Genomic DNA, 57,047 nt, shown 5'->3' on the forward strand with positions numbered 1-57,047 from the left:
ACCCCATGGAGAACACCGGATGCCCAAGACCACCCCCCTTCGCATTGCGCTGATCGCCGCCGCCGCGCTGCTGGCCGGTTGCAACACCGCACCGCCGCTGGCCTACACCGTGCCCAGCCAGCCCGAGGGCTCGTCGGGCACCACCGAAAAACCAGGCTGGGCCACCGAGAAGTTTGCCGTGGCCGCGGCCAACCCGCTGGCCACCGACGCGGGCTACCAGGTGCTCAAGGCGGGCGGCTCGGCCATCGACGCGGCCATTGCGGTGCAGATGGTGCTGACGCTGGTCGAGCCGCAGTCGAGCGGCATTGGCGGCGGCGCCTTCCTGCTGCATGCTGCGGGTGCCCGCGTGGAAGCCTATGACGGGCGCGAAACAGCACCCGCTGCCGTCACCGACAAGCTCTTCATCGGCGCGGACGGCAAGCCCCTGCCCTTCAACGACGCCGTCGTGGGCGGCCGCTCGGTGGGCGTTCCGGGCACGGTGCGCATGCTGGAGCTGGCACACCGCGAGCATGGCAAGCTGGCATGGGCGCAGCTGTTCGAGCCCGCCATCCAACTGGCCGAGGGCGGCTTCAAGGTCAGCGCGCGGCTCAACACCTTGCTGGCCAACGACAAATTCCTGTCCAAAGACCCCGTGGCCGCCACCTACTTCTACGACGCCGCCGGCAAACCCTGGCCCGTGGGCCATGTGTTGAAGAACCCCGAGCTGGCTGCCGTGCTGCGGGCCATCGCCCGGCAAGGCTCAAAGGCGCTGCTGGAGGGCGACGTGGCCCAGGCCATCGTGACCAAGGTGCGCACGCACCCCACCAATCCAGGCCAGCTCAGCCTGGCCGATCTGGCCGGTTACCAGCCCAAAAAGCGCGAAGCCCTGTGCACCAGCTACCAGGTTGCGCCCCGCAACTACCGCGTGTGCGGCTTTCCGCCGCCGAGTTCGGGTGCCATCGCCATCGGCCAGATCCTGGGCATCCTCCAAAACACCAACGCGGCTGCCATACCACTGCAAGACGGTCTGCGCGGCCCTGCCCCCGGCGCCGACTGGCTGCACCTCTACACCGAAGCGGCGCGCCTGGCCTTTGCCGACCGTGCGCTCTACGTGGCCGACCCCGATTTCGTGCACCCCCCGGCCGGCAGCTGGATGAGCCTGCTGGAGCCCGCCTATCTGGCCAGCCGCGCCCAACTGATCGGTGCGCAGAGCATGAAGGTGGCGCAACCGGGCACGCCGGGCGCCCTGCGCACCAGCTTTGCCCCCATGCCCGAGCAGCCCGAATACGGCACCAGCCACATCAGCATCGTGGACGCCTTTGGCAACGCGGTGGCCATGACCACCACCATCGAAGACCAGTTTGGCTCACGCCAGATGGTCACCACCAGCGCCGCGCGCCGCGGGGGCTTTTTGCTCAACAACGAACTCACCGACTTCAGCTTTGCCCCCACCGACGCCCAGGGCCAGCCCATTGCCAACCGCGTGCAGCCGGGCAAGCGGCCGCGCTCGTCCATGGCGCCCACGCTGGTGTTTGACCAGGCCAGCGGCGAGCTTCTGATGAGCGGCGGCAGCCCCGGCGGCGCGGCCATCATCCACTACACGGCCAAGGCGCTGTATGGCGTGCTCAACTGGGGCCTGATGCCGCAGCAGGCCATCAACCTGCCCAATTTCGGCTCCATGAACGGCCCCACGCTGCTGGAAGAAAACCGCTTCCCTCCCGCCACAGTGCAGGCCCTGCGCGCACGCGGCGCCGAGGTGCGCGAGATGAACATGACCAGCGGCCTGCAGGCCATCACCCGGGGCCAGGCCCATGGCAAAAAGGTATGGCTGGGCGGCGCCGACCCGCGGCGCGAAGGCGTGGTGATGGGTGACTGATAATAATCAGCATCAAAACAGGCTCTAGCGCTTTATAAATAAGCGCAAGCAGCTATACAAAACATAGCAAATACACATGCCCGCACCGACTCCGCACATGCCCCACAGCGCCGGCACTTCGCTGGTTTCCTGCGCCGAGCTGCAAGCCCTGCTCACCCAGATCTTTCTGCGCCACGGCACCTCGGCCGAAGTGGCGGCCGTGCTGGCCGCCAACTGCGCCAGCGCCCAGCGCGACGGCGCCGAAAGCCATGGCATCTTCCGCATCCCTGGCTACCTTTCAACGCTGGCCAGCGGCTGGGTCAACGGGCAGGCCGTGCCGCAGGTGCAAGACGTGGCACCCGGATACGTGGCCGTGGATGCCTGCAACGGCTTTGCACAACCGGCCCTGCAGGCTGCGCGTGGCCTGCTGATCGACAAGGCGCGCCGCAACGGCATTGCGCTGCTGGCCATCCGCAACTCGCACCATTTCGCCGCGCTCTGGCCCGACGTGGAGCCCTTTGCCCGCGAAGGGCTGGTGGCGCTGGCCTTCGTGAACAGCATGGCCTGCGTGGTGCCCACGGGTGGGCACAAGGCCTTGTTTGGCACCAACCCCATCGCCTTTGCCGCGCCGCGCACAGGGGGCGACCCGCTGGTGTTTGACCTCGCCACCAGCGCCATCGCCCACGGCGACGTGCAGATTGCCGCGCGCGCGGGCCACACCCTGCCCGAGGGCTACGGCGTGGACTGCCACGGCCAGCCCACCTGCGACCCGGCCGCCATCCTGGACGGCGGTGCGCTGCTGCCGTTTGGCGGCTACAAGGGATCGGCCCTGTCGATGATGGTCGAGCTGCTGGCTGCGGCGCTCACGGGCGGCAACTTCTCGTTTGACTTTGACTGGTCGCAGCACCCCGGCGCCAAAACGCCCAGGACGGGCGAGCTGCTCATCGTGATCGACCCCGGCAAGGGCGCTGGCCACAATTTTGCGCAGCGCACCGAAACCCTGGTGCAGCAAATGCGCGCCGCCGGCCAGGCCCGCCAGCCCGGCGACCGCCGCTACCAGCAGCGCGCCGAATCCGAGCGCCATGGCATCGCGATCGACAGCGAAGAACTCGCCCGGCTGCGCGGCCTGGCAGCGGCACCCTGGTTCAGTGAACCAGCCGTGCCCCGGCCTCTCGCCTAAGCGGCCTGCTGCGCCAGCAACAGTGCCAGCGCCTTTGGCAAATGGGCCGCAATGGCTGCCGGATGCGGGTCGGAGAGCCGGGGCACATGGCCCAGCAAGGGGGCCGAAAGGCCCGCCTCCAGCGCAGCCAGGTTGTCGGCACCATGCGCCATGGCGGCATCGACCGTGTTGGCCACCCAGCCGGCCAATGGCAGGCCGCGCGCGCGCACGGCTTCGGCCGTGAGTAGCGCGTGGTTGATGCAGCCCAGGCGCAGGCCCACCACCAGCACCACCGGCAGCCCCAGGTCCACGGCCAGGTCGGCGGTGTCCCAGCCAGGGACTAGCGGCACCCGAAACCCGCCCACGCCTTCGACAAATGCGATGTCCGCCCGCGCCGCCACACCGCGCACGGCGGCCAGCAGCGAATCGCGCGAGATGGTGCGGCCCTCCAGGCGGGCGGCGATGTGTGGCGCGCAGGGCGTGCGCAGTTGCAGCGGGCCCACCTCGTCATCGCGCAGGTCCATGTTGCTGGCCGCGCGCAGGCGCAGCACGTCTTCGTTGACCCAGCGGCCGTCCACGCAGTCCTGCCCCGCCGCCAGCGGCTTGATGGCGGCCGCGCGCAGGCCCGACTGCGCCGCAAGGTGCGTGAGCGCAGCGGTGATGGCGGTCTTGCCGATCTCGGTGTCGGTGCCGGTGATGAAAAATGCCCCCCACGCTCCACCGCTTCGCGGGTCGCTGCCCCCCCGAGGGGGCTGCTTTTCATCTTGGGGCGGCCCGGCGCTGAAAAGACCGCGCGTCATGCCAGCTCCGCCGCGGCCTGGGCCAGCGCCGCCAGCAGGCGATCGATGTCGGCCGCGCTGTGCGTGCCACACAGCGTGATGCGCAGGCGCGCCGTGCCCGGCGCCACGGTGGGCGGGCGGATGGCCGGCACGCGCAGGCCGGCGCAGTCGAGGATGGAGGCCACCCGCAGCGCGGCGGCGTTCTCGCCGATGACCAGCGGCTGGATGGGCGTGTCCGACGCAATCAGCCGCCAGCCCAGGCCCGGATGGCGCGCCAGGATGGCGCCCACGCCGGCCCGCAGCTGCGCCTGCAGGCGCACGAGGTTGGCGCGGCGCTGTTCGCCCTCTTCGCCCGCCATCAGCGCCAGGCTTTGCAGCAGCGCATGGGCTACGGCGGGCGGCGCGGCGGTGGTGAAGATGTAGGCCCGCGCGGCCTGGATCAGGTATTGGATGACGGTGGGGTGCGCAGCCACAAAGGCCCCGGCCACGCCGGCGGCCTTGCCCAGCGTGCCCACCATGATCAGCCGCTCGCTGCGCAGGCCAAAGTGCGCCAGCGTGCCGCGCCCCTGCGGCCCCAGCACGCCAAAGCCGTGGGCATCGTCCACCACCAGCCAGGCGTCGTGCCGTTCGGCCAGCGCCAGCAGGGCATTGAGCGGGGCCACGTCGCCATCCATGCTGAACACCGCATCGGTGACGATGAGCTTGATGCGGGCCGTGCAGGCGCCCAGCAGCGCGTCAAGCTGCGCCACATCGCAGTGGGCATAGCGCTGCACCGATGCCTTAGCCAGGCGCGCGCCGTCGATCAGCGAGGCATGGTTCAGCTCTTCCGAAAAAATCACCGCATCGGCATCGCCCAGGGCCGTCAGCACCGCCAGGTTGGCCATGAAGCCGGTGCAAAAGAACAGCGCCTCGGCGTCGGGAATGGCGGGCGCCACGGCCGCCGCCAGGGCACGCTCCAGCGCCGCGTGCGCGCTCGAATGCCCGCTGATGAGGTGCGACGAGCCCGAGCCAGCGCCGTACAGGCGCGCGCCCTCGGCCAGTGCCTCGGCCAGTGCCGGATGGGCGGCCAGGCCAAGGTAGTCGTTGCTGCAGAACATCAGCAGCTCGCGCGATTGCCCGTCGGCGCCGCGCACGCGCTGCACTGGCGCGGTGGCGCTCTCGGCTTCACGCAGCACGCGCGTTAGATCCTTGGCTGCGATGGCCTGCAGTTTCTGGTTCAAATGGTCAAGCAGCATGATCAAGCACCTCCGTGAGCGTGGCCATCACGGCCTGGAACAAAAACTGCGCCGTGGGCGCGTCAATGAGATAGGGCGGCATCAGGTACACCGTGGCGCCAATGGGACGGATCAGCAGTTCATGCGCGCGTGCCGCCAGGTGAAAGCGCTCGGCAAAACGCTCACCGGGCTCGCGCACGTCGAACGCCAGGATCATGCCGCGCTGGCGCAGGTGGTGCACGCGTGGGTCGGTGGCCAGCGGCGCGAAGGCCTCGGCCAGCAGCCGGGCCTGCACACGGTTTTTCTCCAGCACCTGGTCGGAGGCAAAGCGGTCGAGCACGGCATTGGCCGCCGCGCAGGCCAATGGGTTGCCGGTGTAGGAGTGCGAGTGCAGAAAGCCGCGCCCCACCTGCTCGCTCCAGAAGCTCTGGTACACCGTTTCGGTGGTCAGCACCAGCGACAGCGGCAGCGTGCCGCCGCTGATGCCCTTGGAGAGCGTGATGAAGTCGGGCCAGCCGCACTCGCCCTGCTCGAACGCAAAGAAGGTGCCGCTGCGCCCGCAGCCCACCGCGATCTCATCGGCAATGAGGTGGATGTCGAACTCGTCGCACAAGGCCCGCACAGCGCGCAGGTAAGAGGGCTCATGCATCGCCATGCCGGCGGCGCACTGCACCAGCGGCTCGATGATGAGGGCCGCCACATGGCCGCGCCGCTCGGTCAGCACGCGGTGCAGGTCGGCCAGCGCGAGGGCCTCGCTGCCCGGGCCCTGGCGCGCATCGGGCGAATCGACGATGTGGGCGCGCATCAGCAGCGGGTCGTAGGCATCGCGGAACACCGCCACGTCGGTCACGGCCAGCGCGCCAATGGTTTCGCCGTGGTAGCCGTTGCGCAGACAGACGAATTCGCGCTTGTCCGCCTGGCCCCGGTTGGACCACGAATGAAAGCTCATCTTCAGCGCGATCTCGACGGCCGAGGCGCCGTCGCTGGCAAAGAAGGCGTGGCCCAGCGCGCCACCGGTCAGGGCCGACAATTTTTCGGCCAGCTCTACCGCGGGCGCATGGGTGCAACCGGCCAGCATCACATGGGGCAGGGTTTCAAGCTGGTGCGTGATGGCGGCGCGAATGCCGGCATCCGAGTGCCCGAACAGGTTGACCCACCAGGAGCTGTTGGCGTCGAAATAGCGCCGCCCTTCCAGGTCGAAAAGCCAGGGCCCTTCACCCCGTGCAAGGGCCAGCGGTGGGGTCACGGCGGCACGCGCCATCTGGGTGCAGGGATGCCAGACCGCAGCCAGGCTGCGGGCGGCCAGATCAGGGGAGTTCAGGGACTTCAATCAACAACTCACTCGCCCGGGCAAGCGGGCACGGATGAAGGGCCGGCGCAAGGCACATGCACGCCCCCGCGCGGATGGGGATGAAAAACCGGGGCAAGTATCGCACCCGGCCTCCACCCCGGTTACACCGCTTTATCGGCGCACCGAGGCCAGGGGGCAGTATTTGAACAAAATAGGGCATCAGCCCTTATGGATAAAGCGCAAACAGCTATTAATATAATAGCAATCAAAACACTGCCAGCGCGGCCGGCAGTGCTGACACGGTCAAACGTTGATCGCCGTGGCCGAGCCCGCCTGTTTGCGCAGCTCGAACTTCTGGATCTTGCCCGTGGCGGTTTTGGGGATTTCGCCAAACACCACGGCGCGTGGCACCTTGAAGCCGGCCAGGTGCTTCTTGCAATGCTGCACGATGTCATCGGCGGTGGCCTGCGCGCCGGCTTTCAGCTCCACAAAGGCGCAGGGTGTTTCGCCCCACTTCGCGTCGGGCTTGGCCACCACGGCGGCGGCCAGCACGTCGGGATGGCGGTAGAGCACGTCTTCCACTTCGATGGACGAGATGTTCTCGCCGCCCGAGATGATGATGTCCTTGCTGCGGTCCTTGATCTTGATGTAGCCGTCGGGGTACTGCACGGCCAGATCGCCGCTGTGGAACCAGCCGCCGGCAAAGGCTTCTTCGGTGGCCTTGGGGTTCTTGAGGTAACCCTTCATGGCGATGTTGCCCTTGAACATGATCTCGCCCATGGTTTCGCCGTCCCAGGGCACGGGCTGCATGGTTTCGGGGTCGAGCACCTGCACATCGCGCTGCAGGTGGTAGCGCACGCCCTGGCGGGCGTTGAGGCGGGCGCGCTCGCCGATGTCGAGGTCGTTCCACGCATCGTGCTTGGCGCACACCGTCGCCGGGCCATACACCTCGGTGAGGCCATAGACGTGGGTCAGATCGAACCCCATCTTCTCCATGCCCTCGATCATCGAGGCGGGTGGCGCGGCGCCGGCCACCATGGCCTTCACGCCCGAGGGCAGGCCCACTTTCAGGGCGTCGGGCGCGTTGACCAGCAGGCCGTGCACGATGGGCGCGCCGCAATAGTGCGTGACGCCATGGTTGCGAATGGCATCAAAAATCGCCTGCGCCTCCACCCGGCGCAGGCAGACGTTGACACCGGCGCGCGCCGCCACCGTCCACGGAAAGCACCAGCCGTTGCAGTGGAACATGGGCAGTGTCCACAGATAGACGGCGTGCTTGGGCATGTCCCACTCGAGCACATTGCTGATGGCGTTGGTAGCCGCGCCCCGGTGGTGGTAAACCACGCCCTTGGGGTTGCCGGTGGTGCCGGATGTGTAGTTGAGAGCAATGGCATCCCACTCGTCGGCGGGCAAATCCCAGGCGAATTGCGGGTCGCCGCCGGCCAGAAAAGCCTCGTAGGTGGTGTTGCCGAGCCGCTGGCTGGCAGGGCCGTAAACGGCATCCTCCACGTCGATCAGCAGCAGCGGCGCCTGGCTCTGGCGCAGCGCCAGGGCCTTGGCCATCGTGCCCGCGAACTCGGGGTCCACGATCACCGCCTTGGCCTCGCCATGGTCGAGCATGAAGGCAATGGCCTCGGGGTCGAGCCGGGTGTTCAGGGCGTTGAGCACGGCGCCCGCCATGGGCACGCCAAAGTGCGCCTCCACCATGGGCGGCGTGTTGGGCAGCATCACGGCCACGGTGTCGTTCTTGCCGATGCCCGAGCGCGCCAGCGCGCTGGCCAGCTGGCGGCAGCGCGCATAGGTCTGGGCCCAGGTCTGGCGCAGATCCCCATGCACGATGGCCAGGCGGTCGGGGTAAACCTCGGCGGTGCGCTCGATGAAACCCAGCGGCGACAGGGGCGCAAAGTTGGCTTCAGTGCGGGGCAATTGCTGGTCGTAGATGCTGGTCATGGCGGTTTCTCCGGTACGGCGACACATGGACTGTATCCGCCCTGTGATCGTCCGGTGCTGGGGGAAGACCTGGAGATGGCGGATGAGGACGCCATCGTGCGCGTGCGCCGCCGCAAAACCGTGGGCTGAGCCGCACGCGCAGGATCGTTCAAAATACCCGGGTGTCGATCCCCCAATCTTTCATCCAGGAACTGCTCGCGCGCGTTGACGTGGTGGATATCGTGGGCCGCTACGTGCAGCTCAAAAAGGGCGGCGCCAATTTCATGGGGCTGTGCCCCTTTCATGGCGAGAAATCGCCCTCTTTCAGCGTCAGCCCCGCCAAGCAGTTCTATCACTGCTTTGGCTGCGGCAAGAACGGCAACGCCATCAGCTTTTTGATGGAGCACGCCGGCATGGGCTTCATCGAGGCCGTGCAGGACCTGGCCCAGCAGGTGGGCCTGCAGGTGCCGGACGATGACATTTCCCCCCAAGAGAAAGAGCGTGCAGCCGCCGCCCGGCAAAAGCAGGCCACGCTGACCGATGTGCTTGAAAAAGCCGCCGAGGCCTACCGCCAGCAACTGCGCACATCACCCCGGGCCGTGGCGTATTTCAAGGGCCGGGGCGTGTCGGGCGCGGTGGCCAAGCGCTATGGCCTGGGCTATGCCCCCGAAGGCTGGCGCAGCCTGGCCAGCGTTTTCCCGCACTACGACGACCCGCTGCTCGAAGAAAGCGGGCTGGTCATCGTGAACGACGAGGACGGCGGCAAACGCTACGACCGCTTCCGCGACCGGGTGATGTTCCCCATCCGCAATGTGAAGGGCGAGTGCATCGGCTTTGGCGGGCGCGTGCTGGGGGACGACAAGCCCAAATACCTCAATTCGCCGGAAACCCCGGTGTTCCACAAGGGCCGCGAGCTCTATGGCCTGTTCGAGGCCCGCACCGCCATCCGCGAGCAGGGCTTTGCGCTGGTCACCGAGGGCTACATGGACGTAGTGGCGCTGGCGCAGCTGGGTTTCCCGAACGCTGTGGCCACGCTGGGCACTGCCTGCACGCCCGAACATGTGCAAAAGCTGCTGCGCTTCACCGACTCCGTGGTGTTCAGCTTTGATGGCGACACCGCCGGCCGCCGGGCAGCCCGCAAGGCGCTTGATGGCGCCCTGCCCCATGCCAGCGACACGCGCAGCATCAAGTTTTTGTTTCTGCCGCCCGAGCACGACCCCGACAGCTTTGTGCGCGCGCATGGCTCCGACGCCTTTGCCCGCCATATTGGCGATGCCGTTCCGCTGAGCCGCTTCCTGATCGAAGCCGCCAGCGAAAGCTGCGACCTGGGCACGGCAGAAGGCCGCGCGCACATGGCCAGCAATGCCCGGCCGTTGTGGAGCGCACTGCCCGAGGGCGTGCTGCGGCGCCAGGTGCTCACCGAGCTGGCCCAGCTGGCCCAGCTGGACGCGCACGACCTGTCCGACCTCTGGAGCAAGACCGCCGCCCAGGAGGCAGCGCGCCACCCCGGCGCCAGCGCCAGCGCCTCACATCGCCATGCCGCCGCACCGGCAGACGAGCCCCCGTGGGGCGCGCCGGCCGAACCCGGCTGGCAATCGCCCGGCGGCGGCTACGGCTCGCCCCAGAAACCACCCTTTCGCAAGGGCAGCGACTGGAAAGGCGGCGGTTGGAAAAAGAAGGACGCCGCACCCTGGCCGCCCCAGCCACGCCTGCCGCGCACCCCCACCGCCAGCCGCGCAGACCACGCCGCACGCCTGCTTTTGTCGCACATGGCGTTTCTGGAAGATCTGACACACGACGACCACGCCGCGCTGTGCGCCCTGCCCGCTCCGCACGGCCCGCTGTTCAGCTGGCTGGAAGGGCAATTGCACGAGCACGGCCCGCTGGCCTGGGCGCTACTGCGGGAAAGCCTGCGGGGCCATCCCTGTGAAGCCCTGGCAGTGAAAGTGATGACCGGCTCGCACGCCCAGACCGAGGGCGACCTGCACGAATTGCGGCTGGAGCTGCGCGATCTTTTGAACCGCATGCTGATCGAAGACATCAACGCCCAGCAAAAAGCCCTGATTCTTCAGGCCGCGCAAGACCCCACTGCGCTCGAACGCTACCGCGCACTGGAGCAGCGGCGCAACATTCTGCAGGGCATCGCGCCGCGTAGCGCTTGAAATACAGTGCGGCCGGTATAATGTAGGGTTTGTCGGCAAGAGCGACAGCAGCACCTCCGAGCCGGACCACCGTGACAAACGCGCACAACCGTCCACCCATCGCAAGGACTGCACACCAAATGTTCGCCCAGACATCTTGCCCTTGAGGATCACTCCTCTACCTGCAGCAGCTCTGCTTTTGCAGTGTCACCCGCGCCGGGATCCGAGGCGCTTGCGTTTTCTTTGTGTCCGTTTTTGACTCCGAGGTTGTTTTATGCCTGCTCAAAAGTCCGCGAAGCCGCTCAAGTCCGCCCCAGGCACCGCCGCGAAGGCTGTCTCCAAAACCGCTGCCAAAGCACCGGCCAAAGCCGCGCCCCCCAAGGCCGCCGCTGCCGCCCCTGCCCCGGCTGCCAAGAAAGTGAAAACTGTGTCCGTGAAAAGTTCTGCCGAGCTGATTAAAGCTGCCGATGAATTGCTGAAGAAGAAGCCTGCCCGCGCCGCAGCGGCCCCGTCCGATGGCGACGAACCCCCTAAAAAGCGCCCCGGCCGCCCAGCCAAGGCCGCCGGCACCGCCGAAGCCAAGGTCCCCGCCAAACGCGGCCGCAAGCCCAAGGCCGCTGCAGGCGAAATCAGCAGTGACGACGCAGACCTGTCCGACATCGAATCCGATCTCGAAGGCGAAGTGGAACCCGAGACAGAAGCCACCCCCACGGCCGAGAAGGTCAAGCCCCTGCGCATGAAGATCAGCAAGGCGAAAGAGCGCGCCTTGATGAAAGAATTCGGCCTGGACGAAACCGTCCTGTCCGAAGAAGACATGGCCAAGCGCCGGGCGCGCCTGAAGACCCTGATCAAGCTGGGCAAGACGCGCGGCTACCTCACGCACGTTGAAATCTCCGACCACCTGCCCGACAAGCTGGTCGATGCCGAAACCCTCGAAGCCGTCATCACCACGCTGAACGATCTGGGCGTGGCGGTTTACGAGCAGACGCCCGATGCCGAGGCGCTGATCATCACCGACAACGCCCCCGCGGGCGCGACCGAAGAAGAAGCCGAAGAAGCCGCCGAGGCCGCACTGTCCACCGTGGACAGCGAGTTCGGCCGCACCACCGACCCCGTGCGCATGTACATGCGCGAAATGGGCACGGTCGAGCTGCTGACCCGCGAAGGCGAAATCGAAATCGCCAAGCGCATCGAAGGCGGCCTGATGGCCATGATGGAGGCGATCAGCGCATCGCCCGCCACCATCGCCGAAATCCTGAACATGGGCGAAGACATCCGCGAAGGCAAGGTCGTCATCTCCACCATCGTGGACGGTTTCTCCAACCCCAATGAGGCCGACGACTATGTGGCCGAAGAAGACTTTGACGAATTCGACGAAGCCGATGACGACGACGGCAAGGGCGGCTCCAAGGCCCTGACCAAAAAGCTCGAAGAACTCAAGAAGCAGGCGCTGGAGCGCTTTGACAAGCTGCGCGAGCTGTTCGAGAAGGTACACAAGATCTACGACAAGGAAGGCTACGGCACGCCGGCCTACGTGAAGGCCCAGGCGGCCCTGTCGGAAGAGCTGATGACCATCCGCTTCACGGCCAAGACCATAGAGAAGCTGTGCGACATGGTGCGCGGCCAGGTCGATGATGTGCGCAAGAAAGAGCGCGAGCTGCGCCGCATCATCGTGGACAAGTGCGGCATGCCCCAGGAAACCTTCATCAAGGACTTCCCGGCCAACCTGCTCAACCTCAAGTGGGTGGAAAAGCAGGCTGCGGCCGGCAAGCCATGGTCGACCATCATGGCGCGCAACATCCCGCCCATCCAGGATCTGCAGCAAAAGCTGACCGACCTGCAATCGCGCGTGGTCGTGCCGCTGGCTGAACTCAAAGGCATCAACAAGCGCATGAACGAGGGTGAATCGACCTCGCGCGATGCCAAGAAGGAAATGATCGAGGCCAACCTGCGCCTGGTTATTTCGATCGCCAAGAAGTACACCAACCGTGGCCTGCAGTTCCTCGATTTGATCCAGGAAGGCAACATCGGCCTGATGAAGGCGGTGGACAAGTTCGAATACCGCCGTGGCTACAAGTTCTCGACCTACGCCACGTGGTGGATTCGCCAGGCCATCACCCGCTCGATCGCCGACCAGGCGCGCACCATCCGTATCCCGGTGCACATGATCGAGACGATCAACAAGATGAACCGCATCAGCCGCCAGCACTTGCAAGAGTTTGGCTTTGAGCCCGATGCATCCATCCTGGCGGCCAAGATGGAGATCCCCGAGGACAAGATCCGCAAGATCATGAAGATCGCCAAAGAGCCGATCTCCATGGAAACGCCCATCGGCGACGACGACGACAGCCACCTGGGCGACTTCATCGAGGATGGCGCCAACACCGCCCCTATCGAAGCCGCCATGCAGGCCGGTCTGCGCGATGTGGTCAAGGACATCCTCGATGGCCTCACGCCGCGCGAAGCCAAGGTGCTGCGCATGCGCTTTGGAATCGAAATGACCAGCGACCACACCCTGGAAGAAGTGGGCAAGCAGTTTGACGTGACGCGCGAGCGCATCCGCCAAATAGAAGCCAAGGCGCTGCGCAAGTTGAAGCACCCCAGCCGCTCGGACAAGCTGCGCAGCTTTATCGACTCGCTGTAAACCGCACCGCAATCACCCTGGCAACAGGGTCTGGTCGCGCAGACGCCCCAGCCACCCACCCGGTGCTGGGGCGTCGTGCTTTGGGGGTGACCTGGTACTGGGAACAGGCCGCTTCAGAGAATATGAATCAAAATAGCCTCCAGCGATTTATGGATAAGCGCCCATAGCTATATAAATAATAGCAATCAATCCAGCTTGAACCCTGACTACGCCACCAGTTTGGCCATGCGGCTGACCTCGCTGCGAAAGAAGGCGGCCGTTGAATCAGGAGGCGGGCTTTGCAGCTGGTAGCCCTGCGCCAGCAAGGCAACGCGCACCTCTGAAACCGCCACCGCGCTGCGCACCGCCTGGTAGGCGCGCTCCACCCCGGGTTTGGGCACGCCTGCAGGCCCCGCCACCGCCACCCAGCCGTCCAGCGCTAATGGGGCAGGCCCTGCGCGACGATCGTCGGCAAATCGGGCAGCAGGGGCGAACGGGTGGGGGACGACAAACCGATGGCCCGCCGTGCGCCCGGCTTCACATGGGACGCCGCCACGGCAATGGCAACGAACGCTATCTGGATCTGGCGATTCATGCCACCGCCCCTTGTGCCCGTAAGGCCTGCACCTGCTCGCCGGTGTAACCCAGCTCTTCCATGAGCTCGACGGTGTGCTGGCCCAGCACGGGCGGCTGCAGGCGCACGCCCAGCCGCTGGCCGTCCATGCGCAACGGGAACAGCGTGGTGCGAGCGGTCTGCCCGGCACGCTCGCCATCGGGCAGCGTGATGTCGGCCAGGCCACCGGTGGCGTTGAGGTGCGGGTCGTCAAACAGCTGGTCGGGCCGCAGGATGGGCGCAAAAGGCAGTCCGTTTTTCTCGAAGATGACCGTCAGCTCGGCAGCGCTGTAAGCGGCCAGGCGCTGGCGCAGTTCGGGCAGCATCGTGGCACGCTGGCGCACGCGGTCGTTGTTGGTCGCCAGTTGCGGATCGGCCTTGAGGTCGGCAAAGCCCAGGGCATCACAAAAGGTGATCCACTGCGCATCGCTCACAGCGGCCAGAAAAATCTGCTCGCCATCCTTCACGCTGAACACGTCGTACAGCGCCCACGACGAAATGCGCTCGGGCATGGGCGCGGCAGGCTGGCCGGTGACGGCGTATTGCATCATGTGCTGGCCCACCAGAAACACGTTGTTCTCGAACAGGGCCGAGTCCACCTCCTGCCCGCGCCCGGTGATGCCGCGCTGCATCAGGGCCGCCATGACCCCGATGGCGCCAAACATGCCGCCCATGATGTCGTTCACGCTGGTGCCCGCGCGCAACGGGTCGCCGGGGCGGCCGGTCATGTAAGCCAGGCCGCCCATCATCTGCACCACCTCGTCCAGCGCGGTGCGGTGCTCGTAGGGGCCGGGCAGAAAACCGGTGTGGTTCACGTAGATGAGGCGCGGGTTGAGCTGGCTCAGTGCCGCATAGTCGAGCCCGTATTTGGTCATCACGCCGGGCTTGAAGTTTTGCGCCACCACGTCGGCCGAGGCCGCCAGCTTGCGCGCCACCTCCAGCCCCTCGGGGCGGCGCAGGTCGAGCGCAATGCTCTTCTTGTTGCGGTTGAACATGGGGAAAAAACCCGCGCCCGCGCCCAGCAGGTGGCGGGTGCGGTCGCCCTCCACGGGCTCGACCTTGATGACTTCGGCCCCCAGATCGGCCAGCACCATGCCGCAGGTGGGGCCCATGACCATGTGGGTGAACTCCACCACGCGCAGCCCCGCCAGGGGCAAGGGGCGCGATGTGGTGCCAGGGGTGGACGATGAAGCAGGGGCAGCAGGTGACGAAGGTGCAGAAGTCATGGGGCTCACGATAAAGGATACAGTGGAACGATGAAGCCACGGCAGCCGGCGCGCTGACCGCAGCGGCCACTTGCGCCCGGGCCAACCTGGCCATCAGCGTGGTGCCGCGCGAGGTGGCCGGGCCCTTTGCCCGCACGGCCCCGGTGCGCATTGTTCCCCTGAGCGATGCCTGGGTACGCCGCCGTTTTGCCGTGTGTTACCGCAGCAGCCAGACGCTTCCACCCTGCGCACGGCTGCTGGTGCACCACCTGGCGTGCGCCGGCGAGCCCGATCACCTTGTTCGTGGCCCGCATGCAACACTTTGAAATGGTTTGAGGCAATTTACGGGGCAGGTGCATGTGCACTGTGCCTTTTGAGCTACCAAACTTGTAGCAAAACGGGTTCCGCGCTATAGTCGCAGCGCTCCCTCGGACGTGGTGCCTTTCGCGCCACCCCGGAATCTGACCCAACACTCGCGCGAGGAGAAACATCCATGAGCTCCAAAGAAAATGCCGCCATCAACCAGCTGTTTGAACGGCTTGAATGCCGTTACGCACTGCGCGTGCTCTGGGCCCTGCGCGATGGCCACCCCCAGACCTTCCGCCTGCTGCAAGACAGTGTGGGCGGCATCACGCCCAACACCTTGAACACCCGCATCAAGGAACTGCGCGAGGCCGGCTTTGTCGACCACGGCAGCGACGGTTACACCGTCACCCCGTCGGGCGCCGATCTGCTCAAGCGCCTGTCGGACGTGCAAGCCTTTGCCACCCGCTGGGTAGCGGGCCGCGCCAAGAAGGCCTGAAGCAGCGCCCATCCGCTGACCCGCGCTGCCCTGCCCGCTTGCCGGGCTTTTGCTAAAATACGGGCCAAAATGGCTGCTAGCGCACTATCCATAAGCGCTAGCAGCTATATTTTTAATAGCACTCAAGGAATTTCACCATGGCACTGACCACCACCGCATCCGGCCTGCAATACGAAGACACCGTCATCGGCGAAGGCGCCGAAGCCACCAAGGGCCAGAACGTCTCGGTGCACTACACCGGCTGGCTTTACAACAATGGCGAGCAAGGTGCCAAGTTCGACTCTAGCCGCGACCGCAACGACGCCTTCGCGTTCTCGCTGGGCGCGGGTATGGTCATCAAGGGCTGGGACGAAGGCGTGCAAGGCATGAAGATCGGTGGCCAGCGCACCCTGATCATCCCGGCCGCACTGGGCTATGGCGCACGCGGCGCCGGCGGTGTGATTCCCCCCAACGCCACGCTGAAGTTCGACGTGGAACTGCTGGGCGTGCGCTGAAACAGCGGCTCCCCTCTCCCTGCACCAAGGGATGACCTGCATAACTCCCTGCGGTCTGTGATAGCGCGGTCTCGGGCGGTCCACTGCGTTGCTTATCTTTCCAATAGTGGGGCTACTGGCTGCAAAAAGACGCCTTGCGGCCCATCCCGATCCGCACTACCACCGACGCGCGAGGGTTGTGCAGGTCATCCAAAGCGGCCCCTGTGGCCGCTTTTTTGATTGCGGGGTTGTGCAGGCTGGCCGGCACACCTGGCACACTCTGCGCGGTATTGGCTGTCGGCGAAACGGCTCCTGTTGCCCGATTGCGCAGGCTGGCAGTGCCTACATCTCGGAGCGCACCAGGGGCAGCGCTGGAGCCGGTCGGGTGATGCGGCTCACCACCACCGCCACGATCAGCCCTGCGGGCACGCCAAACACCCCCGCAGAAATGGGCTGGATGCCAAACCACAGGCCATCCGCCAGCAACCAGCCCGCCCAGGTGCGCAAGACGGGCACATGCGAAAGCATGTAATACACGGCAATGCCCAGCCCGGCGAGCATGCCGGCCACCGCCCCCTGGCGCGTGGTTCCGCGCCAGAAGATACCCAGCACCATCACCGGCACAAAGGCCGACGCAGCCAGAGAAAACGACGCAGACACGAGCGGCAGAATTTCGGCCGGCTTGAGTGCCGCTACAAACGCCGCCGCCAGCGCCACCGACAGCAAGGTGAACTTGGTCAGGATGACGCGCTGTTCGGGCGATGCCTCCCGGGGAGCCCCGCGGTAATAGAGGTCGCGCACCAGCGCGTTGCTGATGGTCAGCAGCAGCCCGTCGGCAGTGGACAATGCCGCCGCCAGCCCGCCCGCAGCCACCAGGCCCGACACCACATACGGCAGCCCCCCCAGCTCTGGCGTGGCCAGCATGATGAGGTCGGCACCCAGCCGGATTTCGCCAAACTGCACCAGGCCATCGCCGTTCACGTCTTCCACCGACAACAGCGATGCGTCCACCCGGGCCCACTGCGCCAGCCAGTTGGGCAGGGTTTCAAAACTGCTGCCCACCAGGTTCTGCATGACCTCGAACTTCACCAGCACGGCCAGCGCTGGCGCGCTAAGGTAAAGCAAGGCAATGAAAAACAGCGACCACGCCACCGACGTCCGCGCCGCAGCCACCGAGGGCGCCGTGTAGTAACGGGTCAGCAAATGTGGCAGGCCCGCAGTGCCCACCATCAGGCAGAACATGAGCGCCAGGAAGTTGCGCCGCGCCAGTTCATACTCCTTTCGCTCATGCGGCGAGCCGTTGGGGTCGCCTGCGAAGGCCTGGCTGTGCAGCGGCAGGCCTCCCAGGGGGCGGGCGCGCTCATAGTTCTCGCGCATCTCGCGCGTCCAGCGCTCGCGCGCCGATGCCGCATCGCGGGGCAGCGAGACCAGCTCACGGCTGGCCGAAACAATCAGGCCCACATCGGCATTCTGGTCACGCAGGGCACGAACGCGTTCGCGCGCCTTTTCGCGCTCGCGCTCCAGCGCGCCCTCCACGTCCTGCAGCCGCGCCTCGAAGTCCTGCGCCCGGCGCAAATAGGCCACCACCACCTGGTGCTCTGCCGGCGAGTCAAGCAGCCGCTCTTCCATATCGGCAATCTTGCCCAGCTGCGCGCCATACACCAGGGGCGCCATCGGATTGCCCAGCTGCTTGTAGGCCAGCCAAGACACCGGGATCAAAAAGGCCAGCAGCAGCACCACATATTGCGCCACCTGCGTCCAGGTGATGGCGCGCATGCCGCCCAGAAACGAGCACAGCAGCACACCGCCCAGCCCCAGCATGATGCCGATCTCGAACTGCACCCCCGTGAGGCGCGATGCAATCAGGCCCACGCCATAAATCTGGGCCACCACGTAGGTGAACGAGCACAGCACCGCCGCCAGCGCGGCAATGATGCGCGGCCAGCGCCCGCCAAAACGCACATGAAAAAAATCGGGCACCGTGTAAAGGCCCATGGCACGCAGATGCGGGGCGATCAGCAGGGCCACCAGGCAAAAGCCGCCGGTCCAGCCCAGCAGGTAGGCCAGCCCGCCCGCCTGGCCCGGCGTGCCAGAAAAACCCTGCAGATACAGCGCACCCGACAGGCTGATGAACGAGGCGGCGCTCATCCAGTCGGCCGCCGCCGCCATGCCGTTGTAGATGGGCGGAATGCGCCGCCCCGCCACGTAATACTCTTCGGGATCGGTGGTGCGGCCGTACACACCGATACCGGCGTAGACCATTACCGTGAGAAACAGGAAGATCGGGCCGATCCAGTGCCTCGAAAGCCCCCGCTGCTCTGCCCAGGCCATCAGGGCCAAAAATGCCACCACCCCCACCACATACAGGGCAAAGATGCGGTGCAGGCGCCAGAGGTAGGCCTTGTCTTCACCCCCCTGTTTAGCACCACCGGGATCAGCCATGGGGTCTGGCCGGTACCGGCGCGCGCTCTGCCATCTGCGCAGCCGCCTGTGCGGCGTCCTGGCGCTCAAAGCGGTTCATGGCCCAGCAGTAGGCCACGACGATGGCAATGAACATCAACACCGCGCCTTGGGCGGCGATCCAGTAACCCAGCGGCCAGCCCCCGGCCACCAGCAACTGCAGATCGCGGGCAAAGAATGTGGCCACAAATGAGACCAGCACCCACAGCAAGAGCAGCCCCCCCTTGAGCCACAGGTGGCGCACATCGTGCAGGTCTGGTGGGAAGGGCCCGGCCAGCTCGGGCTCGTGGGTTTTTTTCAGGGGCCGCATCCAGGGTGCTCGCTACCGTGGGTTGACAAAGTGCAGCCCCTGCTCGCTCAGCGTGCGAGTTGCTGCCAGGTGGCGATCACGCTGTCAGGGTTCAGCGAAATCGACGAAATGCCCTCTTTGGCCAGCCACTGCGCAAAGTCAGGGTGGTCTGACGGGCCCTGGCCGCAGATACCGATGTATTTGCCCTGCGCCAGGCAGGCCTTGATGGCCTGGTGGATCAGCGCCTCGACGGCCGGGTCGCGCTCGTCAAAGTCCTTTGCCAGCAACTCCAGGCCCGAGTCGCGGTCCAGGCCCAGGGTGAGCTGGGTCAGGTCGTTGGAACCGATGGAGAAACCGTCGAAGAACTCCAGGAAGCGATCGGCCAGGATGGCATTGCTGGGCACCTCGCACATCATGATGACCTTGAGGTCGTCCTTGCCGCGCTCAAGCCCGTGGGCAGCCAGCAACTTGGTCACGCGCTCGGCCTGGCCCAGTGTGCGCACAAACGGCACCATCACCTGCACGTTGGTCAGGCCCATGTCGTTGCGCACGCGCTTCAAAGCTTCGCATTCCATCGCAAAGGCTTCGCCGAACTCGGTGCTGATGTAGCGCGCCGCACCGCGAAAACCCAGCATCGGGTTTTCTTCCTCGGGCTCGTAACGGCTGCCGCCAATGAGCTTGCGGTATTCATTGCTCTTGAAGTCGGATAAGCGCACGATGACGGGCTTGGGCCAGAAGGCTGCCGCAATGGTGGCCACACCTTCGGCCACCTTGTCTACATAGAAAGCGCGCGGGCTGGCATGACCTCGTGCCACCGATTCCACGGCTTTTTTCAGGTCGTTGTCGATGTTCGGGTAGTCAAGAATGGCCTTGGGGTGCACGCCAATGTTGTTGTTGATGATGAACTCGAGCCGCGCCAGGCCCACGCCCTCGTTGGGCAACTGGCAAAAGTCAAACGCCAGTTGCGGGTTGCCCACGTTCATCATGATCTTGGTCTTGATGGCTGGCATCTCGCCGCGCTGCACTTCGGTGATCTCGGTTTCGAGCAGACCGTCATAGATGCGGCCGGTGTCGCCTTCCGAGCAGCTCACCGTGACCAACGTGCCGTCTTTCAGGCGCTCGGTAGCGTCACCGCAGCCCACCACCGCCGGAATGCCCAGCTCGCGGGCAATGATGGCGGCGTGGCAAGTGCGGCCACCGCGGTTGGTGACGATAGCGCTGGCGCGCTTCATCACGGGCTCCCAGTTGGGGTCGGTCATGTCGGTCACCAGCACATCGCCGGGCTGCACCTTGTCCATCTCGCTGATGTTGTGCACGATGCGCACGGGGCCGGTGCCGATCTTCTGGCCAATGGCACGGCCTTCGGCCAGCACGGCGCCATGGCCCTTGAGCTTGTAGCGCAGTTCGGCCTGGCCTTTGGCCTGGCTCTTCACCGTTTCAGGGCGGGCCTGCAAGATATAAAGCTGGCCGTCGGTGCCGTCCTTGCCCCATTCGATGTCCATGGGGCGGCCATAGTGCTGTTCAATCACCACGGCATAGTGCGCCAGCAGCTCCACGTCGGCATCGGTGAGCGAATAGCGGTTGCGCTGCTCGGTGGGCACGTCGATGGTCTTGATGAGCTTGCCGGTCTGGGCCTTTTCGTCGGGAGTGGCAAACACCATCTGGATCAGCTTGGACCCCAGATTGCGGCGGATCACCGACTTTTTGCCCGCCTTGAGCATGGGCTTGTGCACATAGAACTCGTCTGGGTTCACGGCGCCCTGCACCACGGTTTCACCCAGGCCGTAGCTGCTGGTGATGAACACCACGTCTTCAAAACCGCTTTCGGTGTCGATGGTGAACATCACACCGGCCGCGCCCAGGTCAGAGCGCACCATGCGCTGCACGCCGGCAGACAGGGCCACCACATCGTGCGCAAAACCCTTGTGCACGCGGTAGCTGATAGCGCGGTCGTTGTAGAGGCTGGCGAAAACCTCCTTCATCTTGTGCAGCACCTCGTCGATGCCATGCACGTTCAGGAAGGTTTCCTGCTGGCCAGCAAAGGATGCGTCGGGCAGGTCTTCGGCCGTGGCGGACGAGCGCACGGCAAACGAGGCAGCCGGGTTGCCTGCGCTCAATTTGGCGAATTCGTCGGCAATGGCCTTTTGCAGATCGGCCGGGAAAGGCTGGGCCTCGACCATGGCGCGGATCTCGGCGCCCACGGCAGCCAGGGCACGCACGTCTTCGGTGTCGAGCGCGGCCAGCTTGGCGCTGATGCGGTCGGCCAGGCCTTCAAAGGCTAAAAATTCGCGGAACGCATGGGCCGTGGTGGCAAAGCCCGTGGGCACGCGCACGCCGTGCGGCAGCTGCGAGATCATCTCGCCGAGGGAGGCGTTTTTTCCGCCTACCGCCTCGACGTCGGTCATTCTCAGGTTTTCAAACGGTACGACCAGGGCGGTCGAGCTGAAAAGTGCAGACATGGGAGAGCTCCAGAAGTTAAAACCGGGTCTGCGCGCCCGCCCGAAGGGAGCAAGGGGCGAGCGGCCATGCACGGGCTGCAGCTTTGTCGTTGTGGTTGTTGGCCGACCGGGTGCATGGTGAGAAATGGATAATTGTCACAATTGTAGGCCTGCCGCACTGGCGACAGGCTGACGTCCTGAAAGGCCCCTCTTCCATGCACTCGCGCACCGTATTCTTTGTGTCTGACGGCACCGGCATCACCGCCGAAACTTTCGGCAACGCCATCCTGGCCCAGTTCGAGTTGGTGCCGCGCCGCGTGCGCCTGCCGTTCGTGGACACCGTGGACAAGGCCCACCAGGCGGTGCGCCAGATCAACCACACCGCCGAACTGGAAGGCAAGAAACCGGTGGTGTTCACCACGCTGGTCAACATGGAGGTGCTCAAAGTCATCCAGGAGGGCTGCAAAGGCATGCTGCTGGACATGTTTGGCACCTTCGTGCACCCACTGGAGGAAGAGCTGGGAATCAAGTCGCACCACCGGGTGGGGCGCTTCTCGGATGTGAGCCGCAGCAAGGAATACACCGACCGCATCGAAGCCATCAATTTCAGCCTGGCGCACGACGATGGCCAAAGCCACCGCGACCTGGCGGGCGCCGACGTGATCCTGGTGGGCGTAAGCCGCAGCGGCAAAACTCCCACCAGTCTCTACCTGGCCATGCAGCATGGCCTGAAGGCCGCCAACTACCCGCTGATCCCCGAAGACTTTGACCGCCGTCAGCTGCCACCGGCGCTGATGGAGTTTCGCAAAAAGATCTTTGGCCTGACCATCAGCCCCGAGCGGCTGTCCGAGATTCGCAGCGAACGCCGACCCGAATCGCGCTATGCCAGCCTGCAAAACTGCCGCCACGAGGTGGCCGAAGCCGAGGCCATGATGCGCCGCGCTGGCATCCGCTGGCTGTCTACCACCACCAAATCCATCGAAGAAATCGCCACCACCATCCTGCAAGAGCTACAGCCGGACCGGCTGATCTACTGATGCGGCGGCGCCCGCAAGGGGCGCCCATTGACCGGGGCGACATGCGAAAAACTGCATGGTGCGCGTGTGCTGCGCCCACTATACAAATCCGGGAAAATTTAGAACAAATTCGGCCTTAGGCCTCGCCCATTAAGCGCTAGCAGCTATCAATTAAGGCGTTTTTTCAACCTGCGTGCCCGTTCATGCAGAGGCCAGTTCGATCCGGTTGCGTCCAGCGGCTTTGCCACGGTAAAGGGCGGCGTCGGCTTCTCGCATGGCGTCCTCCAAGACATGTGCACTGGCGAAGGGGTGTGAAACCCCAATCGTGATCGTGCAGTGCAGTGGATGGTCGGAGCCAGTGATCTTGATGGCTTGATTCTCGATGGCTGCGCGTAAGCGCTCAGCCAAGTGCATGACGCCCAGAATGTCGGTGTCCAGGCAGATGACAACAAACTCTTCACCACCAATACGGGCTGCCAGGTCGCCACCACGCACAGTGGCACCAAGTACCTCCGCCACCTGGCACAAGACGGCGTCTCCGACTTGGTGGCCATAGGTATCGTTGATGCGTTTGAAGTGGTCGACGTCAACCATCAGCAAGTGCGCAGGCACTGCCTTGCGGGAGGTGAAATACCGTTGCAGCGCTTCTGTGAGTCCGCGGCGGTTAAGCAACTGTGTCATGGGGTCACGCGCAGCCATGTCACGCAGGTCATCGGTCAAGCGGCGCAGTACCAGCCAAATGATCGATGGCGGCAACACCGTTGCCAGGGATGACATGTAGATGTAGAACACCAGCTGAAAATTGCTGTCCATGTGCAGTGCATTCAAACCGCCATCCACAAGCTTCATGAACTTGAGCGCGTTGAGTACGCAAATGCCGCTGATCAAGACGGCAAAAAATATCATCTCCCCATACAAATCCTTGGCAAATGTGCGCACGCCATAAACCACGGTGATGACCATGGCCAAGAAAAGCAGTGCAGACATGCCTGAGAGCATGGCGTAGCGGGCCACCGGGCCCAGGCTCCATTGCACCAGCACCTGCGCGGCGCTGTAGGTCACGGCGACTGCAAGCAGTGGACGCCACAAAGGGACGGAGTGCCCAAAAAACCGCATGGCCCCCAGCCAGTAAGCCACCGGGGAGGCGAGCGTGAAGGTGTGGTTGACAACGCTCACCAGGCTCCAGGCGGGGCCGCCTTCAGCCAATTGCAGCACATAGGCAGAACCCAAAAGAAGGTTGCCCATCGCAAAAAAGTCCATCCCCATCTTTTTGCCGTGTAGGCGTTTGCTAACGAGCCAAAACATCACCGAAAAGCACAGCAGGTGTGCGCACAGCATGCCGACGAGAATGTTTGCAACCATGTTGATGTGGGAAGGTGGGAGCAGACGGTCTGGGCAAAAACCTGCGCTACACCACTGCTTAGAGACGGGTCAAAAACGATGCGATTGCCGATCAGTGTAACTATCGGTAATAACGAAGGGCGGCGCGGGTTGAACGATCTGCATGCGGACTCCACGTCTGCTGACTGCGGCGTCGGCTGACCAACACAGCAAGGGTCGGTATTGACCAGAGGCTGTAAAAAGCTTGAACCGATCCACCCAAAAAGCACTGATCGGCTGCTCTTGGCCGAAACCTGGCCTTCCCTGCATACAAAACAAAATCGGCAGGGCTGTTTGCACAGCCCCGCCGCTTTTAATTTGATAGCTTCTAGCGCTTATCCCATAAGCGCTACAGCCATATTTGATCTAAAAACTCAAGCCGATACGCCGCTGCGGATCAGGTGGTCAAACGCGCTCAGCGCAGCCGTGGCGCCAGCGCCGGCGGCAATCACGATCTGCTTGTAGGGCACGGTGGTGCAGTCGCCGGCAGCAAACACGCCGGGCACGTTGGTGTGGCCCTTGGCGTCGATCTCGATCTCGCCAAACTTGCTCAAGTTGACCGTGCCCTTGAGCCAGTCGGTGTTGGGCACCAGGCCGATCTGCACAAACACGCCTTCCAGCGGCACCAGGTGTTCCTGGCCGGTAGCGCGGTCCTTGAACTTCAGGCCGTTCACCTTGCCGTCGGCGCCGGTGATTTCGGTGGTCTGCGCGTTGGTGTGGATGGTGACGTTGGGCAGGCTCTTGAGTTTATTCACCAGCACGGCGTCGGCCTTGAGCTGGTCGGCAAATTCCACCAGCGTGACGTGAGCCACCACACCGGCCAGGTCGATGGCGGCCTCGACACCCGAGTTGCCGCCGCCGATCACCGCTGTGCGCTTGCCCTTGAACAGCGGGCCGTCGCAGTGTGGGCAATAGGCCACGCCCTTGTTCTTGTACTCGGCTTCGCCGGGCACGTTGACATTGCGCCAGCGGGCGCCGGTGGAGAGGATCACGCTCTTGGACTTGAGCGAGCCGCCGTTGGCCAGCTTCACCTCGATCAGGCCACCGGGCTCGGTGGCGGGGATCAGGCGCTCGGCCAGTTGCAGGTTCATGATGTCCACGTTGTAGGCGCGGGTGTGGGCTTCGAGGGCGGCGGCAAACTTGGGGCCGTCAGTTTCGAGCACCGAGATGTAGTTTTCAATGCCCAGGGTGTCGTTCACCTGGCCGCCAAAGCGCTCGGCGGCCACGCCAGTGCGAATGCCTTTGCGGGCGGCGTACACGGCAGCGGCAGCGCCGGCGGGGCCACCACCGATGATCAGCACGTCAAAGGCTTCCTTGGCGCTGAGCTTGGCTGCCTCTTTGGCGGCGGCGCCGGTGTCGATCTTGGCAACGATTTCTTCGAGCAGCATGCGGCCCGAGCCGAACACTTGGCCGTTCAGGAACACCATGGGCACGGCCATGACTTCGCGGCGGTTCACTTCTTCCTGGAAGGCGCCGCCTTCAATCACCGTGGTCTTGATGCGCGGGTTGCGGATGGCCATGAGGCTCAGCGCCTGCACCACGTCGGGGCAGTTGTGGCAGCTCAGGCTCATGTAGACCTCGAAGTTGAAGTCGCCTTCGAGCGCGTCGATCTGGTCGAGCACCTCCTGCTCGGCCTTGGGTGGGTGGCCGCCCGTCCACAGCAGCGCCAGCACGAGGGACGTGAATTCATGGCCCAGCGGCAGGCCGGCAAAGCGCAGCTGGCTGGTGCTGCCCACGCGCTGCAGCGAGAACGAAGGCTTGCGCGCGTCGTTGCCGTCAGTGCGCAGGGTGATCTTGTCGCTGCGCAGCGACTGGATGGTTTGCAGCAGCTCCAGCATTTCGCGGGAGGTGTCGCTGTCGTTCAGGGATGCCACCAGCTCGAACGGCTGCTGCACGCGCTCCAGGTATGCAGAGAGTTGGGTCTTGAGTTGGTCGTCGAGCATGGTGGTGTCCTTATAGATTCGAGTTGTGGGGGAAATGTGTTCGGGCCGCTTTTGGCGCCCTTTGCACGAAATACCGGGCGTAAAAAAGCCGGACGGCATGGCGCGGGCGCCACGGCGTGGTCCGGCTTGGGAGCGCCGGGGCGCTCCGCCGTCAAATGGTTGGGTGGCTTAGATCTTGCCGACCAGGTCCAGCGATGGAGCCAGGGTCTTGGCGCCTTCATTCCACTTGGCGGGGCACACTTCGCCAGGATGCGCTGCGGTGTACTGGGCTGCCTTGAGCTTGCGCAGGGTTTCCTTCACATCGCGGGCGATTTCGTTGGAATGCACTTCCATGGTCTTGATGATGCCATCGGGGTTGATGATGAAGGTGCCGCGCAGTGCCAGGCCTTCTTCTTCGATGTGCACGTCAAAGGCGCGGGTCAGCTGGTGCGTGGGGTCGCCCACCAGAGGGAACTTGGCCTTGCCCACGGCGGGGGAGGTTTCGTGCCACACCTTGTGCGAGAAATGCGTGTCGGTGGTAACGATGTACACCTCGGTGCCGGCCTTCTGGAACTCGGGGTAGTTGTCAGCAGCGTCTTCGACTTCGGTGGGGCAGTTGAAGGTGAAGGCAGCGGGCATGAAGATCACGACCGACCACTTGCCCTTGAGGCTTTCTTCGGTGACGGTGATGAACTTGCCGTTGTGGAAAGCTTCGGTCTTGAAGGGCTGAACTTGCGTGTTGATCAGGGACATTGCTGTTTCCTTAGTGGTTGGTTGACTGAACAGGACTGAAGTTTAGGTTTTTTCGACCAATGAATCCAATGAATTGAATTCATTGAATCAATTGAGTATTGCTATTTTGTGACAAATCTGTCCGCCTGTCTGCCTGTGCAAGCGCAGGCCGCCAACGGCAGCGCGCCCCGCGCAAGGGCTTGGGTTGCGCAGTGGGTGTGGCGTCGCGACAATGGGGGCCGAACCAACACACAAGGAATCCACCATGAAGGGTGACGCACAAGTCATTGGCCATCTGCAGGCCCAGCTCAAGAACGAGCTCACGGCCATCAACCAGTATTTTTTGCACTACCGCATGCTCAAGCACTGGGGCTTCGACAAGCTGGCCAAGAAGGAATACTCCGAATCCATCGGCGAGATGAAGCACGCCGACTGGCTGATGGACCGCATCTTCATGCTCGACGGCCTGCCCAACCTGCAGGACCTGGCCAAGATCCAGGTGGGCGAAGACGTGCCCGAAATTCTGGCCTGTGACCTGAGTGCCGAGCAAGGTGCCCAGGCCACCATCAAGGACGGCATTGCCCATTGCGAAACCGTGCGCGACTATGTCTCGCGCGACCTGCTGCAAAAGATCCTGGATGACACCGAGGAGCACATCGACTTCCTTGAAACCCAGATCGACCTGATCGCCAAGGTAGGCCTGCCCAACTATCTGCAATCGCAGATGGGCGAATTGGAGTAACGCGGCACGGGCATTTTGCCCAGGCAACCCAACGGTGCGCCCCTGCGCACCTTTTTTTAGTCTTTTGAGGCTCTAGCCCTTATCCATAAAGCGCATGTAGCTATTAATTAGATAGCGTTTTGAGTACACACCGCTGGCAGCAAGATCGACGCGGCCGGTCGGTTGTTGCAAACCTGCGCGGCTTGCGCCAGCGCGCCGGCCAATCAGCCGCGCTCGCGCAGCGCCCGCTCAATGCGGTTGCGCGCCACGGTGGTCTTGGGCACTTTGAAGGGGAACCAGCTGCGCACGTCCTCTTCGAGCCCGATGCCGTGCATGTAGTTGTAGATGGCTTTCTTGAGCGCGCCGCCCAGTGCATCGTGGTCCACGCCCGTGGGGTCGTGAAAGCCGATGTCGTTCTTGGCAAAGCTCACGGGCGGCAGGGGCTGCAGGGTGACGCCAAATTCTTCGGGGTGCTGTCCCACGGGTGAGTGCACGGTGCAGGCAAAGCGATGAAAAAACCCGCTTTGAATGCAGCCGTTGGCAAACAGCTGGCGCACGTATTCGAGCGCGTCCACGGTGTCTTGCACGGTCTGCGTGGGAAAGCCGTACATCAGGTAGGCGTGCACCAGAATGCCCGCCTCGGTGAAGGCCCGCGTCACGCGCGCCACCTGGTCCACGGAAACGCCCTTTTTCATCAGGCTGAGCAGCCGGTCCGAAGCGACCTCCAGCCCGCCCGATATGGCGATGCAGCCGCTGTCGGCCAGCAGGTTGCACAGCTCGGGGTTGAAGGTTTTCTCAAAGCGGATGTTGCCCCACCACGAGATGCCAGCATTGCGCGCGATCAGCTCGGTGGCCAGCGCCTTCAGGGCCTTGGGCGGCGCAGCTTCGTCGACAAAATGAAACCCGGTCTGCCCGGTCTCGCGCACGATGGTGTCGATGCGGTCGGCCAGCACGGTGGCCGATGCGCCCTCGTAGCGGCCGATGTAGTCCAGGCTCACGTCGCAAAAAGTGCACTTCTTCCAGTAGCAGCCGTGCGCCACCGTGAGCTTGTTCCAGCGCCCGTCGCTCCACAGCCGGTGCATGGGGTTGAGCATGTCGAGCAGCGAGAGATAGCGGTCAAGCGGCAAGCCATCCCAGGTGGGCGTGCCCACTTCGGCAAAGGCGATGTCGGCTTCCATCATGTTCACGTACTGCACGGCGCCAGGCTTTTCGCCATCTGCATCGCGCACAAAGGTGCGCACCAGCCGCTGGCGGCCGCGCTGGCCCTGCAGGTGCTCCAGCAGCGCCAGCAAAGGGCGCTCACCCGCGTCCAGCGTCACGTAATCAAAGTAGTCAAACACGCGCGGCTCGGTCAGCTCGCGCAGTTCGGTGTTGACAAAACCACCGCCCAGCACCGTCACGATGTGCGGGTGCTGCGCCTTGATGGTCTGCGCAATGCGAAAGGCCGCATAGGCCGACCCAGGAAACGGCACCGACAGCAGCACCACGGTGGGCGCATGGCGCTCGATGGCAGCCAGGGTCAAATCGCGCAGCGTTTCGTCCACCAGGTTGGGCGCCGCCGCCAGCGCCTGGGCCAGCGGCTCAAAGGTGGGCTGGCTACCTGCCAGCGACTCGGCGTAGCGCACAAACTCAAAGCGCGGGTCCACCGCATCGCGCAGCACATCGGCCAGGTCGTTCAGGTACAGCGTGGCCAGGTGCTTGGCCCGGTCGTGCAGGCCCAGGGCGCCAAAGGCCCAGCCCAGCGGGTCGCCGCCCTCGTCGTCCACATACACATCCAGCGACTCAAAGCGCGGCCCCTCGGGCAAGAAATTGCGGCCCACGATGCGGTGGGCCAGCGTGGAGTCGCGCCCCTGTAAAAAGGCAATGGCGGGCGCGATAGTGGCCAGGTAGCGACCCTGCTGCGCCGCAAAGCTTTGCACCGCAGGGCTGTGCTTTTGGGGGGGCATCGCCTCGACCTGGGCAGCCACCGCGCGCAGGCCTTGCGGCGACAGCAGCTGCAGCACCAGCGCCAGCGCCAGGTCTTCCTGCACTGCAGCCACCCCGCGCGAGCGCAGAAACCCCGTGAGGTACGCGGTGGACGGGTAAGGGGTGTTGAGCTGCGTCATCGGCGGGATGACGGACAGGACGCGAAGTGGAGGCTGGGCGGACATGAAGAATTGAACCGGGTGACCGCCAGTGCAGGACGGGTGCGAAGGCGGGTGCTGATTATCGGCGCCCGCACCCAATGCCGCATCCCGGCCCCGCAATCGCCTTATGCTTGCGGCCATGAATGCCCACGAGCCAAGCCTTCCAAAATCCGCCCCCGAGACACCTTCCAACCCGGGCGCTGTGCCGGCGAACGCGCCCATAGACGCACCCATCGATGCGCCAGCAGACGCCCGCCTCAAGCAGGCGCACAACCCGCTGCACGGTGTGACGCTGGAGGCCATGGTGGTGGGGCTGGCCGACTATTTCGGCTGGCAGGAGCTGGGCGAGCGCATTCCGGTGCGCTGCTTTCAAAGCGACCCCAGCGTGTCGTCAAGCCTGAAGTTTTTACGCAAGACGCCGTGGGCGCGTGAAAAGGTCGAGAGCCTTTATCTTTTCATGCTGCGCGACCAGCGGCGCAACGCGCGGGACGGGGGCTAGCCACTCACCGCAACACACGGCCAGGGCCAGCGCCAGGCACTGGCTTCAAACCCGTGCAAGGGCCTGCGCCACATCGGCCAGCAGATCGTCGCCGTCTTCGATGCCCACGCTCATGCGCACCAGGGCATCAGACACGCCGTTGTCCAGGCGCACCGGCTCGGGCATGCTGTGGTGGGTGGTGGATGCGGGATGGCATGCCAGCGAATCCACATCGCCCACCGAAACCGCCTGCGTCACGATGCGCAGGCCGTCCAGAAACTGCCGCGCTGCGGCGCGCCCGCCCCGCAGGTCCAGCGACAGGATGGCGCCAAAGCGCCGCATCTGCTGCGCGGCCACACCGTGGCCCGGATGCGTGGCCAAGCCGGGGTAGTACACACGGGCCACTGCAGGCTGGGCCTGCAGCCACCGGGCCAGTGCCTCGGCATTGGTACAGGCGGCCTCCACACGCAATGGCAGCGTCTTGAGCCCGCGCAGCAGCATGACAGCTTCGTGCGGACTCAGGCACCCGCCCAACTGCCCCATGCCAGCCGCCCTGATGGGCCCCAGCAGTTCGGCGCGGCCCACGGCGACGCCCCCCGTGGCGTCGCCATGCCCGCTGATGAACTTGGTGGCTGAATGCACCACCACATCCACCCCCAGTGTCAGCGGACGCGTGAGGAAGGGGGTGGAAAACGTGTTGTCGGCCATGCTGATGGCCCCCGCCTGGCGCGCAATTTGCGCCACCTGCGCCAGGTCCATCACCTCCAGCGTGGGGTTGCTGGGGGTTTCCACGTAAACAATGCGGGTGCCGGCATTGAGCCCGGCCCGCAAGGCATCCACAGTGCGAAAGTGCCGCACCGTGACACCCAGGCGCGGCAACAAGGACCGCATCACCCCGTCGGTGCCGCCGTACAGGGTGCCCACGCAGGCAACCACATCACCCGCCTTGAGCAAACCCAGCAGGCTTGTGCTGATGGCCGCCATGCCGCTGGCAAACCCCACTGCGGCCTCGCCACACTCCAGTGCAGCCATCTTGCGCTCGAAGGATGCCACTGTGGGGTTGGCAAACCGGCTGTAAACATAGCCTGGTGCTTCGCCATTGAAGCGCCGCTCGCCCGCCTCGAAATCGTCGTAGGCAAACGCCGACGTGGCCACGATGGGGGGCGCTATGGCGCCGGTGCTGGTGTCGGGCGACTGCCCGGCATGAACGGCCAGGGTGCGAAATCCCCAAGGTTTGCATGGCGCTTCATGGGGTGGGATGTGGGTGCTCATCAGGAAAAACTCCGTCGGTGAAGGCGACAGTGTGCCCTGCGCGCCAACCCCACCATGCAGCGCACACGCACAGCCGTGGGGGCAGCGCGTGCCGACCGGCGGGCGCCCCTCGCCCGGCTTGCCGGCGCACACCCGCCCAGGCTAGTCGCCCGCGGCCACCAGGAAGTCGCGGCTGATGCCGCCACCCAGATCGTTCACGCGGTCGAGAAACTGCGTCAGGTAAGCGTGCAGGCCCGTGGCCAGGATTTCGTCGATACGGCCATATTGCAGATCGGCCAGCAGCCGCCCGGCGCAGCGCTGTGTCTCAGCGGACTGCTCGTTGGCCACCACAGCCAGGTTGTCCACCACCTCGCGCAGGCTGGCGTGCAGCGATCGGGGCATGTCGCGGCGCAGGATCAGCAGGTCGGCCACCCGCCCCGGGGTGATGACGTCGCGGTAGACCTTGCGGTACACCTCGAACGCCGAAACACTGCGCAAGATGGCGCTCCAGTGGTAGAAGTCGTTCTCCTGGTTGCGCTCGCTGGCACGGCCAAAAAAGTCGTTGTTGACGGCGTGAAACTTCACATCCAGCAGGCGCGCCGTGTTGTCGCTGCGCTCCAGAAACGTGCCCAGCCGCAGGAAATGAAAGGCCTCGTCCTGCAGCATGGTGCCCAGCGTGACACCGCGCGACAGGTGCGAGCGGTATTTGACCCACTCAAAAAATTGGGCCGGATCGCGCTCGAAGATGCCACCTTGGAGTTGCCGGGTCAGTTCCAGCCAGGTCTGGTTCTGCGTTTCCCACACTTCGGTGGTCAGCGCACCGCGCACCGCCCGCGCGTTCTCCCGCGCGGCCCGCAGGCACGACAAGATGGACGACGGATTGTCGCCATCGCGCACCATGAATTCGAGCACCTTGGCAGGGGCGACCTCACCGTGCTTTTCGGTATAGGCCGGAATCAGCTCGCTGATCGACAGCAGCCCCAGCCAGCCTTCCTGGGCCATGGCGGCAGACTGCGGCAGCAGCGAGGTCTCGTAGCTCACATTGAGCATGCGTGCGGTGTTCTCTGCCCGCTCGGTGTAGCGTGACATCCAGAACAGATGATCGGCAGTGCGGCTCAGCATGTTTCCTCCCCGGGCAGAGAACCCCGCACGCGCTGCGCGCGCACGCTGTGTTGTGGTGAAAGTCTGCCTTCAGCAGCCTTTTCTGCCCGCTCGGTGTAGCGTGACATCCAGAACAGATGATCGGCAGTGCGGCTCAGCATGTTTCCTCCCCGGGCAGAGAACCCCGAACGCGCTGCGCGCGCACGCTGTGTTGTGGTGAAAGTCTGCCTTCAGCAGCCTTTTGGTGGACGCATAACAAGTGCTTTGCACAATTGTTAGCGCCCCCGCTGTTTGCTGACGCAAACAGAGCTGCCCGCTCGGTGTAGCGTGACATCCAGAACAGATGATCGGCAGTGCGGCTCAGCATGTTTTGCCCCCTTCTTGTCCCAATACCCACGTGTCCTTGGTGCCGCCGCCTTGCGACGAGTTGACGACCAGCGAGCCGTCTTGCAAGGCCACGCGTGTAAGGCCACCCGCCACCATCTGCACCTCCCGGCCGCTCAGCACAAAGGGGCGCAGGTCGATGTGGCGCGGAGCGATTCCGCTTTCCACATAGGTCGGGCAGGTGGACAGGCTGAGCGTGGGCTGGGCGATGTAGCCCGCCGGATTGGCCAGCAGGGCGCGGCGGAAGTCTTCGATTTCTGATTGCGTGGCGGCCGGGCCGATGAGCATGCCGTAGCCGCCGGCGCCGTGCACCTCTTTCACCACCAGTTCAGACAGGTGCGCCAGCACATACTGCAGATCGTCGGGCTTGCGGCACATCCAGGTGGGCACGTTTTTCAGAATCGGCTCTTCACCCAGGTAAAAGCGGATCATCTCGGGCACATAGGGGTACACCGATTTGTCATCGGCCACGCCGGTTCCCACAGCGTTGCAGATGCCCACGTTGCCCGCGCGATAGGCCTCCATGAGGCCCGCGCAACCCAGCGTGGACGTGCGGCGAAACACCTGCGGATCGAGAAAATCATCGTCCACCCGCCGATAGATCACATCCACCCGCTGCAAGCCGCGCGTGGTCCGCATGTATACAAACCGGTCTTTGACCACCAGGTCCTGCCCTTCCACCAGCTCCACGCCCATCTGCTGCGCAAGAAAGGCGTGCTCAAAATAGGCGCTGTTGTGCATGCCGGGCGTCAGCACCACCACCACCGGCTCTGCCACGGTGGCCGGGGCGCTGGCCCGCAGGGTTTCCAGCAGCATGTCGGGGTAATGCGCCACGGGGGCCACCGCATGTGCGCTGAAAAGCTCAGGAAAAAGCCGCATCATCATCTTGCGGTTTTCCAGCATGTAGGAAACCCCCGAGGGCACACGCAGGTTGTCTTCCAGCACGTAATACACGCCGTTGCCCTGCGCGTCGGCGGCCCGCACGATGTCGATGCCGGCGATGTGTGCATAGACGTCCCGGGGCACCTGCACGCCAGCCATCTCGGGGCGGTATTGGGCGTTGTTCAGCACCAGGTCGGTCGGAACAATGCCCGCACGCAGGATGTCCTGCCCGTGGTAGACGTCATGGATGAAGCGGTTAAGCGCGGTCACCCGCTGTACCAGGCCGCGCTGCATCTGCGCCCATTCGTGGCCGGGGATGATGCGGGGGATCAGATCAAACGGGATCAGCCGCTCGCTGCCCGCGCCGCCTTCGTCCTTGGCGCCATACACCGCAAACGTGATGCCCACGCGCCGAAAGATCATCTCGGCCTCGAGCCGGCGGGCCTGCATCACATCCGCAGGCTGGCGCGCCAGCCATTGGCCATAGCGCTTGTAATGCTCTCGCACATCGCTGCCATCAAAGGGCAGCATGGCGTACATCTCATCAAATTTCTGCATGGGCGAGCCTCCTGGAGTCAGGATAGCAAGTTACGCGCCTGCCGCAGGTGTTGCACGACAAATAACAGCGCCCGCTTGGGCTAGGGTGCGATGTTGTGCTGCCAGTAACGCCGCCCAGCATCCCGCTCGCAGCGCACCTGCAATGGCTGCACCGAGCGCCAGGTGGCGGCGCCACAGCGCGCGGACTCCACCACCCGGATATCTCGCTCTTGATAGCGCCCCAGCACCTCGGGCGCCGGGTGCCCAAAGCGGTTGCGGTAACCGGCCTGCACCAAAGCGGTACGCGGCTGCACCGCATCCAGAAACGGCGCGCTCGATGAGGTCTTGCTGCCGTGGTGCGGCACCAGCAGCACATCGGCGGCCAGCGGTGCGGCACCGGCCACCAGGGCCTGCTCCTGGGCCTGCTCGATATCGCCCACCAGCAAGGCCACTGCGGGTGCAGGTCCCGGGGTGGCGATGCGCAGCACACAGCTGGCGGCATTGGTGCGCACGGCGGGCGCGGTGGCCTTGCCAGCCGCAGCGGGCGTGCCCTGGCCCGCCGCCGGGAACAGCACCTCGAAGGCCACGCCATCCCAATCCCAGCGCTGCCCCGCCACACAGGGCGTGGCCGGGCGCAGGGCCTGCAATTCATGCTCGGCTTCGATCGAGCCGGTCAAGGCCGCCTGGGGTTGTTGCGCCAGCACGGCGGCCGCGCCGCCGGTGTGGTCAGAATCCCGGTGGCTCAGCATGAGCAGATCCAGCCGCTCCCCCAACGCGCGCAGCAGGGGCACCAACACGCGGTGGCCCGCGTCGCTTTCGCGGCTGAAGCGCGGGCCGGCGTCGTACAACAGTGCATGCGTGGCGGTGCGCACCAGCACGGCATTGCCCTGGCCAATGTCGGCAGCAAGCAGTTCAAATTGCCCCGGCGCAGGCCGCACTGGCTGCCACCACAGCGCGGGCAGCAGCAAGGGCAGCGCCAGCGCGCGCACCGCCCACGGCACACGCATGGCCAGCAGGGCACCCCCCACCACCGCCGCCACACCCGCCCACAATGGCGCCATCGGAACAAACGCCACGGCCAGGGGCCAGGCCGCAAGCCACTGCAAGAACGCGGCAAGGGGTTGCAGGGCCATAGCAGCCAAGCTCCACAACGGTGCCCACACCACCCCGGCCAGTGCCAGCGGAGTCACCACCAGCGTCACCCACGGTATAGCCAACAGATTGGCCACAAAACCCACCAGAGACACCTGGCCAAACAGCAGCAAGGTCAGTGGGGTGAGCGCCAGTGTCACCACCCACTGCTCTCGTAAAAGTGCATAAAAACGGGCTCTAGCGCTCACCCCATAAGCGCCATCAGCTATATTATTAGTAGCAAACAACACAGCAACAGCCACAAAACTCAACCAGAACCCCGCCTGCCACAGCGCCCACGGGTCCACCACAACCACCACGGCGCAGGCCAGCAGCCATACCTGTGGCCAAGGCCAGCGGCGCCCACTCAGTTGCAGCGCAGCAATGGTCGCCAGCATCAGCACGGTGCGCTGCGCGGGCACGCCCCAGCCACTGAAGAGCGCATAGGCACCCGCCAGCAAAACACCTGCCACCAGGGCCGCAGAGGGGGCCGGGACGGCCAGGCACAAACGCGGCGAACGGCACCACAGCCGCCGCACCACCAGCGCCGCCAGCCAGGCAAACAGGGTGATATGCAGACCCGAGATGCTCATCAGATGCGCCACGCCGGTGGCGCGAAACACATCCCAGTCGGCGCGGTCAATCGCACGCTGGTCACCCGTCACCAGGGCGGCCACCACGCCAGCGACCCGCACCTGCCCCGCATCCCCTGCTGCAGCACTGCCGGCAAGGCGGGACACGATGGCATCGCGCACCGCTTGGCGCGCACGCTCGACAGGGTGCCGCCAGGTGCTGCCGAGCCGCACCGGCGGCAAGTCGTTGGTGCCGGCGCGCACATAGCCCGTGGCCTGCACGCCCTGCTCCCACATCCAGAGCTCGTAGTCGAAACCATGGGGGTTGCGTGCCCCATGGGGGGCCTTCAGGCGCACCGTCATTTCCCAGCGCTCGCCCGCCCGCAGCGATGGGGGCTGCCGCAATGCATCGGCAGGCTGCGCCATCTCCAGCGCCGCATCGCCATACCACGACACATCCACCAGCGGGGGCAATGTCACCGCAGCGCCTTGCCAAAACGCAGCCTCAACTTCCAGGCGCAAGCGCACGCCCATTTCGTTCACCTGCGGCATGGCAGCGACCACGCCGGTCACCCGCAGGTCACGCCCTTCCAGCCCCGGGGCCAGCGCATGGGAGGCATAGGCACCGGCACGCAGCCCGCACACGGCAAACAAGGCCAGCGCCCCCGCGCAGGCCGCAAAGCCCATGGCCCGCGCACTGCGCCAGCGCCGCTCAGCAGCCAAGGGTGTATGACCCCACCATGCGCGGCGCAGGCTGCTGACCAGCCAGGCCACACCAGCCAAGGCCAGCAGCACGCCATAAACAGGCCCGGGCCAAAGCTGGGGCTGCTGCAACTGCACCGCGGCACCCACCAGGGCCCCCAGCAAGCACGCCGGCAAGCGCCATGCGCCCCCTACGGAACTCTCCTCGTGCGGTTTCGGCGCAGCAGGGCGGAATACGCTGGAGGAAATGGGCGGCATGGGCACATGCTAAACGCAACCCACAGCGCAAAAATGGGCACTTCTCGCACACGCATGTGTAACACTGGCGCCCTCTGCACCGGCATCAGGGCAATGCGCCTGCGCTTGCGCCCCGACCGGTCATGTCTGCCACCCATCCGAGGAAAACCATGAGCGTTTACGACAAGCTGAAAGAACTCCAGATCACCCTGCCCCCGGTTTCCGTGCCGGCGGCTGCCTATGTGCCTTATGTGCAGACCGGCAAGCTGGTGTTTCTGAGCGGCCACATCGCGCGCAAGGACGGCAAGCCTTGGGCCGCCCAGTTTGGCCGCGACATCACCACCGAAGAAGGCAAGGCCGCTGCCCGCGCCGTGGCCATCGACCTGATGGGCACACTGCAAGCCGCCTGCGGGGGCGACCTGAACCGGGTGCAACGCATCGTCAAGGTGATGAGCCTGGTCAACTCCACCGGCGACTTCACCGAGCAGCACCTGGTGACCAACGGCGCCAGCGAGTTGCTGGGCCAGGTATTTGGTGAAAAAGGAGTGCACGCGCGCAGCGCTTTTGGCGTGGCACAGATTCCCATGGGTGCGTGCGTTGAGATCGAATTGATCGCTGAACTCAACTGAAAACTGAGCGCTCAGCGCTCAGCGCCCTTCGGGGTCAGCGACTCAAAAAGTTTCCCAATCGTCGTCCCCACCCTTTGCCACGGCAGTGGCTCGGGGCGCCGGTGCAGCGGGCTTGCGCGGCTCCTCGGCAGAAGGGGCCGGAGCACTGGGCGCGCTGCCCGCACCCGCCAGCCGCTTGGCGGCAGGTTTGCTTGCCACGGCAGGGCGTTGCACCCTGGCAGCGGCTGCAGCCATGCCGGGGGCCGGGGCTGCCACGGCGCGGGCCACCGGGGCCTGTACGCCATAGGCGGCTGCGTTGACCTTGAACACCGACACCATCTGCGCCAGTTGCTCAGCCTGTTCACGCAGGCTTTGTGCTGCGGCTGCGCTTTCCTCGACGAGTGCCGCGTTTTGCTGCGTCATCTGGTCAAGATTGCCCACCGCTTGGTTGACCTGGGAAACGCCTGCACCCTGCTCGGTGGATGCGGCCGTGATTTCGCCAATCATGTCGGTCACGCGCTGAACCGATTGCACGATGTCGGCCATGGTGGAGCCGGCATCCGCCACCAGCCGAGAGCCGGTGTCCACCTTTTCCACCGATGCATTGATCAATTGCTTGATCTCCTTGGCGGCCTCGGCACTGCGCTGGGCCAGGCTGCGCACTTCGCTGGCCACCACCGCAAAACCTCGTCCCTGCTCACCAGCACGGGCTGCCTCGACGGCCGCGTTCAGCGCCAGGATGTTGGTCTGAAATGCAATGCCATCAATGACACCAATGATGTCGGAGATCTTTTTGCTGCTTTGATTGATCTCGTCCATGGTGGCAACCACCTGCGTTACCACCTCACCGCCGCGTCGTGCCACGCCAGTGGCACTGACCGCCAGGCTGCTGGCCTGCTGGGCACTGCCAGCGCTTTGCTGGATGGTGCTGGTGAACTGCTCCATGGCGGCTGCGGTTTGCTGCAGGTTGCTCGATGTCTGCTCGGTGCGCGCGGAAAGATCGTGGTTGCCGGTGGCAATTTCGGCACTGGCGATGGCAATGCTGTCGGTGCTCTGGCGCACCTGGTGCACCACGCGGCCCAGGGCATCGCTCATCGCGTATTGCGATCGCAGCAGATCACCAAACTCGTCGCCACGCGTGACGGTGGCCTGCATGCTCAGGTCGCCCGCTGCAATGCGGGCAGCGAGGTCGTTGGCCTGGGCCAGGGGCTGCTCAATGCTGCGAATGAGGAAATAGGCCCCGCCAATGATCGCCAGCAGCAAGGCGCCCACCGCCACCGCCGCCATTTTCACGGTCAACATGCGTGAAGCCGTCATCTCCGCCAAGGTCGTCTGCGCAGTCTGCTGCTGCATCTGCACAAAGTCGCCCAACGTCTGCAGATAAGCAGACACCGCAGGGTTGTAGGACTGCTTGACCAGGGCCACGGCCTGCTCTGCCTGGCCATCGGCCTTGAGCTGCCTGGCTTGCGCCCGCAGCTCGGTCATGGTTTTGCGCGCAGCGGCAATTTTGGCCATCTGCGCCCTGTCCTGCTCGGACAAGGCCATGCCTTCCATGGATTTCTGCACTTCGCTGATTTGCGCCGAAGTGGCTGCGATGACGTCCTTGAACTCCAGCTCTACCGCCGGATCGCTGCTGACGATGAGCGCCTGCGTGCGCGCCGCATTGGTCTCGGTCAGGCCAGCCCAGCGGATGGCGGAAGAGACCCGGGCCTCCATCTCTTTGGTCACCGCGTCGGCCTGCGCCTGCACCTTGGCGGACCGGTACCCCGAAAAACCCACTACAGCGATCAGCATGACCACGATAAGGACGACCGCCAGCCACAGCTTGTGGGCAATGCGAAGTTGATTCAGCATGATTTGTCTCCTGCAGTCCGATAATTCGTAACTGATAGTGCGTGATTTTTCATTTTCCTACAAATCCAGGGCATTCCCCCGGGCGTCGCACCTCACCAGGATTTCCGACAGGCGACAAATGCGCCTGCCGACACGGCGGCTATTCGACGCGCGTCACGGAGGCTGGCTTGAACCCCAGATCTGCCGCCTTGCCCTTGCGTCCACGGGCTGCGCGGGCGTTGTTGAGCGAGCGGATTTCCAGCGTTTCTTCCCGCAGCTTGCCGCCCCGGCCCACACCCTCGATGCGGACGCTGCGCGTGTAGGCGACGGCACCCGCCAGCTGGTCTTTGGGCTCCAGGTCGATCAGCATCAGGCCACGGCCGCCGTTGGCCATGGTCTTGAGTTCGCTGATCTCGAACGTCAGGATGCGCCCCCCCGCCGAGGCACAGGCAACATGCGTGGCGGCAGGTAGCGGCTGACCGCCGGTGCTGCCCGCCGCGTGCGAAGGCGGGCAAACCGTTTCGCCATCACCCAGTGTCAGGAAGGATTTACCCCCCCTCTGGCGCGAGACCAGGTTTTCCACGCTGGCCAAGAATCCATAGCCACCTGAGTTTGACAGCAGCAACACGGCGCTTGCCGGGCCGGCAAAGTAGTGCAGCAGCTGCGTGCCCGATTCCAGCTCGATCAGGGTGGTGACCGGCTGTCCGTCGCCACGCCCACCGGGCAACAGGGCCACCGGCACCGAATACACGCGGCCATTGCTGCCAAACGCGATGAGCTGGTCCACGGTGCGGCATTCAAACGTGGCATACAGCCCGTCGCCCGCCTTGAAGGCAAAACTGGCCGCCTCGTGGCCATGGCCATTGCGCGCACGCACCCAGCCTTTTTGTGAAACGACCACCGTGACGGGCTCGTCCACCACCTTGACCTCGGCCACGGCTTTTTTCTCGGCCTGGATCAGGGTGCGGCGTGGGTCGGCAAAGGTCTTGGCATCGGCTTCGATCTCCTTGACCATGGTGCGGCGCAGCGAGCCGGGGTTGTTCAGGATGTCTTCGAGCTTGCCCTGGCTTTCGCGCAGCTCTTTCAGCTCCTGCTCGATCTTGATGGCTTCCAGCCGCGCCAGCTGGCGCAGCCGGATTTCGAGGATGTCTTCGGCCTGGCGGTCGCTCAGGGCAAAGCGCGCAATCAGTGCGGCCTTGGGATCGTCCGCCTGTCGGATGATGGCAATCACCTCGTCGATGTTGAGCAGCACGGTCTGCCGCCCTTCGAGGATGTGAATGCGGTCCAGCACCTTGGTCAGCCGGTGCTGCGTGCGGCGGGTGATGGTGCCCTGGCGGAAGGCGATCCACTCTTCCAGCATCAGCCGCATGGATTTCTGCACGGGCTTGCCATCCAGCCCCACCATGGTGAGGTTGATGGGTGCCGAGGTTTCGAGGCTGGTGTGGGCCAAAAGCGCCGTGATCAGCTCTTGCTGTGGGGTCTTGCCGGTCTTGGGCTCGAACACCAGGCGCACAGGCGCGTCCTTGCTGGACTCGTCGCGCACCACGTCCAGCACGGCCAGGATGCTGGCCTTGAGCTGTGTCTGGTCCTGGCTCAGCGCCTTTTTGCCGGCCTTGACCTTGGGGTTGGTGATTTCTTCGATTTCTTCGAGCACGCGCTGTGTGCTCACGCCGGGCGGGAGCTCGTTCACCACCAGCTGCCACTGGCCCCGCGCGAGTTCTTCGATCTTCCAGCGCGCACGCACCTTCAGGCTGCCACGGCCCGTGCGGTAGGCGTCGGCAATATCGCCCGCGCTGCTGATGATCTGGCCGCCGCCGGGGTAGTCCGGGCCGGGCACCAACGCCAGCAGGTCTTCGGCGCTGAGCGAGGGCGTCTTGATGAGTGCAATGCAGGCGTCGGCAATCTCGCGCAGGTTGTGGCTGGGGATCTCGGTGGCCAGGCCCACGGCAATGCCACTGGCGCCGTTGAGCAGCGCAAACGGCAGGCGTGCGGGCAACTGGCGGGGTTCCTCCGTGCTGCCGTCGTAGTTGGGCATGAAATCGACCGTGCCTTCATCGATCTCGTCGAGCAGCAGGCTGGTGATGCGCGACAGGCGCGCCTCGGTATAGCGCATGGCCGCAGCGCCGTCGCCGTCACGGCTGCCGAAGTTGCCCTGGCCGTCAATCAGCGGGTACCGCTGGGCAAAGTCCTGCGCCATGCGCACCAGCGCGTCGTAGGCCGACTGGTCGCCGTGCGGGTGAAAACGGCCCAGCACATCGCCCACCACGCGGGCACTCTTGACGGGCTTGGCCGCCGTGCTGCGCGTGGGGCCGCTGTAGCCCAGGCCCATGCGGTCCATCGAATACAAAATGCGCCGCTGCACGGGCTTGAGGCCATCGCACACGTCGGGCAATGCACGGCCCTTGACGACCGACAAAGCATATTCAAGATAGGCGCGCTGGGCATAACCGGCCAGATCCAGGGAGTCGCCCCCGTCGCCGGCGGTAGTGAAATCGAGAGTGGGTTGGTCGCTCATTCGTTCGGGTTCGGTTCAGTCACGTTCTGGGGCGGGGCCACACGCGTGGCGGGCAGATTGCCCCGGTTCAAGGCGCCGCCCGATAGCTCCATGCGCACACGGCCGGGGCCCGCACGCTGCGCCAGCACAGGCGCTGGCGGCTTGAGCTGGGCATACAGGCCGAGCACGGTGCGCACATAGTTCTGGGTTTCCTTGTAGGCCGGGATCCGGTTACCCGCCCTTTGCACCGCGCCCTCGCCTGCGTTGTAGGCAGCCAGGGCCAGGTCCAGACGGCCGGGAAACAGATCGAGCAGATAGCGCAGGTAGCGGGTGCCGGCAGACACATTCAAGGCCGGGTCCAACAGCTTCTGCGCCACCGTCCGGCGGGTGTCCGCCGCCACGCCAAACCGCCCTGCCGTCGCAGGCATGACCTGCATCAGGCCGATAGCTCCTTTGGGTGACACGGCACCAGCGTCAAATCCCGATTCGGTGGCAATCAGGGCCTGCAGCAACTCGTAGTCCACCCCCTGGCGGCTGGCCGAGGCCCGCAAATGGTGCTTGACGCGCTTGTAATCGGGCGAAATGTCAAAAAATGCCAGCAAGCGCACCGCGGGAGGCTGCGCCTGCCCAGGGCGCTGATCGCTTGCAGGCGCATCGCGCGAGGAGTCGAATTGCGTTCCGCGGAAAAACAGCTCGTAGCGCGCATCCACCTGCTCTGCGGCAAAGTGGGTCACACCACGCGGGTCCACAAAGGCCCACAGGTCGGCATGCGCTGCCTGCTGCGCTATCAATAGCAGCAAAGGCACAGCCAGCAAGCGCAAGAGGCCTAAAAGGCGATAAATGGTGCGCATGTGAAACACCGACAAGGGGCGGTCAGGCATCTGCGGTCAGATGTCCACTTCCACCGCGTCGCCATGCAGCTCCATCAACTCGCGCCGGGATGCCGCCTCGCCCTTGCCCATCAGCTTGGTGATGAGCACCTCGGTGGCGGCAAAGTCGGTGCCGCCCAACTGCACGGGCAACAGGCGCCGGGTGTCGGGGTTGAGCGTGGTCTCCCACAGCTGCTCGGCGTTCATCTCGCCCAGGCCCTTGAAGCGGCTGATCTGGCATTTTTCGCGCGGCACGCCGTCTTTCGCGCATTTGTCGAGGATGGCGGTGAGCTCGCCCTCGTCCAGCGCATACATCTTGGCCGCAGGCTTCTTGCCGCGCGCGGGCACATCTACACGAAACAGCGGCGGGCGCGCCACATAGATGTGGCCGGTCTCGATGAGCTTGGGGAAGTGGCGAAAGAAAAGCGTGAGCAGCAGCACCTGGATGTGGGAGCCGTCCACATCGGCATCACTGAGGATGCAGACCTTGCCATAGCGCAGGCCCGACAGGTCGGGTGAGTCGTTGGGGCCGTGCGGGTCCACCCCCATGGCCACCGAAATGTCGTGGATTTCGTTGTTGGCAAACAGCCGGTCGCGGTCTACCTCCCAGGTGTTGAGCACCTTGCCGCGCAGGGGCAGCACTGCCTGGTTCTCCTTGTCGCGGCCCATCTTGGCGCTGCCACCGGCCGAATCGCCCTCGACAAGGAACACTTCGTTGTAGGCGATGTCGCGGCTTTCGCAATCGGTGAGCTTTCCGGGCAGCACAGCCACGCCCGAGCCCTTGCGCTTTTCGACCTTCTGGCCGGCCCTCTGGCGCGTCTGTGCGGCCTTGATGGCCAGTTCGGCCAGCTTCTTGCCGTAGTCCACATGCTGGTTGAGCCAGAGCTCGAGCGCCGGGCGCACGAAGCCGCTGACCAGCCGCACCGCGTCGCGCGAGTTCAGGCGTTCCTTGATCTGGCCCTGGAACTGCGGGTCGAGCACCTTGGCTGAGAGCACATAGCTGGCTCGCGCAAACACGTCTTCGGGCATCAGCTTCACGCCCTTGGGCAGAAGCGAATGCAGCTCGATGAAGCTCTTGACGGCGTTGAACAGGCCATCGCGCAGGCCGCTTTCGTGCGTGCCGCCCGCGCTGGTGGGGATCAGATTGACATAGCTTTCGCGCACGGGCTGGCCGTCTTCGGTGAAGGCCACACACCACGAGGCGCCCTCGCCTTCGGCAAAGCTGTCGTTGCTGCTGTCGGCAAAACCCTCGCCTTCAAACAGCGGTATCACCGGGTCGCCGTTGAGCGTTTGCTGCAGGTAGTCGCGCAGGCCGCCCTTGTATTGCCAGGTCTGGGTGTCGCGTGTTTTTTCGTTGATCAGCGAGACCGACACGCCCGGCATCAGCACCGCCTTGCTGCGCAGCAGGTGGGTGAGGTCGCCCAGCGGCAAGGCGCTCGATTCGAAGTATTTGGCGTCGGGCCAAACGCGCACCGTGGTGCCCTGCTTGCGCTCACCGGCCTCCAGGGGGCGCGCCACCAGGGGCTCGATCACATCGCCCGCCGAGAACACCAACCGGGCCGATTGCCCCTCGCGGTAGCTGGTGGCTTCCAGCCGGGTGGCCAGCGCGTTGGTCACGCTCACGCCCACACCGTGCAGGCCGCCCGAGAAGCTGTAGGCCCCGCCCTTGCCCTTGTCGAACTTGCCGCCCGCGTGCAGACGGGTGAACACCAGTTCGATCACCGGGGCCTTTTCCTCGGGGTGCAGGCCAAACGGAATGCCCCGGCCGTCGTCTTCGATGCTCACCGAGCCGTCGGCATGGAGCGTGACCTTGATCTTCTTGCCGTAGCCCGCCAGTGCCTCGTCGGCGGCGTTGTCCAGCACCTCCTGAATGACGTGCAGCGGGTTGTCGGTGCGGGTGTACATGCCCGGGCGCTGCTTGACGGGCTCCAGGCCCTTGAGCACACGGATGGAACCCTCGGAATATTCGCTGGCGGACACTGATGACGGTTTGGCAGACATGGGGCGAATTGTAGTGCCGCAGCGCTGTTGGGACTGGATAAATACCCAGTCTGCAGCACGATGGCGCGCCGCGCTTCGTGCAGGCGTCAGGCAAATGCACGCCGGATTGGCTACATTCCTTGCATGCACACGAATCCCCAAAAATTGTCCATGTTCCAGGTGCTGGCGTGCGGTGCCGCCATCGTGACCTTGTCCATGGGCATCCGCCACGGCTTCGGGCTGTGGTTGCAACCCATCACCCAGGAGATGGGCTGGACACGCCAGTCGTTTGCCCTGGCGATTGCCATCCAGAACCTCTCGTGGGGCGTGATCGGCATTTTTGTCGGCATGGTGGCCGACCGGTTTGGCGCGTTTCGCGTGCTGATAGGCGGCGCAGTGCTCTATGGCCTTGGGCTGGCTGGCATGGCGCTGTCACCTACGCCCACCCTGTTTGCACTCACGGCGGGTGTGCTGATTGGCGCGGCCCAGGCCGGAACCACCTATGCCGTGATCTACGGCGTGCTGGGCCGACAGATTGCGCCCGAAAGACGCTCGTGGGCTATGGGTGTGGCGGCGGCGGCCGGCTCGTTTGGCCAGTTTCTGATGGTGCCGGTAGAGGGCTGGCTGATCAGCAGTTTGGGCTGGCAACAGGCGCTGCTGGCGCTGTCGCTGATGGTGCTGCTGATTGTTCCGCTGGCCTTCGGACTGCGCGAGCCCGGGTTCCACGCATCCACCCCCGCCCGGCGCGACCAGACCATTGTGCAGGCATTGGGTGAGGCGTTTCGCTACCCCAGCTTTCTGCTGCTGACGGCGGGGTATTTTGTGTGCGGGTTCCAGGTGGTGTTCATTGGCGTGCACATGCCCAGCTACCTGCGCGACCACGGGCTCTCGCCCCAGGTGGCCAGCTATGCGCTGGCACTGATCGGGCTGTTCAACGTGTTTGGCACCTACATTGCGGGCACGCTGGGCCAGCGCATGCCCAAGCGCAACATCCTTGCCTTCATCTACTTTGCGCGGGCCGTGGTGATTTCGATTTTTCTGCTGGTACCGCTTTCGCCGCTGTCGGTGTACGTGTTTTCTGCCGTCATGGGGGCGCTGTGGCTGTCCACCGTGCCCCCCACCAATGCCACGATTGCGCAGATCTTTGGCGTGCAGCACCTGTCGATGCTGGGCGGTTTTGTCTTCTTCAGCCACCAGGTGGGCAGCTTCATGGGGGTGTGGCTGGGCGGCTATCTGTATGACCGCACGGGCAGCTACGATGTGGTGTGGTACATCGCGATCGGGCTCGGTATTTTTGCGGGGCTGGTGAATCTGCCCGTCAAGGAAGCCCCCATCCAGCGCGGCACGCCACAGCCCGCCTGAAAAACGACCAGTAACCCAACACCCTTGACGGCCCCATGCACATCCCCACACCGCGCCTCACATCCCGCTTTGCCCGGCTGCTGGGCTGGGTGGCCGCCTTGCTGATCTTGCTGGCGGTGTTTGCGATGTACACCGTGCCGGGGTTCATGGTCATGCTGGCAGACCAGATGTGGGCATGTTTTTGATATTTTTAAGCTTTTTTAGCCTCTAGAGCTTATACAGCAAGCGCTAGCAGCTACTATTTTTATAGCGATTATTCTCCTCAATGCTCGGTACTGAAGCACCATCCGACTGGGTTCGCCGCTGGTCAACCCTGGCGCCGCCAGGCAGCACCGCGCTGGACGTGGCCTGTGGCGCGGGCAGGCACCTGCGCTGGATGCACCAGCACGGCCACCCCACCGTGGGCGTAGACCGCTCGGCCGATGCCGTGGCGGCGTGCGCGGCCTGGGGTGAAATTCACTGTGCCGACATTGAAGACGGCCCCTGGCCTTTCGCTGGCCGACAGTTTGGCGCGGTGATCGTCACCAACTACCTCTGGCGCCCGCTGCTGCCCCTTCTGGTGGACAGCGTGGCCCCTGGCGGTGTGCTGATTTATGAAACCTTTGCAAGCGGCAATGAAACCGTTGGACGCCCTGCGCGGGCCGATTTTTTGCTGCAACCCGGCGAGTTGCTTGCCGCCTGTGCGACCCTTCGCACCGTTGCGTACGAAGACGGCTTTGTGGACGCGCCCGCACGTTTCGTGCAGCGCATTGCGGCCGTGCGCGAAACCGCGCACCCACGCCAGCCCGTTCGATACCGTCTGGACCTTCCGGTCTAGTTAGAATGCCCTTTTACCGTTTTCACTTGCGGACATGACCTCTTCTTCCGTCCCCCTTACCGGCAGCATCGTCGCCCTCGTCACCCCCATGCACGAGGACGGTAGCGTGGACTACCCCGCCCTGCGCAAACTGATTGACTGGCACATCACCGAAGGCACCGACTGCATCGGCGTGGTCGGCACCACGGGCGAATCGCCCACGGTCAACGTCGAAGAGCATTGCGAGATCATCCGCGTGTCCGTGGAGCAGGCCGCCAAGCGCGTGCCCATCATGGCCGGCTGTGGCGCCAACTCCACAGCAGAGGCGATCGAGCTGGCCAAGTTTGCCCGCGGCGTAGGGGCCGACAGCCAGCTGCAGGTCGTGCCCTACTACAACAAGCCCACGCAAGAGGGCCAGTACCAGCACTTCAAGGCAATTGCCGAGGCCACGGGCGACCTGCCCATGGTGCTCTACAACGTGCCTGGCCGCTCGGTGGCAGACATGCTGCACGACACCGTGCTGCGCCTGGCGCAGGTGCCCGGCATCATCGGTATCAAAGAGGCCACCGGCAACATCGAGCGCGCCCAGTGGCTGATCCGCGATTTGCCCAAGGACTTCGCCGTGTATTCGGGCGATGACCCCACCGCCGTGGCCCTGATGCTCTGCGGTGGTCACGGCAACATCAGCGTGACCGCCAACGTGGCACCCCGCCTGATGCACGAACTGTGTGTTGCGGCGCTTGCCGGAAATGTGCGGCGCGCCATGGACATCCAGTTCCAGCTGATGCCGGTGCACAAAAACCTGTTCATTGAAGCCAACCCGATTCCCGTCAAGTGGGCCATGGCCCGCATGGGTCTGTGCGCAGGCACCATGCGCCTGCCCATGACACCCCTGAGCCAGGGCCACGAAGCCACCGTGGAAGCAGCCCTGCGCGCCAGCGGCCTGCTTTAACCCTACCGCCCTGACACCCGAGACACTCTGAGGATTTCCGCGTGAATCACACTGCACGATTGGGCCTGCTGGGCCTTGCCATGGCGCTTTCCGCCTGCTCCGTTCTGGAAAACGACAAGATCGACTACAAAAGCGCCACCCAGGGGGCCACACTGGAGGTGCCCCCCGACCTGACGCAACTGTCCCGAGAAAACCGCTATGCGGTACCCGGCAGCGCGGTATCTGCCGCAGCCTACCAGGCTGGCCAGAACACCAAATCGTCTGCCACCTCCGGAGCAGCAGCCACGAAAATCGGCGATGTCCGCATCGAACGCAACGGCGCCCAGCGCTGGCTGGTGATCGACCGACCGGCCGACCAGTTGTGGGACCCGGTGCGGGAGTACTGGCTGGAGAACGGTTTCAACCTGGTTGTCGACCAGGCTGACCTGGGCATTCTGGAGACCGACTGGGCGGAAAATCGCGCCAAGCTGCCGCAGGACGTGATTCGCGCCACCCTCGGCAAGGTTTTTGATTCGCTGTATTCCACGGGCGAGCGCGACAAGTTCCGCACGCGCCTGGAGCGCAATGCCGCCGGCGGCACCGAGATTTACGTCACCCACCGCGGCATGGTGGAGGTTTACACCAGCACGTCCAAGGACAGCACCGTCTGGCAGCCCCGCGCCGCCGACCCCGAACTCGAAACCGAATTCCTGCGCCGTCTGATGGTCAAGCTCGGTGTGCCCCAAGAGCAATCCCAGGCCGTGGTGGCAGCGCCGGCCTTGAAGGCCGCGAGCGTGCGCATGACCTCGGTCAACAACGTCCCGGTCGTGCAGATGGACGAAGGTTTTGATCGCGCGTGGCGCCGTGTGGGCCTGGCCCTTGACCGCACGGGCTTCACCGTCGAAGACCGCAACCGCAATGACGGCCTGTATTTTGTGCGTTACGTGGCTCCCGGAACCGACAAGAAGGAGCCAGGCTTCTTCAGCAAGCTGCTGGGCGGATCTGCCGCCACTCCCCCGCTGAAGTACCGTGTGGTGGTGCGCAGCCAGGGGGAAGCCATCACGGTTTCCGTGCTGAATGAGGCCGGTGCGCCCGAATCGTCTGCCAACGCCGAACGTATCCTGCGCGTGCTGGCAGACGACCTGAAATAAGCACGCCTGCCGATGCTGCGCTTTCGCAGCTTGGGCAGCGGCAGCTCAGGCAACGCCACCGTGGTGGAAGCGGGCGACGGATTGCAGGTGCGCCGCCTGTTGGTGGACTGTGGCTTCGGCATCCGGCAACTTGCCACCCGGCTGGGTGCGGCGGGGTTGGGCATCGACCAGATCGATGCCATTTTCATCACGCATGAACACGCAGACCATGTCGGCTGTGCCCATACCGTGGCAATGCGGCACCGCATTCCCGTCTTTATGAGCCGCGGCACCCATGTGGCGATAGGTGCGCCAGATTTTGACGGGCTGCTGCAGATGGCCCACGACATGGTTCCCATCGATCTCGGCACGGTGTGCGCAGTGCCCTTTACCGTGCCGCACGATGCGCGGGAACCGCTGCAATTGCGCTGCACCGATGGCGCTTCTCACCTTGGCCTGCTTACCGACCTGGGCCACGCGAGCCCCCATGTGCTGCAGCAATTGCAGGGTTGCCACGCGCTGCTGCTGGAGGCCAACCACGACCCGGACATGCTCGCAGCATCCGGCTATCCCGCTTTTCTGAAGCGACGCATTGCGGGTGCGCATGGGCATCTGGCCAACCACGACGCTGCCGGCATCCTGGCGGCCGTTCGGCACACGGGTCTGAATCGCGTGGTCGCGGCACACCTCAGCGCGCAGAACAACCAGCCCCGGCTGGCGCAGCAAGCGCTGGCACACTCCATGGGTTGGCCCGCTGACGCTGTGGACATTGCCTCGGCCACCGCAGGTACGGACTGGATCAACGTGGTGTAGTCGCCGCAACTACGCAGCGCATCCCCTTGGCAAAAGACTCAGCGGCAAATTGCCGCGCAAGAGCTACCCAGCCTCTGCAGTCATCGCAACACAATGGGCAGCAACAAAAAAGCCCCGCACCTGTGAACAGGTCGGGGCCCTTGGTTTCAGAGGCTCCAGCAAGGCTGGCAGGCCCTGAAATCCGTGCCGGCTTTACTTCGCAGCGGAAGCAGCGCTGGTAGCAGCCGTTGCAGCAGCGTCCACAGCAGCCTTGGCATCGGTTGCAGCGGTTGCAGCAGCGTCAACGGCGGTCTGTGCGCCAGTTGCGGCAGTTGCAGCAGCATCGGCAGCAGCCTTGGCGGAGTCTGCAGCAGAAGCAGCGGCTTCGGCAGCAGGCGCAGCAGCGTCAGAAGCAGGCGCAGCGGCGGCAGGTGCCTCCACGGGAGCTGGCGCAGGAGCAGCAACAGGCTCTTCCTTCTTGCCACAAGCGGCGAGGGCAGCAGCAGCGATCAGGGTAGCCAGAACGAGCGATTTCTTCATTTCAATTTTCCTAGTTGGACAGACAAAAAACCGGAGTAGCCACCACGACCAGACTGTGCAGCCGTTGACGCGTTGGCCGAATGCATGGGCGTGCGTTTCTGCGCAATCAACAATTATATTGGGATTTCGTCAATCCCGAATAACGCTGAATTCCCACATGAAACGCAATTCATTTTTCATGCATTGAGCACTATCAACGTTACAACCCCAATGTGGTTGACGGGAATCCGGGTGAACTTTTGCTTCGCAACCATTCATTGAGTGATTCCCGCAATAAAACGCGGCGTTCCGGCTCAAAGCCGGCAACCCCCACACAGCGTACGGGATCGAGGCGGTGCATCACCCAGGCTGGCGACCAAAAGGCACTGGGGAGGTCAAGCGGGTCTGCCGAAGGGCTGCGCCGACAGCTGATGATGTGATCCCAGGTGCCGCGCCAGCGCACAAAACGCGGATGCCGCCGTATCACCTCGTCAAACGTGCAAGCCAGCATGGTGAACCGACGGCCACTGTGGGCCCACTGCTGCAACGACTCGATGACAGCAAGCTCTCCCAGCGGCCAGTCATAAAAGTTGGAATCACTCACAATAATCTCTGACCATCCCTCACGCGCCGCTGTGGCCAACCCATCACGCACAAGCTGCATGAACGCCTCGCGACCACTGAACCGCCCAGAAGGCAAATCAGGCAATGAAGGGGCTGGGGTTACCGCATCGGTCATGGGGTTTCCTGTGGGTCTTTGCAGGCATGGGCCCAGCCAGCGTCGCACCACGCAGACAGCAGCTCCAGGGCATCGTCAGTGGCACGCGCCAGATCACGGCTATTCAAGCGGCGTTGATCCGCCAGGCGCCGCATCAACGTGGCGTCGCGGCCTGCCGCGCGATAGCTGTCGCCATTGATGAACACGTGGTGCGCGTCGTACATCATGCGGGTACGCCGGTCCAGTGCCAAACCCTCCAGCATCACACCTGCGTCATTCGGCTCAAACCATACGCTGGGCTTAGGCTCGGTCAGGTACTCACCCAGCGCGCGTTCGAGCACCAGGGGCTCGCTCAATGCGCGCTTCAAGGCATCCCGGGCAAATTCGTGCAACCGCTCGGGAATGGCAGCGGGCAGCTCCACTGCATCCTGGCCCGCATCGCGGTACAAAACCGGGACAGCTTCCTCGTCCGCATCTTCTGACACCCGCAGCAGAAGCTCGTTGGCCAGTTCGGCACGCGCCGGAACCCGAAAACCGATCGAGTAGGTCATGCACTCCCCTTCGGCGATACCGTCGTGGGCATATCCGGGCGGAAGGTACAGCATGTCCCCGGGCTCGAGCACATACTCTTGCTCGGGTTCGAACTGCGCCAGCACTTTCAGCGGTATATCGTCGCGCAAGTTGAGGTTTTTTTGGCGCCCAATGCGCCAGCGGCGGCGGCCATGGGCCTGCAGCAGAAATACGTCGTAGCTATCAAAATGCGGCCCCACGCCGCCGCCGTCGCTGGCGTAGCTGATCATCAGGTCGTCGAGGCGGGCATCCGGAACAAAACGGAACTGCTGCATGAGGGCATGCACCTGGTCGTTGTGCAGATCCACACCCTGCACCAGGAGCGTCCAGTTGGGTTGCTGCAGGGCAGGCAATGCCCGGCGCGAAAACGGACCGTGGCGCAACTTCCAGACATCCTTGACCTGCTGTACCAAGCGGGACTCCACGCCCTCCTGAGCAGCCAGGGCAAACAGCTCGGAACGCAACACCGGCGGTGTGAATTGCGCAATGGCCTGGCGCACCAGCAAGGGCTTTTTTTGCCAGTGCCGACGCATGAATTGCGCGGGGGTCAGGCCACCGAGCAGGGAGAGGGGTTGCTGGATATCCATGAGAACCTGTCCGCCCATTTACAGGGCCATTGATCAAACTGCGACAATTCTCCTATGGAAATTACCCAACAATGCGTGGTCGCCTTGACCTGGACCCTGAAAGACACCTTGGGAGAAGAGCTGGACGTGCTCGATGATCCTGTGGAATTCCTGGTGGGCGGTGAGGACCTGCTGCAGCGCATCGAGGAAGCGCTGCAAGGCCATGGCCCTGGTGCGACGCTGGCGCTGCACCTGGAGCCCGAGGATGCTTTTGGCGACTTCAACGATCAACTGCTTTTTTTGGAGCCCCGCGAACTCTTCCCGCCTGAGATTGAGGAGGGCATGACGTTTGATGGGAGCGCCCTGCCAGAGGGCGTCAACCCCACCGCGCCCCGCAGCGGTCTCTACACGGTGACGGAAATCTACCCAGAGCACCTGGTGCTGGACGGAAACCATCCCCTTGCTGGAATCGCCCTGCGGCTGCAACTCACGGTGCAAGGCGTGCGCGAAGCCACAGAGGAAGAAATCGGCAAAGGCACGGCGGGCACGGGCTTTTTTCGCATCCAGCCCCAGGCACCAGGCAACTCGCTGCTGCACTGAAATGGCGGCCCTTGCGGGCCACCAATTCGCGCTGACTGCTTACTGGCGGGAAATCTGACCGTTGTACAAACGCACCCGGTCGCCGGTACGCAGGTCGCCCGGATTGCTTACGTCGTAAGAGCGATAGCCGCCCTGGTCAAGCTGAATCGAGATGCGATAGCCCTGCACCTCGCCGCCGCTGTTGTTGTTGCGCCCTTCGATGGCATTGCCTGCAAGCGCTCCGCCAATGGCGCCCACCGCAGTTGCGGCAGTGCGGCCCGATCCGCCACCCACTTGGTTGCCCAATACTCCACCCACCACGGCACCCAGGACTGCGCCTGCACCGGTGGTTTGCCCCTGGCTGCGACCCTGCAACACCTCAATATTGGCAACACGGCCGTATTCCGTGCCCATGGCATTGTTCGAATAAACCGGTGCATTGCTTTGGTAGCCGCCTGACGTGTAACCGCCCGATGGATACTGGCTCGGATAGGTCTGCTGTGGCGCACATGCGGCCAAGGCTCCGAGCATAAAGACAGAGCCCACCAGGGTGGCGGTACGTGTGATCTGGCGCATATCAGTTCTCCTTGAAATATCTCGATGAGGGCAGTGTGCTGTCGAAGCGATTCACCACCCGATTCAAAACAATTGAAGCATGGGCCCGAGGTACCCTTGGACGGCGAAGCACGACCGTGCAGGTCGGCATTGGGCTCTGCGCCGCGTAGGAATGCGCTGACACAAGGACACGGGCATGAAACAGTGCAGGGACGAGAAACCCCTCACCCCTTGCCCGTGGACCCGTAGCCGCCCTCGCCCCTCTCGGTGGCCTCGAACTCGGTCACCACGTTGAACTGCGCCTGTATCACGGGAACAATGACCAACTGGGCCAGCCGCTCCATGGGCTCCAGCGTGAAAGGCACCGTGCTGCGATTCCAGGCACTGACCATGAGCTGCCCCTGGTAATCGCTGTCGATCAGGCCCACCAGATTGCCCAGAACAATGCCGTGCTTGTGCCCCAGCCCCGAGCGGGGCAGGATGAGCGCAGCGTAGCCGGGGTCTTTGATGAACACGGCAATGCCCGTGGGCACCAGGTGCCAGGCATTGGGCGCCAGCACCAAGGGCGCATCGATACAGGCCCGCAGGTCCAGACCCGCACTGCCCGCCGTGGCATAGGTAGGCAACTGATCCGCCATGCGCGAATCAAGAATCTTGACGTCAATCTTCACTTCTTGCTTTCTGCTTTGCCCTGCGGGGTCCGTGCCCGCAAGCGCTGTCGCCAGGGCTCTGCGCCCTGATTTTCGGAGATGCGGGGAAGTGAGATCAGGTCAGGGAGCACTTGCACTGCCCTGCCCAATCCCCACCACAACACCGCCATGAACATCAAAATCGGCAGCGAGCCCCGGCCAAAACCCAGCCAGGCAATGGCGTGCACCACTATCGCCAGCAACAGCACGACCCGTGCGCCACGAAGCCTGCCCCCAAGCTGCCCGGCCATCGCAGCCAGGTCAGGGGGTTGTGCCTGCACGGGTGGTTTCGGTGCGCTCTCGCCACGCAGGGGCGCCTCCTGCATACGGGTCGGCTCGGCAGCCCCCGCCGCTTTCGTGTGCGGGGAGCGCGCCGCACCCTGCGCGGTGGCACCCAAACGATCCACATAGCGGGCGAAATCACCGTCGGGGGGCGTATCCCAGTCAGGGCGGACAGGCGGAATCACCGTGGTCATCCTTGGAAGTCAGGCCTGCAGAGCAGGCAGGCGCTGGGCAATCTCGGCAATCAGCTGCTGGGCCAATATGCGCTTGGATGCCCGGGGCAGCTCGCGATGCCCCTGCGCGTCCACCAGCAACAGGGCGTTGTCGTCCTGCCCAAAGGTGGCGGGGCCAATATTGCCCACCAGCAGCGGCACTCCCTTGCGCTGGCGCTTGGCCGTAGCGTGCTGCAGCAGATCGTGGCTTTCGGCCGCGAAGCCCACACAGAACAGATCGCCCACCAGCGCGTGCTGCGACTGCGCCACGGTGGCCAGGATGTCGGGGTTCTCGACAAAACCCAGCACCGGCGTCTGGCCCGACCCGTCTTTCTTGATCTTCTGCTCCGACTGCGTGGCCGGACGCCAGTCAGCTACCGCCGCAGTCGCTATAAAAACAGTAGCTTTCTGCGCTTTCTGCATAACGGCTTCAAGCATATTTTGCGCAGAATGCACGTTGATGCGATGCACACCGCGCGGCGTGGCCAGATGCACCGGGCCCGCCACCAGCGTGACCTCGGCACCGGCCTCGCGGGCCGCGCGCGCAATGGCAAAGCCCATCTTGCCGCTGGAATGGTTGGTGATGCCACGCACCGGGTCAATGGCCTCGAACGTGGGGCCCGCCGTGACCAGCACCTTCTGGCCCGCCAGCACCTTGGGCGTGAAAAAGGCAATCACTTCTTCCAGCAACTCCGCCGGCTCCAGCATGCGCCCGTCACCCGTTTCGCCGCAGGCCTGGTCGCCGTTGCCCACGGCCAGCACCGTGGCGCCGTCCTGGGCCACCTGGGCCAGGTTGCGCTGCGTGGCCGGGTGCGCCCACATTTCGCGGTTCATGGCCGGTGCCAGCAGCAAGGGCACACGCTCCTGTGGTCGCGCCAGGCACAGCAGGCTCAACAATTCATCCGCCCGCCCCTGCGCCAGGCGCGCCACAAAGTCGGCGCTGCAGGGCGCAACCAGGATGGCATCGGCCTCGCGGCTAAGGTTGATGTGGGGCATGTTGTTGGGCTCGCGCGCGTCCCATTGCGAGCCATGCACCGGCCTGCCCGACAGGGCCTGCATGGTGACCGGCGTGATGAATTGCCTGGCTGCCTCGGTCATCACCACCTGCACGGTGGCCCCCTCCTTGATGAGCTGGCGGCACAGATCGGCCGCCTTGTAGCAAGCCACGCCTCCACTCAGACCCAGAACAATGTGTTTGCCAGCAAGCTCATTCATGGCGCGAATTTAGCAGACAGAAGCAGGCCCCGCCGCGGCCGCTTGCCGGGGGGCCATCTATAATCCCAATTTCCCACCACCAAAAAAGACATGACCAAATTTGTCTTCGTCACCGGCGGTGTGGTGTCTTCCCTGGGCAAGGGAATCGCCTCAGCCTCCCTTGCCGCGATCCTCGAATCGCGGGGACTCAAAGTCACCCTCATCAAGCTTGACCCCTACATCAACGTAGATCCGGGCACCATGTCGCCGTTTCAGCACGGCGAGGTTTTTGTGACCGATGACGGCGCAGAAACCGACCTCGACCTGGGCCACTATGAGCGTTTCATTGAAACGCGCATGAAGAAAACCAACAACTTCACCACGGGCAAAATCTACCAGTCCGTGCTGGAGAAAGAGCGCCGCGGCGACTACCTGGGCAAGACCGTGCAGGTCATTCCCCACGTCACCAACGAAATCCAGGAATTCATCAAGCGCGGCGCGGGCATCGGCACGCCCGATGCCGTGGATGTGGCCATTGTCGAAATCGGCGGCACGGTGGGAGACATCGAGTCGCTGCCGTTCCTGGAGGCCGTGCGCCAGATGAGCCTGCGCATGGGCCCCAACAACGCGGCGTTTGTGCACCTGACCTATGTGCCCTGGATTGCTGCGGCTGGCGAGCTCAAGACCAAGCCCACCCAGCACACCGTGCAGAAGCTGCGCGAAATCGGCATCCAGGCCGACGCCCTGCTGTGCCGCGCCGACCGGCGCATCCCGGAAGAAGAGCGCGAAAAAATCTCGCTGTTCACCAACGTGCCCGAATGGGGCGTGATCAGCATGTGGGACGTGGACACCATCTACAAGGTGCCCCGCATGCTGCACGAGCAAGGCCTGGACGGCCTCATTTGCGACAAGCTGCGCCTGAACACCCCCCCCACCAACCTCAAGCGCTGGGACGACCTGGTGTATGAGACCGAGCACCCCAAGGGCGAAGTTCGCATCGCCATGGTGGGCAAGTACGTGGAGCTGTCCGACAGCTACAAGTCCGTCAACGAGGCCCTGCGCCACGCCGGCATGCGCAACCATGTGCGTGTGCGCATCGACCACCTCGACTCCGAATCCATCGAAGGCCAGGAAGCCGACAAGCTGGCCCCGTACGACGCCATCCTCGTGCCTGGCGGCTTTGGCTCGCGCGGCGTGGAAGGCAAGATCTGCACGGCCAAGTTCGCCCGGGTGCACAAGGTGCCCTACCTCGGCATTTGCCTGGGGATGCAGGTCGCCACCATCGAATACGCCCGCCATGTGGCCGGCCTGCCCGGCGCCAACTCCACGGAATTCGATCCGTCCTGCAAGCACCCGGTGATCGCCCTGATCACCGAGTGGAAGGATGCCGACGGCACCATCAAGACACGCGACGCCAACTCCGACCTGGGCGGCACCATGCGCCTGGGCGCGCAAAGCTCCGACGTGGCACCCGGCACGCTGGCGCACAGCATCTATGGCGACGTGGTCACCGAGCGCCACCGCCATCGCTATGAAGCCAACGTCAACTACCTCGACCAGCTGCGCAAGGCGGGCCTGGTGATCTCGGCGCTGACGCAGCGCGAGCACCTGACCGAGATCATCGAGCTGCCGCAAAGCGTACACCCCTGGTACATCGGCGTGCAGTTCCACCCCGAATTCAAGTCCACGCCCTGGAACGGCCACCCGCTGTTCAACGCCTTCATCAAGGCGGCCGTGGAGCACCAGAAGGCCGCCAAGGCCGCAGCGTAAGCAAAGGAAACACCGCCATGAAACTCTGCGGCTTCGACGTCGGCCTGGAACACCGCTTCTTCCTGATTGCGGGCACCTGCTCCATCGAAAGCCTACAGATGTCGCTGGACGTCGCAGGCCAGCTCAAGGAGACCTGCACGGCGCTGGGCGTTCCCCTGATTTACAAGGGGTCGTTT

The 57,047-nt window shown here is 64.4% G+C and carries 51 protein-coding genes (1 of these 51 running past the window's edge); 20 read left to right on the plus strand and 31 right to left on the minus strand.

Going from position 1 to position 57,047, the window contains the following annotated elements:
- Positions 1-19: 19 nt before the first annotated feature.
- Both DTW89_RS05805 and DTW89_RS05810 read left to right on the plus strand, forming a co-directional pair.
- Complete coding sequence (locus tag DTW89_RS05805; RefSeq protein WP_114655248.1) at positions 20-1,855, plus strand: gamma-glutamyltransferase family protein; 1,836 nt, start codon at positions 20-22, stop codon at positions 1,853-1,855.
- A 97-nt stretch (positions 1,856-1,952) separates the two neighbouring features.
- Positions 1,953-3,014: an Ldh family oxidoreductase gene (locus DTW89_RS05810; RefSeq protein ID WP_114655249.1), complete on the plus strand. Its 1,062-nt coding sequence runs from the start codon at positions 1,953-1,955 to the stop codon at positions 3,012-3,014.
- On the opposite strand, the gene bioD is transcribed toward DTW89_RS05810, so the two are convergent.
- From bioD to DTW89_RS05830, 4 genes are all read right to left on the minus strand, one after another.
- A complete protein-coding gene (bioD, locus tag DTW89_RS05815; protein ID WP_114655250.1) occupies positions 3,011-3,793 on the minus strand; it encodes a dethiobiotin synthase in 783 nt (260 codons plus the stop codon). The genes DTW89_RS05810 and bioD overlap by 4 nt on opposite strands.
- Positions 3,790-5,007, minus strand: a complete 1,218-nt coding sequence (gene bioF, locus DTW89_RS05820; protein WP_114655251.1) for an 8-amino-7-oxononanoate synthase — start codon at positions 5,005-5,007, stop codon at positions 3,790-3,792. Before bioF ends, bioD begins: the two co-directional genes overlap by 4 nt.
- Complete coding sequence (gene bioA, locus DTW89_RS05825) at positions 4,997-6,316, minus strand: adenosylmethionine--8-amino-7-oxononanoate transaminase (protein WP_114655252.1); 1,320 nt, start codon at positions 6,314-6,316, stop codon at positions 4,997-4,999. The genes bioF and bioA overlap by 11 nt, the downstream gene beginning before the upstream one ends.
- A gap of 264 nt (positions 6,317-6,580) precedes the next feature.
- Positions 6,581-8,227 carry an acyl-CoA synthetase gene (locus DTW89_RS05830; RefSeq protein ID WP_114655253.1) on the minus strand — a complete coding sequence of 549 codons (1,647 nt, stop codon included), beginning with the start codon at positions 8,225-8,227 and terminating at the stop codon, positions 6,581-6,583.
- Positions 8,228-8,388: 161 nt separating this feature from the next.
- Here DTW89_RS05830 and dnaG point away from each other — a divergent pair, with 161 nt between their 5' ends.
- Both dnaG and rpoD read left to right on the plus strand, forming a co-directional pair.
- Positions 8,389-10,368, plus strand: coding sequence for a DNA primase (gene dnaG / locus DTW89_RS05835; protein ID WP_114655254.1), 1,980 nt, complete (start codon positions 8,389-8,391; stop codon positions 10,366-10,368).
- 253 nt (positions 10,369-10,621) lie between these two features.
- Complete coding sequence (gene rpoD, locus DTW89_RS05840) at positions 10,622-12,991, plus strand: RNA polymerase sigma factor RpoD (RefSeq protein ID WP_114655255.1); 2,370 nt, start codon at positions 10,622-10,624, stop codon at positions 12,989-12,991.
- A 206-nt stretch (positions 12,992-13,197) separates the two neighbouring features.
- Here the strand turns inward: rpoD and DTW89_RS19675 are convergent, their stop codons facing one another.
- The 3 genes from DTW89_RS19675 to DTW89_RS05850 are packed head-to-tail and all read right to left on the minus strand — an operon-like array spanning position 13,198 to position 14,809.
- Entirely contained in the window at positions 13,198-13,371 is a 174-nt protein-coding gene (locus DTW89_RS19675) for a hypothetical protein (protein WP_236637047.1), read from the minus strand.
- 38 nt (positions 13,372-13,409) lie between these two features.
- A complete protein-coding gene (locus tag DTW89_RS19680) occupies positions 13,410-13,565 on the minus strand; it encodes a hypothetical protein (protein WP_236637048.1) in 156 nt (51 codons plus the stop codon).
- A complete protein-coding gene (locus DTW89_RS05850; protein WP_114655256.1) occupies positions 13,562-14,809 on the minus strand; it encodes a CaiB/BaiF CoA transferase family protein in 1,248 nt (415 codons plus the stop codon). Before DTW89_RS05850 ends, DTW89_RS19680 begins: the two co-directional genes overlap by 4 nt.
- A gap of 17 nt (positions 14,810-14,826) precedes the next feature.
- Between DTW89_RS05850 and DTW89_RS05855 the strand changes: the two genes are divergently transcribed.
- From DTW89_RS05855 to DTW89_RS05865, 3 genes are all read left to right on the plus strand, one after another.
- The gene (locus DTW89_RS05855; protein WP_269089829.1) at positions 14,827-15,114 is read left to right on the plus strand and encodes a LysR substrate-binding domain-containing protein; all 288 of its coding nucleotides are present in this window, start codon (positions 14,827-14,829) and stop codon (positions 15,112-15,114) included.
- Positions 15,115-15,281: 167 nt separating this feature from the next.
- A complete protein-coding gene (locus DTW89_RS05860; protein ID WP_024814563.1) occupies positions 15,282-15,590 on the plus strand; it encodes a winged helix-turn-helix transcriptional regulator in 309 nt (102 codons plus the stop codon).
- Positions 15,591-15,727: 137 nt separating this feature from the next.
- Complete coding sequence (locus DTW89_RS05865; protein ID WP_024814562.1) at positions 15,728-16,084, plus strand: FKBP-type peptidyl-prolyl cis-trans isomerase; 357 nt, start codon at positions 15,728-15,730, stop codon at positions 16,082-16,084.
- Between the two features lie 321 nt (positions 16,085-16,405).
- Here the strand turns inward: DTW89_RS05865 and DTW89_RS05870 are convergent, their stop codons facing one another.
- Genes DTW89_RS05870 through ppsA form a run of 3 tightly spaced genes read right to left on the minus strand, consistent with a single transcriptional unit; the run spans position 16,406 to position 21,271 of the window.
- Positions 16,406-18,505 (minus strand): VC_2705 family sodium/solute symporter, encoded by a 2,100-nt coding sequence (locus DTW89_RS05870; protein ID WP_114655257.1) that lies wholly within the window; start codon positions 18,503-18,505, stop codon positions 16,406-16,408.
- Entirely contained in the window at positions 18,498-18,833 is a 336-nt protein-coding gene (locus tag DTW89_RS05875) for a DUF4212 domain-containing protein (protein ID WP_024814560.1), read from the minus strand. The genes DTW89_RS05870 and DTW89_RS05875 overlap by 8 nt, the downstream gene beginning before the upstream one ends.
- Positions 18,834-18,880: 47 nt before the next feature.
- Positions 18,881-21,271 carry a phosphoenolpyruvate synthase gene (gene ppsA, locus DTW89_RS05880; RefSeq protein ID WP_114655258.1) on the minus strand — a complete coding sequence of 797 codons (2,391 nt, stop codon included), beginning with the start codon at positions 21,269-21,271 and terminating at the stop codon, positions 18,881-18,883.
- A gap of 194 nt (positions 21,272-21,465) precedes the next feature.
- On the opposite strand from ppsA, the gene ppsR reads away from it, so the two are divergent.
- Positions 21,466-22,287, plus strand: coding sequence for a posphoenolpyruvate synthetase regulatory kinase/phosphorylase PpsR (gene ppsR / locus DTW89_RS05885; RefSeq protein ID WP_024814558.1), 822 nt, complete (start codon positions 21,466-21,468; stop codon positions 22,285-22,287).
- A gap of 180 nt (positions 22,288-22,467) precedes the next feature.
- On the opposite strand, the gene DTW89_RS05890 is transcribed toward ppsR, so the two are convergent.
- The 3 genes from DTW89_RS05890 to ahpC all read right to left on the minus strand — a co-directional run bounded on the left by DTW89_RS05890 (position 22,468) and on the right by ahpC (position 26,321).
- The gene (locus DTW89_RS05890) at positions 22,468-23,628 is read right to left on the minus strand and encodes a GGDEF domain-containing protein (protein ID WP_114655259.1); all 1,161 of its coding nucleotides are present in this window, start codon (positions 23,626-23,628) and stop codon (positions 22,468-22,470) included.
- Between the two features lie 392 nt (positions 23,629-24,020).
- Positions 24,021-25,589 carry an alkyl hydroperoxide reductase subunit F gene (gene ahpF, locus DTW89_RS05895; RefSeq protein WP_114655260.1) on the minus strand — a complete coding sequence of 523 codons (1,569 nt, stop codon included), beginning with the start codon at positions 25,587-25,589 and terminating at the stop codon, positions 24,021-24,023.
- A gap of 168 nt (positions 25,590-25,757) precedes the next feature.
- On the minus strand, positions 25,758-26,321 hold the full coding sequence (ahpC, locus tag DTW89_RS05900) for an alkyl hydroperoxide reductase subunit C (RefSeq protein WP_024814555.1): 564 nt from the start codon (positions 26,319-26,321) through the stop codon (positions 25,758-25,760).
- A gap of 244 nt (positions 26,322-26,565) precedes the next feature.
- On the opposite strand from ahpC, the gene bfr reads away from it, so the two are divergent.
- Positions 26,566-27,042 carry a bacterioferritin gene (bfr, locus tag DTW89_RS05905; RefSeq protein ID WP_114655282.1) on the plus strand — a complete coding sequence of 159 codons (477 nt, stop codon included), beginning with the start codon at positions 26,566-26,568 and terminating at the stop codon, positions 27,040-27,042.
- A gap of 203 nt (positions 27,043-27,245) precedes the next feature.
- Here the strand turns inward: bfr and DTW89_RS05910 are convergent, their stop codons facing one another.
- Complete coding sequence (locus DTW89_RS05910) at positions 27,246-29,171, minus strand: B12-binding domain-containing radical SAM protein (protein WP_236637049.1); 1,926 nt, start codon at positions 29,169-29,171, stop codon at positions 27,246-27,248.
- Between the two features lie 115 nt (positions 29,172-29,286).
- Here DTW89_RS05910 and DTW89_RS05915 point away from each other — a divergent pair, with 115 nt between their 5' ends.
- Positions 29,287-29,646 carry a VF530 family DNA-binding protein gene (locus tag DTW89_RS05915; protein ID WP_236637050.1) on the plus strand — a complete coding sequence of 120 codons (360 nt, stop codon included), beginning with the start codon at positions 29,287-29,289 and terminating at the stop codon, positions 29,644-29,646.
- A 45-nt stretch (positions 29,647-29,691) separates the two neighbouring features.
- Here DTW89_RS05915 and DTW89_RS05920 read toward each other — a convergent pair whose 3' ends face one another.
- The 6 genes from DTW89_RS05920 to DTW89_RS05945 all read right to left on the minus strand — a co-directional run bounded on the left by DTW89_RS05920 (position 29,692) and on the right by DTW89_RS05945 (position 36,443).
- Positions 29,692-30,897 carry a trans-sulfuration enzyme family protein gene (locus DTW89_RS05920; protein ID WP_114655262.1) on the minus strand — a complete coding sequence of 402 codons (1,206 nt, stop codon included), beginning with the start codon at positions 30,895-30,897 and terminating at the stop codon, positions 29,692-29,694.
- Between the two features lie 141 nt (positions 30,898-31,038).
- The gene (locus DTW89_RS05925; RefSeq protein WP_024814545.1) at positions 31,039-31,998 is read right to left on the minus strand and encodes an alpha-E domain-containing protein; all 960 of its coding nucleotides are present in this window, start codon (positions 31,996-31,998) and stop codon (positions 31,039-31,041) included.
- A complete protein-coding gene (locus tag DTW89_RS20050; protein WP_114655263.1) occupies positions 31,992-32,138 on the minus strand; it encodes an alpha-E domain-containing protein in 147 nt (48 codons plus the stop codon). The genes DTW89_RS05925 and DTW89_RS20050 overlap by 7 nt, the downstream gene beginning before the upstream one ends.
- Positions 32,132-32,344 (minus strand): alpha-E domain-containing protein, encoded by a 213-nt coding sequence (locus tag DTW89_RS05935; protein ID WP_081739347.1) that lies wholly within the window; start codon positions 32,342-32,344, stop codon positions 32,132-32,134. Before DTW89_RS05935 ends, DTW89_RS20050 begins: the two co-directional genes overlap by 7 nt.
- On the minus strand, positions 32,338-33,801 hold the full coding sequence (locus tag DTW89_RS05940; protein WP_114655264.1) for a circularly permuted type 2 ATP-grasp protein: 1,464 nt from the start codon (positions 33,799-33,801) through the stop codon (positions 32,338-32,340). Before DTW89_RS05940 ends, DTW89_RS05935 begins: the two co-directional genes overlap by 7 nt.
- Before the next feature lie 80 nt (positions 33,802-33,881).
- Positions 33,882-36,443 carry a DNA internalization-related competence protein ComEC/Rec2 gene (locus DTW89_RS05945; RefSeq protein WP_114655265.1) on the minus strand — a complete coding sequence of 854 codons (2,562 nt, stop codon included), beginning with the start codon at positions 36,441-36,443 and terminating at the stop codon, positions 33,882-33,884.
- A 149-nt stretch (positions 36,444-36,592) separates the two neighbouring features.
- Here DTW89_RS05945 and DTW89_RS05950 point away from each other — a divergent pair, with 149 nt between their 5' ends.
- Positions 36,593-37,051 (plus strand): RidA family protein, encoded by a 459-nt coding sequence (locus tag DTW89_RS05950; protein ID WP_024814542.1) that lies wholly within the window; start codon positions 36,593-36,595, stop codon positions 37,049-37,051.
- Positions 37,052-37,093: 42 nt separating this feature from the next.
- Here the strand turns inward: DTW89_RS05950 and DTW89_RS05955 are convergent, their stop codons facing one another.
- From DTW89_RS05955 to DTW89_RS05970, 4 genes are all read right to left on the minus strand, one after another.
- Entirely contained in the window at positions 37,094-38,884 is a 1,791-nt protein-coding gene (locus tag DTW89_RS05955; protein ID WP_291475750.1) for a methyl-accepting chemotaxis protein, read from the minus strand.
- 139 nt (positions 38,885-39,023) lie between these two features.
- The gene (gene parC / locus DTW89_RS05960) at positions 39,024-41,378 is read right to left on the minus strand and encodes a DNA topoisomerase IV subunit A (RefSeq protein WP_114655266.1); all 2,355 of its coding nucleotides are present in this window, start codon (positions 41,376-41,378) and stop codon (positions 39,024-39,026) included.
- The gene (locus DTW89_RS05965; protein ID WP_114655285.1) at positions 41,375-42,208 is read right to left on the minus strand and encodes a lytic transglycosylase domain-containing protein; all 834 of its coding nucleotides are present in this window, start codon (positions 42,206-42,208) and stop codon (positions 41,375-41,377) included. The genes parC and DTW89_RS05965 overlap by 4 nt, the downstream gene beginning before the upstream one ends.
- Positions 42,209-42,244: 36 nt before the next feature.
- Positions 42,245-44,227, minus strand: a complete 1,983-nt coding sequence (locus DTW89_RS05970) for a DNA topoisomerase IV subunit B (protein WP_114655267.1) — start codon at positions 44,225-44,227, stop codon at positions 42,245-42,247.
- Between the two features lie 123 nt (positions 44,228-44,350).
- Between DTW89_RS05970 and DTW89_RS05975 the strand changes: the two genes are divergently transcribed.
- The 6 genes from DTW89_RS05975 to DTW89_RS05995 all read left to right on the plus strand — a co-directional run bounded on the left by DTW89_RS05975 (position 44,351) and on the right by DTW89_RS05995 (position 49,238).
- Positions 44,351-45,568: an MFS transporter gene (locus tag DTW89_RS05975; protein ID WP_111865337.1), complete on the plus strand. Its 1,218-nt coding sequence runs from the start codon at positions 44,351-44,353 to the stop codon at positions 45,566-45,568.
- 35 nt (positions 45,569-45,603) lie between these two features.
- The gene (locus DTW89_RS19490) at positions 45,604-45,753 is read left to right on the plus strand and encodes a hypothetical protein (RefSeq protein WP_201740952.1); all 150 of its coding nucleotides are present in this window, start codon (positions 45,604-45,606) and stop codon (positions 45,751-45,753) included.
- Positions 45,754-45,833: 80 nt separating this feature from the next.
- Positions 45,834-46,385, plus strand: a complete 552-nt coding sequence (locus DTW89_RS05980; RefSeq protein ID WP_114655268.1) for a class I SAM-dependent methyltransferase — start codon at positions 45,834-45,836, stop codon at positions 46,383-46,385.
- Between the two features lie 34 nt (positions 46,386-46,419).
- On the plus strand, positions 46,420-47,316 hold the full coding sequence (gene dapA, locus DTW89_RS05985; RefSeq protein WP_111865341.1) for a 4-hydroxy-tetrahydrodipicolinate synthase: 897 nt from the start codon (positions 46,420-46,422) through the stop codon (positions 47,314-47,316).
- A gap of 41 nt (positions 47,317-47,357) precedes the next feature.
- The gene (gene bamC, locus DTW89_RS05990) at positions 47,358-48,446 is read left to right on the plus strand and encodes an outer membrane protein assembly factor BamC (RefSeq protein WP_114655269.1); all 1,089 of its coding nucleotides are present in this window, start codon (positions 47,358-47,360) and stop codon (positions 48,444-48,446) included.
- Positions 48,447-48,458: 12 nt separating this feature from the next.
- Positions 48,459-49,238, plus strand: coding sequence for an MBL fold metallo-hydrolase (locus DTW89_RS05995; protein WP_114655270.1), 780 nt, complete (start codon positions 48,459-48,461; stop codon positions 49,236-49,238).
- A 146-nt stretch (positions 49,239-49,384) separates the two neighbouring features.
- On the opposite strand, the gene DTW89_RS06000 is transcribed toward DTW89_RS05995, so the two are convergent.
- The 3 genes from DTW89_RS06000 to DTW89_RS06010 form a co-directional block, all read right to left on the minus strand.
- Entirely contained in the window at positions 49,385-49,681 is a 297-nt protein-coding gene (locus tag DTW89_RS06000) for a hypothetical protein (protein WP_161555626.1), read from the minus strand.
- A gap of 275 nt (positions 49,682-49,956) precedes the next feature.
- Positions 49,957-50,475, minus strand: a complete 519-nt coding sequence (locus tag DTW89_RS06005) for a hypothetical protein (protein WP_114655271.1) — start codon at positions 50,473-50,475, stop codon at positions 49,957-49,959.
- Positions 50,472-51,611, minus strand: a complete 1,140-nt coding sequence (locus DTW89_RS06010) for a cupin domain-containing protein (RefSeq protein WP_114655286.1) — start codon at positions 51,609-51,611, stop codon at positions 50,472-50,474. Before DTW89_RS06010 ends, DTW89_RS06005 begins: the two co-directional genes overlap by 4 nt.
- A gap of 54 nt (positions 51,612-51,665) precedes the next feature.
- Here DTW89_RS06010 and DTW89_RS06015 point away from each other — a divergent pair, with 54 nt between their 5' ends.
- Complete coding sequence (locus DTW89_RS06015) at positions 51,666-52,190, plus strand: FKBP-type peptidyl-prolyl cis-trans isomerase (RefSeq protein ID WP_114655272.1); 525 nt, start codon at positions 51,666-51,668, stop codon at positions 52,188-52,190.
- A 39-nt stretch (positions 52,191-52,229) separates the two neighbouring features.
- Here DTW89_RS06015 and DTW89_RS06020 read toward each other — a convergent pair whose 3' ends face one another.
- The 4 genes from DTW89_RS06020 to coaBC form a co-directional block, all read right to left on the minus strand.
- Positions 52,230-52,745, minus strand: coding sequence for a glycine zipper 2TM domain-containing protein (locus tag DTW89_RS06020; RefSeq protein ID WP_114655273.1), 516 nt, complete (start codon positions 52,743-52,745; stop codon positions 52,230-52,232).
- A 203-nt stretch (positions 52,746-52,948) separates the two neighbouring features.
- Positions 52,949-53,395: a dUTP diphosphatase gene (gene dut / locus DTW89_RS06025; protein WP_114655274.1), complete on the minus strand. Its 447-nt coding sequence runs from the start codon at positions 53,393-53,395 to the stop codon at positions 52,949-52,951.
- A complete protein-coding gene (locus DTW89_RS06030) occupies positions 53,392-53,880 on the minus strand; it encodes a hypothetical protein (protein ID WP_147277632.1) in 489 nt (162 codons plus the stop codon). Before DTW89_RS06030 ends, dut begins: the two co-directional genes overlap by 4 nt.
- 18 nt (positions 53,881-53,898) lie before the next feature.
- Positions 53,899-55,122 carry a bifunctional phosphopantothenoylcysteine decarboxylase/phosphopantothenate--cysteine ligase CoaBC gene (coaBC, locus tag DTW89_RS06035; protein ID WP_114655276.1) on the minus strand — a complete coding sequence of 408 codons (1,224 nt, stop codon included), beginning with the start codon at positions 55,120-55,122 and terminating at the stop codon, positions 53,899-53,901.
- A 90-nt stretch (positions 55,123-55,212) separates the two neighbouring features.
- Between coaBC and DTW89_RS06040 the strand changes: the two genes are divergently transcribed.
- On the plus strand, positions 55,213-56,871 hold the full coding sequence (locus tag DTW89_RS06040) for a CTP synthase (protein WP_114655277.1): 1,659 nt from the start codon (positions 55,213-55,215) through the stop codon (positions 56,869-56,871).
- Positions 56,872-56,888: 17 nt separating this feature from the next.
- On the plus strand, positions 56,889-57,047 hold the beginning of the coding sequence (gene kdsA, locus DTW89_RS06045) for a 3-deoxy-8-phosphooctulonate synthase (protein ID WP_114655278.1). Its footprint extends 699 nt past the window's final position; 159 of the gene's 858 nt are visible here — the first part of the coding sequence; its start codon is at positions 56,889-56,891; its stop codon lies beyond the right edge, outside the window.

It is taken from the genome of Acidovorax sp. BoFeN1 (assembly GCF_003345135.1).
GTDB classification, from domain to species: Bacteria; Pseudomonadota; Gammaproteobacteria; order Burkholderiales; family Burkholderiaceae_C; genus Acidovorax; species Acidovorax defluvii.

Coding starts and splice junctions, on each gene's coding strand:
- DTW89_RS05805 (WP_114655248.1), top strand. CDS start 20: ATGCCCAAGACCACCCCCCTTCGCATTGCGCTGATCGCCGCCGCCGCG.
- DTW89_RS05810 (WP_114655249.1), top strand. CDS start 1,953: ATGCCCCACAGCGCCGGCACTTCGCTGGTTTCCTGCGCCGAGCTGCAA.
- bioD (WP_114655250.1), bottom strand. CDS start 3,793: ATGACGCGCGGTCTTTTCAGCGCCGGGCCGCCCCAAGATGAAAAGCAG.
- bioF (WP_114655251.1), bottom strand. CDS start 5,007: ATGCTGCTTGACCATTTGAACCAGAAACTGCAGGCCATCGCAGCCAAG.
- DTW89_RS05830 (WP_114655253.1), bottom strand. CDS start 8,227: ATGACCAGCATCTACGACCAGCAATTGCCCCGCACTGAAGCCAACTTT.
- rpoD (WP_114655255.1), top strand. CDS start 10,622: ATGCCTGCTCAAAAGTCCGCGAAGCCGCTCAAGTCCGCCCCAGGCACC.
- DTW89_RS19680 (WP_236637048.1), bottom strand. CDS start 13,565: ATGAATCGCCAGATCCAGATAGCGTTCGTTGCCATTGCCGTGGCGGCG.
- DTW89_RS05850 (WP_114655256.1), bottom strand. CDS start 14,809: ATGACTTCTGCACCTTCGTCACCTGCTGCCCCTGCTTCATCGTCCACC.
- DTW89_RS05860 (WP_024814563.1), top strand. CDS start 15,282: ATGAGCTCCAAAGAAAATGCCGCCATCAACCAGCTGTTTGAACGGCTT.
- DTW89_RS05865 (WP_024814562.1), top strand. CDS start 15,728: ATGGCACTGACCACCACCGCATCCGGCCTGCAATACGAAGACACCGTC.
- DTW89_RS05870 (WP_114655257.1), bottom strand. CDS start 18,505: ATGGCTGATCCCGGTGGTGCTAAACAGGGGGGTGAAGACAAGGCCTAC.
- DTW89_RS05875 (WP_024814560.1), bottom strand. CDS start 18,833: ATGCGGCCCCTGAAAAAAACCCACGAGCCCGAGCTGGCCGGGCCCTTC.
- ppsA (WP_114655258.1), bottom strand. CDS start 21,271: ATGTCTGCACTTTTCAGCTCGACCGCCCTGGTCGTACCGTTTGAAAAC.
- ppsR (WP_024814558.1), top strand. CDS start 21,466: ATGCACTCGCGCACCGTATTCTTTGTGTCTGACGGCACCGGCATCACC.
- DTW89_RS05890 (WP_114655259.1), bottom strand. CDS start 23,628: ATGGTTGCAAACATTCTCGTCGGCATGCTGTGCGCACACCTGCTGTGC.
- ahpF (WP_114655260.1), bottom strand. CDS start 25,589: ATGCTCGACGACCAACTCAAGACCCAACTCTCTGCATACCTGGAGCGC.
- ahpC (WP_024814555.1), bottom strand. CDS start 26,321: ATGTCCCTGATCAACACGCAAGTTCAGCCCTTCAAGACCGAAGCTTTC.
- bfr (WP_114655282.1), top strand. CDS start 26,566: ATGAAGGGTGACGCACAAGTCATTGGCCATCTGCAGGCCCAGCTCAAG.
- DTW89_RS05910 (WP_236637049.1), bottom strand. CDS start 29,171: ATGTCCGCCCAGCCTCCACTTCGCGTCCTGTCCGTCATCCCGCCGATG.
- DTW89_RS05915 (WP_236637050.1), top strand. CDS start 29,287: ATGAATGCCCACGAGCCAAGCCTTCCAAAATCCGCCCCCGAGACACCT.
- DTW89_RS05920 (WP_114655262.1), bottom strand. CDS start 30,897: ATGAGCACCCACATCCCACCCCATGAAGCGCCATGCAAACCTTGGGGA.
- DTW89_RS05925 (WP_024814545.1), bottom strand. CDS start 31,998: ATGCTGAGCCGCACTGCCGATCATCTGTTCTGGATGTCACGCTACACC.
- DTW89_RS20050 (WP_114655263.1), bottom strand. CDS start 32,138: ATGCTGAGCCGCACTGCCGATCATCTGTTCTGGATGTCACGCTACACC.
- DTW89_RS05935 (WP_081739347.1), bottom strand. CDS start 32,344: ATGCTGAGCCGCACTGCCGATCATCTGTTCTGGATGTCACGCTACACC.
- DTW89_RS05940 (WP_114655264.1), bottom strand. CDS start 33,801: ATGCAGAAATTTGATGAGATGTACGCCATGCTGCCCTTTGATGGCAGC.
- DTW89_RS05945 (WP_114655265.1), bottom strand. CDS start 36,443: ATGCCGCCCATTTCCTCCAGCGTATTCCGCCCTGCTGCGCCGAAACCG.
- DTW89_RS05950 (WP_024814542.1), top strand. CDS start 36,593: ATGAGCGTTTACGACAAGCTGAAAGAACTCCAGATCACCCTGCCCCCG.
- DTW89_RS05955 (WP_291475750.1), bottom strand. CDS start 38,884: ATGCTGAATCAACTTCGCATTGCCCACAAGCTGTGGCTGGCGGTCGTC.
- parC (WP_114655266.1), bottom strand. CDS start 41,378: ATGAGCGACCAACCCACTCTCGATTTCACTACCGCCGGCGACGGGGGC.
- DTW89_RS05965 (WP_114655285.1), bottom strand. CDS start 42,208: ATGCGCACCATTTATCGCCTTTTAGGCCTCTTGCGCTTGCTGGCTGTG.
- DTW89_RS05970 (WP_114655267.1), bottom strand. CDS start 44,227: ATGTCTGCCAAACCGTCATCAGTGTCCGCCAGCGAATATTCCGAGGGT.
- DTW89_RS05975 (WP_111865337.1), top strand. CDS start 44,351: ATGCACACGAATCCCCAAAAATTGTCCATGTTCCAGGTGCTGGCGTGC.
- DTW89_RS19490 (WP_201740952.1), top strand. CDS start 45,604: ATGCACATCCCCACACCGCGCCTCACATCCCGCTTTGCCCGGCTGCTG.
- DTW89_RS05980 (WP_114655268.1), top strand. CDS start 45,834: ATGCTCGGTACTGAAGCACCATCCGACTGGGTTCGCCGCTGGTCAACC.
- dapA (WP_111865341.1), top strand. CDS start 46,420: ATGACCTCTTCTTCCGTCCCCCTTACCGGCAGCATCGTCGCCCTCGTC.
- DTW89_RS05995 (WP_114655270.1), top strand. CDS start 48,459: ATGCTGCGCTTTCGCAGCTTGGGCAGCGGCAGCTCAGGCAACGCCACC.
- DTW89_RS06005 (WP_114655271.1), bottom strand. CDS start 50,475: ATGACCGATGCGGTAACCCCAGCCCCTTCATTGCCTGATTTGCCTTCT.
- DTW89_RS06010 (WP_114655286.1), bottom strand. CDS start 51,611: ATGGATATCCAGCAACCCCTCTCCCTGCTCGGTGGCCTGACCCCCGCG.
- DTW89_RS06015 (WP_114655272.1), top strand. CDS start 51,666: ATGGAAATTACCCAACAATGCGTGGTCGCCTTGACCTGGACCCTGAAA.
- DTW89_RS06020 (WP_114655273.1), bottom strand. CDS start 52,745: ATGCGCCAGATCACACGTACCGCCACCCTGGTGGGCTCTGTCTTTATG.
- coaBC (WP_114655276.1), bottom strand. CDS start 55,122: ATGAATGAGCTTGCTGGCAAACACATTGTTCTGGGTCTGAGTGGAGGC.
- DTW89_RS06040 (WP_114655277.1), top strand. CDS start 55,213: ATGACCAAATTTGTCTTCGTCACCGGCGGTGTGGTGTCTTCCCTGGGC.